This is a genomic window from Mucilaginibacter mali (assembly GCF_013283875.1).
Classification (GTDB): Bacteria; Bacteroidota; Bacteroidia; order Sphingobacteriales; family Sphingobacteriaceae; genus Mucilaginibacter; species Mucilaginibacter mali.
Genome location: NZ_CP054139.1, coordinates 571,564 through 629,234 on the forward strand (window position 1 = coordinate 571,564; position 57,671 = coordinate 629,234).

The window sequence follows — 57,671 nt, forward strand, 5'->3', positions numbered from 1 at the left end:
TGGCCATCGTGCTGTTGATTTTAGGTATTATCTGGTATATCAAAAGCCGCCCAAAGAAAGAGGTGGTCATACCGGAGTACAAACCAGATATCCCGCTGCATATCCAAATATTAGAGAAGCTACAGGTACTGCGCGCCCGTAAGCTATATATCCACGATGCTAAGGCTTACCATACCGAATTGACGGATATCATCCGCGATTACCTGGAGCACCGCTACGTGATCAAAACTCACGAAAAAACCAGCGACGAGATCTTCGAGAGCCTGAAGTATATCGACATCGACCAGGAAAACCGTAACCTGCTGAGGCAGATACTACTACTGGCCGATATGGTGAAATTTGCTAAAGAACAACCCCTGCCACCTGAGAACGAGCAGAGTATGGATAACGCTATCGCCTTTGTAAACAAAACCAAACAGGCTATTACCGCACCAAAACCAACGGAAGGAGGCAGCAATGCTGGCACCACTGTTTAAAGGTATCGAATTTGCGCATCCCGGCTTCTTTTGGTTATTCCTGCTCATCCCTGTAACCGTAGCCTGGTACATTTGGCGCGAGCGTAAGTTGTACGGTAACATGGCCGTATCTGCGGTGAAAGGTTTTGCCTTGCCAAAGAAAAGTTTGCTGCCAAAATTCAGGCATGCGGGCATTGTGCTGCGTTCATTGGCATTGGCGGCGTTGATAGTGGCGCTGGCCCGCCCGCAATCGTCATTAAGCTGGCAAAATACCACTACCGAGGGTATCGATATCATCATCGCGTCAGATATTTCGGGCAGTATGCTGGCCGAAGATTTTAAGCCTAATCGCCTGGACGCCGGTAAAAACATCGCCATAGATTTTATTAAGAACCGCCCCGATGACCGCATTGGCTTGGTGATCTTCAGCGGCGAGAGTTTTACGCAATGCCCGCTGACTATCGATCACGACGTATTGATCAACCTGTACAACGATATTAAATACGGGATGATAGAGGACGGTACCGCTATAGGCATGGGCCTGGCAACCGCTGTTAACCGCTTAAAAGAAAGCATCGCCAAAAGTAAGGTAGTGATATTGCTAACCGACGGTTCAAACAACATGGGTTCCATCCCGCCGCTTACCGCTGCCGAGATTGCCAGGCAGTTTAATGTACGCGTTTACACCGTGGGTATCGGTACGCATGGCATGGCGCCATACCCGTTCCCTACGCCAAATGGTGTACAATACCAGAATGTTCCGGTTGATATTGACGAGGGTACGCTGACCAAAATTGCCAATACTACCGGCGGCAAGTACTTCCGTGCTACCAACAATGCTACGCTGAAGAACATTTACGAAAAGATAGATAAGCTGGAAAAAGCCAAGATAGATGTTACCCAGTACCGCAAAAAAACCGAGATGTTTTTGCCCTGGGCCATCATCGCCCTGGCCTTTTTACTGCTCGAATTTATATTCAGAAACACCCTGTTTAGAGGGGCTTTAACATAACAGATGCTACGTTTTGCACATATAGATATTTTGTGGGGATTGCTGGCTATTCCGGTGTTCTTATTCCTGTTTTGGGAGGTGAGCCGCTGGAAGCGCAAGGCCATCAAAAAATTAGGCGACCGGCATGTGGTGAAGGAGATGATGCCCGATGTATCGTTCTCGCGCCCATGGTTAAAATTTATCCTGTTCGCGCTGGCCTATAGCCTGTGCATTATCGGCGCTGCCGATCCGCAGATCGGATCAAAAGTAGAAGAGGTAAAGCGCAAAGGCGCCGACCTGATGATATTGCTGGACGTGTCGAACAGTATGCTGGCACAAGATCTTGCTCCAAGCCGCTTAGAAAATGCTAAACGCGCTGTATCGCAACTGATAGATAACCTGCATAGTGATCGCATCGGCCTCATCGTATTCGCGGGGCAGGCTTATGTGCAGCTACCCATGACTACCGATTACTCGGCCGCGAAGCTTTTCCTGAGTACAGTAAACACCAATATGGTGCCGACGCAGGGGACAGCCATTGGTGCCGCTATCGACCTGGGCATGCGCTCGTTCGATTTTAAGAATGGTACAGGTAAGGCCATGATCATCATTACCGATGGCGAAAACCACGAGGATGATGCCGTAGCCGCCGCCAAGAATGCGACTGATAAGGATGTATCGATACACGTAATTGGTGTAGGTTCGGTAGCTGGTGCGCCGATCCCATATTATCAGGATGGCAAGCAAATGGGCTTCCGGATGGAGGAGGATGGCAAAACACAGGTGCTAAGCAAGCTGAGCGAGGATATGTGTAAGGAGATAGCCGCGGCAGGTAATGGCAGTTATGTGCGGGCAACAAATGCCAACAGCGGCTTAAATTTGGTGATGGATCAGATCGGCAAAATTCAGCGTAAAACGGTGGATAGCAAAAACTTTAAGGATTTTGAGGATAGGTTCCAGTTCTTTTTGGGTTGTGCACTGTTGTTGTTGGTTATCGAGTTTTTTATATCGAACCGCAAAAGTCAGCGTTTAAGCAATTTGAAATTATTTGAAGTTAAAAACACATGAAAAGGCTAATTATCATCATATTGTTTTTAATGCAGGGGGGATGGGCTTTCGCGCAGCAGGAGAAAAGTTTTTTGCATAAGGGCAACGAACTGTACCAGCAGAAAAAATACAACGAAGCCGAACAACAATATCGCAAGGCATTAGAGAAAAAGGCGCAGAACGTTGAGGGTAACTTTAACGTGGGCGATGCCATGTTCAAACAAAAAAAGTTTGACGAGGCGGGGCAGCAGTTTGGTAAACTGGCCGAAGGTACTAAGGATAAAAAGGTGGCCGCCGCAGCCTACCATAACCTGGGTAATACCCTGATGGAGGGCAAAAAACTGGAGGAAAGTATCGAAGCGTATAAAAAAGCGTTGATGAATAATCCTAAAGACGAGGAGACCCGCTACAATTTGGCCTACGCGCAGGAAAAGCTGAAAAAACAGCAACAGCAGAACAAGAACGATAAAAATAAAGACAAGAACAAGGATAAAGACAAGGATAAAAAAGACCAGGATAAAAAAGATAAGGATAAAAAAGACCAGGATAAGAAGGATAAAGACAAACAAGACAAGGATAAACAGGATAAAGACAAGCAAGATCAGCAAAAGCAGCAACAACAACAACAAAAGCCACAGGTATCTAAAGAAGATGCCCAGCGCATGCTTGACGCGTTGAACAACAACGAAAAGCAAACGCAGGACAAGCTGAAGAATAAAAAGCTGAAAGGCGCGCCGGTGAAGATTGCTAAGGATTGGTAGGTATTGAGTGAGTAGTTGGATTAGGTTGATTAGGTGAGTAGTTAGTTGAACTTACTCACCTAATCAACCTAATCCAACTTAATCAACTAAAAAACGTGAACAAAAAGTACTACATAGTATTGATACTAATATGCTGGGCAGGCGTTTTATTTGCCCAGGGGCCAAGCTTTACGGCTACGGTAAGCCAAACCGAAGTGGCTGTAGGGCAGCAGTTTCAAATTGATTTTGCGCTGAATACCAATGGCGACAGGTTCGCGCCGCCGTCGTTTACTGGTTTCCAGGTATTATCGGGGCCGAATGTATCCACCAGCATGACCTCTATTAACGGGGCCACTACGGTTGCCAATACCTACAGCTACATATTGGCTGCCGATCATGAAGGCGATTTCTCCATCGGTCCGGCTACCATCTATATTAACGGGCGTATCGCGGCTACCCGCCCTATCCGTATGCATGTGGTTAAGGGGCAGCCGCAAAACAGGCGTACTATCCGGCAGCAACAACAACAGCAACAGGCTAACGATGTTGAGGAGGTTTCGGCGGGTGATATGAGCAAAACGCTGTTTATTAAAGCGGTGGTTGATAAAACAAACGTTTATATAGGCGAACAGTTAAACGTGAACTACCGCCTGTATACCCGCGTAGCGATATTGCAAAACCAATTGGATAAGCTGCCCGAACTGAACGGTTTCTGGAGCCAGGACATGAACGATAAAAAGCAGATGAACGCCATCTGGCATACCGAAGTGCTGAACGGTACCAAGTATAACGTGGCCGATATCAAGCAAACTATCCTGTTCCCGCAACGCTCGGGCAACCTCACCATCGACCCATTGGGCATGACCTTTATTGTGCGCCAGCAGGCACAGGCACGCGATATTATGGAGCAGTTCTTCGGCTCGTTTAAGGATGTTAAGGCGAAGCTGAAAAGCCAGGTGGTAACCATCCATGTAAAGGAACTGCCAACCGCCGGTAAACCGCTCGACTTTAGCGGCGCGGTGGGTACCTTTAAAATTGATGCCAATGTAGATAAGCACGCGCTGAAGAGTAATGAGGCGCTTAACTATAACGTGCGGGTAGCAGGTACAGGCAATATTATGCTGATGAAGAACCTGACCACCAACTTCCCGTTGGATTTTGAAAAGTACGACCCGAAAACTACCGATACCATCAACAAGGAAACCGGCAAAATTACCGGCAGCCGTTATTATAATTATCTGCTGATCCCGCGCCATGAGGGTAAGTACACCATCGACCCGCTGAAGTTCACTTACTTTAACCCAGCCACCGAGCGCTATGTTACGCTATCAACAAAGGCGTTCCCGATAGCTGTGGCCAAAGGCGATAAGGAAGCTAACGTAAGCGCGCTGTCATCGGCTGATAAGCAGGATGTGAAGCTGTTGGATAAGGATATCCGTTATATTAAAAAGGATACCGGCTTTACCACCGGCAGCGATTTCTTTGGTTCAACCTGGTATTACCTTTTACTGTTGTTAGGGCCTTTGGCATTTATCGTTGCCCGCATTTACCGCAAATGGTACGAGCGCCATAACAGCGATGTGGTGAAGGTGCGCAGCCGGCGTGCCAGTAAAATTGCCGCCAAGCATTTGGCCGATGCCAAAAAGCAACTGGCTACCAAAAACTCGGCCGGTTATTACGAGGCCTTGTTTAAAGGCATATATGGTTATTTAAGCTTTAAGCTGAATATCCCGTATGCAAACCTGAACCAGGAAGACATCACCGAAAACCTGCGGGCGCGTTCGGTAAGCGAAGACCTGATCAAGCAGTTGCAGGATACTTTAGATCTGTGCGATATGGCCCGCTTCGCCCCGGTATCGGGCATATCCGAACAGGAAGTTTTTGAGAAGACTAAAAACATGATCAATGATATTGAAGATGAAATATAACCGCGTAATTGGGCTGTTGATATGCATCGCCGTACCATTGTTATCATTTGGTGCCGATGTAAAGGGATTGTTCAGCAAGGGCAACCAGCTTTATGCCAAAGGCCAGTATAAGGAAGCCGCGGATACCTATGGACAGATCATCAATTCGGGCTACGAATCGGCCGCGGTATACTTTAACATGGGTAACGCCTGTTATAAAAACGACGAGATCCCATCGGCCATCCTGTATTACGAGAAGGCACACAAGTTATCCCCTGGCGATGAGGATATCAATTTCAACATCCGCCTTACCAATTTAAAAACCACCGATAAAATAGACGAGGCCCCGGAGTTTTTCCTGGCCAAATGGTGGCGTGGCTTTATCCTGGCACTGCCCTTAGGCACGCTGGCGGTATTGAGCATTATATGCGGATTATTGGCCAGCGGTATACTGATCTGGTACCTGTTCACCCGTTCGGTAACGATTAAAAAGGTGTCGTTCTATGTGTCGATAGTTCTGTATATCATTGGGGCGATATTCATCTTTATGAGTAACCGCCAGGCGGCTTATTTTGATAATCATCGCCAGGCGATTATCTTCAAAGGCACAGTTACGGTTAAAAGCGCTCCCGCAAGCGCGTCGAAACCGCTTTTTGTAATTCACGAGGGCACCAAGGTTGATATGCTGGAGCATACCAGCGGACAGATCAAAATTCGCCTGGCCAACGGCAGCGAAGGCTGGATAGGCGAGGGGGATGTGAAGGAGATATAATCTTCAACAGTACCGTCATGCTGAGCGATAGCGAAGCATCCCCGGCTATGCATTTCCACTCTGCTTATTTGGGATCCTTCGCTATCGCTCAGGATGACGGGTTGCGTGTGTTGCTCTACTTATCCAACACCGACAATATATTCCCCGCCGGATCTTTAAACCAGGCTATAGTCGGGCCGCCGTTGCCACGGGAGATGCCTTTGGCATCAGTTTTTAACCATTCTGAATCATAATGCTCAAAGGCCACGCCTTTAGCAGTTAGCTCGTCTACGGCTTTTTCAACGTCATCAACCGGGAAGTTTAATATGGTAAAGGTGGCCGGTTCATGATTAGGCTTGGGGTAGATCATGATATTATTCTCGCTACCCTTAATGTGCAGCGCCAGTATGCGTACACCATGCCCCATATCCTGGCTGCTTACTTCCAGTCCTAATGTATCGCGGTAAAAGGCCTCGGCCTTTTCAATATCATTTACCGAAAATCCGCTGAATGCTTTGCTGTCCTTAAACATAATTTATTGGTTTTAATGTATATACAAAACTACCGGGATACGTTTTGGTTTTGCGGGGGCGGATAGGACAATAGGAGGGTGGTTTGCGACAAGGATTTGCGTTTGTCATTGCAAGGAGCAGCGGGCAGGAAATGCGGGTAGGGCGACGCGGCAATCTCGTAGTTTGTTATTCGTGCGACGAGATTGCCGCGTCGCCCCACTGCACAAGCCCCTTCTGTTCCTCGCAATGACAAGCTATTAATTAAGCCAAAACGGGCCGCGATTGCGGCCCGTTTTGGCTTATAGAGTTAGACCTTTGCCGGCGTAGCCGTCTTCGGCGGCGCCGAGCTAAACTCGAATGGCATTTTACGGTAACGCTTGCCGGTGGCGGCAAATACGGCGTTGGCAACTGCCGGCGCTATCGGCGGCAGGCCGGGTTCGCCTAAGCCGGTAGGGGCATCTTCGGTTTGCACAAATTTCACGATCACATCCAACGGGGCATCCTTCATATGCAGGAATTTGTAGGTATTGAAGTTCTTCTGCACAGTAGCGCCTTTATTAAAGGTGATCTGGCTGAACAATGCATGGCTGAGGCCGTCTACAATTGCGCCTTCCACCTGGTTTTCGGCACCGCTTTGGTTTACCACTTTGCCACAGTTAACGGCGCAATACACCTTGCTTACGCGGGGGATGCCGTTAACCATGGTCACTTCGGCCACCTGCGCTACGTAGGTACTGAACGAGTAATAAGCCGCGAAGCCTTGGAATACGTTTTTATTTTTGCCCCAGTTGCTCATTTGCGCCACCAGGTCTATCACACTTTTTAGTTTATCTACATTATAAGTGATCTGCCCGACAGGTTGCGTACGGGCTTTTTCCAGCAGTTCTAAACGGAACGCTACCGGGTCCTTCTTCATTTCGGTGGCAATCTCATCCAAAAAGCTCTCGTCCGAAAAAGCCGAGGCGTTGGCGGTTGGTCCGCGCCAGGGGCCGGTTGGGATGTTGGACTTAACCGTATGCGAATCCATCCTGAAGTTGGGGATAGAACCGGCCGGGAAGCCGCGACTTAAAGCACTGCCTCCGCTTAGTACGGCCGCGTTAGCATGCCAGCCTATCAGCTGGTTATCGGCGCTGATGACAGCCTTATATTTAGCCAGACTGGCCGCGCGGTAATAATCACCCTGGATATCATCCTCACGTGTCCACATCATTTGTACCGGCGATTTGGCTGCTGCCGATATCAGTGCGGCTTCCACACCGTTATCCGTACGTAGCTTGCGGCCAAAGCCACCACCTTGTCGCGGCATGCCGATGGTTACATCTTCGGGTTTGATGTTCAATGCGCGGGCTACATCGTTGCGCATATTGGCTGGTACCTGGGTAGGGCCGTATAATTCTGCTTTGCCATCTTTTACATCGGCAAAAAAGTTCATCGGCTCCATAGGCGAGTGCGATAGGTTAGGCACAGCATATACCGCTTCTATCACCTTTCCGCCCGATGCCAAAGCTTTGTCGATGTCGCCGTCGTTACGGCTTGGGTTATCGCTGCGGGTTTCCACAGCGGCGGCAAAGGCAGCCTCGTGTTCGCTGGTGCTTTCCAGCGGACTGGCATCTTCCCAAACCACTTTTAATACATCGCGCCCCTTTTTAGCGGCCCAGGTAGATGTAGCCAGTACAGCCACTACGCCATGCGCCTGCACTACGTTCTTTACGCCCGTAACCTTGCGGGTTTCGGTATCATCAAACGATTTAAAAACTTTTCCAAATGCCGTCGGCCGCGATACCATCGCGAACAGCATACCCGGGCGGCGGGTATCCATGCCGTATAAAGGCTGGCCGGTAATGATTTTCTGGTTATCTATATTATGCACCTTTGTCCCGATGATCTTAAAATCCTTCGGGTCTTTCAGTGGTACATCGGCAGGTACGGGCAGGGTGGCGGCTTTGGCAGCCAGTTCGCCGTAGCCCAGTTTTTTACCGGTAGGTTTGTGTATTACATGGCCGTCTTCGGCGTAACATTCGTCTTCTTTAACGTTCCATTGCTGGGCGGCGGCGGTGATCAGCATTTGTCGCGCGGTAGCACCTGCCTTGCGGATAGGCGCGTAACGGCCACGGATAGCGCCGCTACCGCCCGCCGTTTGCGATCCGTATTTAGGATCAAGCGGGGCCATCTCTACATAAACCGAATCCCATTTTACGTTCAGCTCTTCGGCTAAGATCATCGGTAGGGCTGTTTTAATGCCTTGACCAATTTCGGGGTTAGGGGCCATCAGGGTAACCAGTCCGGCGCTGTTAATGGTGATATAGGCGTTGGGCGCAAAAACGGCTTCGGCCATATCCCCGGCAAGCGCTTCGTTTAAAAAGTTAAAACCTAAAACCAGGCTGCTGCCGGCAGCAATACTGGTGATCTTTAAAAATCCACGGCGTGATACTGCTTCCATTATTTCTTTGCCACTCCTTTCTTCGCTGCTAAGTGTATGGCCCTGCGGATGCGGGTATGCGTGCCACAGCGGCATATATTGGTCATCTGCGCATCAATATCGGCATCGGTAGGGTTGGGGTTGCGTTTCAGTAATGCCGCCGCCGCCATGATCTGGCCCGACTGGCAATAGCCACATTGCGCCACATCCATTTCAGACCAGGCTTGCTGCACCGGGTGGGTGCCGGTGGCGCTCAGGCCCTCAATGGTGGTTACCTTTGCGGTTTCCACAGCCGCCACAGGGAACTGGCACGAGCGTACCGCCGCGCCGTCGATATGTACCGTACAGGCGCCGCACATGGCCACACCGCAGCCAAATTTGGTGCCTACAAGGTTTAAATTATCACGTAATACCCATAATAGGGGGGTATCGGCATCGGCGGTTACGGTTACCGGCTTATTATTTACTGATAAATGATATGTTGCCATAGCAATTGGTTTATAATCAAAGCTATCACTATTGACGGATATTAACAAGGGATACACCGTATCTATACTGATACTAAACAAGCGCCGGAATATATAGTTATATAGCATGTATAAATGACATATATGCCAGAAATAGCTTTACTTGTACATATTAATTATTATTTTTGGCTATAAACCCGAAACTACCGCCCGATCGTTTCCGTTTAAGCTTCAGCAAATACTTTATTAAACGCTATATATTGCCTGGTATTAAATGATATACACGTTGCATCGCTATCGCCTTTCCCTAACGGGCTTTTTATTGGTATGCCTAACCTTGCTTGCATCGGGGGCTTTGGCCGATAGCAAAACCGACAGCCTGTTTGAAGCGCTGAAAGTGGAGTTTAATAAGAAAGGGCAGTACGACCACACCAAGGAAGTGCGTATACAACAATTGAAGGACGTGCTGATCCATACCCCCGCTACCAATTTAAAAGGCCAGTTCAATATCTGCGATAAGTTGTACGAAGAGTATAAATCCTACCAGTACGATTCGGCTTATGTGTATGCCAATAAGCTGCAGGATATCAGCATAGCCCTGCACAGCCGGCCCATGCAGGATTTGAGTAAGATCAAGATCGGGTTTATCCTGTTGTCGTCGGGTATGTTCAAAGAAACATTCGACAGCATGCACGGCATCGATGTGCGCGACTTGCCCGATAGCGTGAAAATGGAATACTACTCCATTGTGATGCGCGCCTATTACGACCTGGCCAATTACGATAACGACCGCAACTATGCCCCCCGCTACATCGCTAAAGCCAATATGTATATCGATTCGGCCATCGCGCTAAGCCGGGCAGGATCATACGATAATGTTTACCTCACCGGTTATAAAAAATACAAGAACGGGCAGATAGATTCGGCTTTGAACATTTTCACCACCCTGCTCGACCCTAAAAAACTAACCGAGCACCAGTACGCTATCGTGGCATCAACGCTCAGCAATGTTTATCTCAACACATCGCAAAAAGACAAATGTGTTGAACTGCTCACCAGGGCCACCATGAGCGACATCCGCTCGTCGACAAAAGAAACTATTGCCCTTTACTGGCTGGCCGACCTGCTGCACAAGAACGGCGATGTTGAAAATGCTTATACCTTTTTAGAAGAGGCCCGTAACGATGCCGAGTTTTACGGTGCCCGCCAGCGTAAGATCCAGATAGGTACGCTGTTGCCTATCGTCGCGTCGGAAAAACTATTGCGCAGCGAGCAGGAACAAAAGCGCTTCATCATTTTCCTGAGTATCCTGGCTGTAGTTGCCGCGGTGATCATCGTGGGATCTATCATGCTGCTGAAACGTAATCAAAAACTGCGCGCTAAAGAAAAGATCATCGACGAGAAGAACGCGCAACTGGAAAAAGTGAACGTGAAACTGCTGGAAGGCACCAAGATCAAGGAGGATTATATCGGTTACTTCTTCAATGTAATATCGGGTTATATCCTGCAACTGGAACGCATTAAGCGATCGGTAGATACTAAGCTGGCCATTAAAAAGTATGACGATATACAGCTGATGGCCAATAACATCAACATTAAAAAAGAGCGTGATACGCTGTTCTATACCTTCGATCACGTGTTCATTAAGATCTTCCCCAATTTTATCGAAGAGTTTAACGCCCTGTTTAATAAGGAAGACCAGATCTGGCCCAGGGAAAACGAAGTGCTAACCACCGATCTGCGCATCTTCGCCCTGATGCGCATGGGTATTACCGATACCGAAACCATTGCCAAGATCCTGGAGTACTCGGAAAAAACCATCTACGTTTACAAAATGCGCATCAAAGCCAGGGCCCTCATCCACGGCGATGAATTTGATCAGCGGATCATGGCGATCAAGGCGGTGGATATCGGGAAGTAAGCTTCTTTAAAGTTCGTCATCCTGAGCGATAGCGAAGGATCCCAAACTATGTATTTCCGACTTGCTTATCGGGGATCCTTCGCTATCGCTCAGGATGACGAATTGTGGCTAATCAAATACCCTCAACCAAGTAAAATCCTCTCCCACTCCCTCAAATTGTATTTAAAAACTTACAAACCACTTTAAATTTTTTCGAACCGATTGTTTTTCAATTATCAGATTATCAAATATTTAACTTTTAAAAACGCAATATTTTTTTAAATTTTTGATAAATAAATAGGTTCAGCCTTTTTGGTGAATTTACTTTGTCTTGTCGCAAAAACATTTAGCCGAATAAAAGGGCGGTGTTAACCGGCATTTAACCAATTATATTTTTTTCCTGTACGCTGATATAAAATGATTGCCGCTTGTGGCTTCAAATTTGCATAGGTATACCGATATGTTTTTTTGATGCGGGCAACAAGATTTAATACCGGCTTTTGCAGGTGGAGCTATTAGTAAAAACATTAACCCTGTTAATTAAAACCGTTGCTGATGAGAAAACTTTACCCTACCTAAAAGCCAAATTGAATTGTTAGGACAGCCTAAACGCTGCCGGGCGCTTAGTATAGCGCCGGGATATTTGAGGAATGGATGACACAAGCTATCCCAACCAAACCAGGAAAATAACCGACCCAGACCATTATTAACCTAAAAATAAACTTAAATGAGAAATAATTATCTAAAAAAGTACATGCTCTTTTTTGCTTTGCTGCTTTTATCGGCCCCGATATTCGCGCAAACCAGGAGTGTTAGCGGTAAGGTAGTTGACGAGAACAACCAATCGCTACCCGGAGCAACCGTAAGTGTGAGCGGTAGCACCATCGCCGCGTCTACAGATGTTAACGGTGTTTATAAGATCAACGCGCTTAGAGCAGGTACTTATACCCTTAGCGTTACCTTTGTGGGTTACACCACCGCACAAAAAACAGTTACCGTTGGCGGCAGCGACGTTACCGTTAACTTTAACCTGCAACCGGCATCAAAAAACCTGAACGAGATCATCGTTATTGGTTATGGTACAGTTAAAAAGAAAGACCTTACCGGTTCGGTAACCACCGTAACTTCAAAGGATTTCCAAACCGGCAGCATCACTACGCCAGAGCAACTGATCTCGGGTAAAGTAGCCGGTGTTTCCATCACCTCAAACAGCGGTGCTCCCGGTGCCGGTAGTACTATCCGCGTACGTGGCGGTGCTTCGCTGAATGCCAGTAACGATCCATTGATCGTGGTTGACGGTGTGCAGCTGAGCAACGACGCGATCGCGGGCGCGCCAAACCCATTAAGTTTAATTAACCCTAACGATATCGAATCGTTCACTGTATTAAAGGACGCTTCGGCAACCGCTATCTACGGTTCACGTGCATCAAACGGTGTAATTATCATTACCACCAAACGTGGCCAAACCGGCAAGCCACAGTTCGATCTGAACACACAGGCATCTGCCGCTACGTTGCCAAAAGAAGCCAGCGTTCTGTCTGCCGATCAGTTCCGCGCATTTGTAAACGCTAATGGTACCCCAGCCCTGATCGCGCTGTTAGGTAACGCCAATACCGACTGGCAAAAGGAAATTTATCGTACCGCCATCAGCAACGATAATAACCTGAGCGTATCGGGTGGTATCAAAAATATGCCTTACCGCGTATCGGTAGGGTACCTTGATCAGAAGGGTATCCTGAAAACAGGTTCGTTAGACCGTACTTCGGCTTCGGTTAACGTATCGCCAAAATTGTTTGATAACCACCTGAAGATCGATGTTAACCTGAAAGGTTCGGAAAGCAAAGTGCGCTTTGCCAATGAAGGTGCTATCGGCGCCGCCGTAAACTTCGACCCAACCAAGCCGGTAACCGTAAACAGCAAACGTTTTGATGGTTACTACCAATGGTTAGATCCAAGTAATACTGCTACGGGCCTAAAAGCATTAGCACCACTTAACCCTGTTGGTTTGTTACAGGAACGTTTTGACAGGAGCAATGTACAGCGTAGCATCGGCAACGCGCAGTTGGATTATAAATTCCACTTCCTGCCCGATTTGCATGCCAACGTAAACTTTGGTTACGATATATCTAAAGGTACTGGTACCATTATGGTATCAGACAGTGCAGCTGCTGGTTACAGAAGGTTAAAGGATGCTAATAATGTTTATCATGGCGGTACTAACAACCAATACAAAACCACTGTACAAAACACTACATTCGAGGCTTATTTGAACTATGCTAAAGATATAAAATCGCTGAACAGCCGTGTAGACGCGGTGGCCGGTTACGCATATTATGATTATGCCACAACCAATACCAACTTCCCCGACTATACCTATGATAACGTTGTATATAGCAAACCGAATTATCCATTCGATAAACCACAGCACCGTTTGCTATCATACTACGGCCGTTTAAACCTGACCATTGACGATAAATACCTGTTAACCGGTACCGTTCGCCGTGATGGTTCATCAAGGTTTGCCGCAGCTAATCGTTTCGCGGTGTTCCCATCAGGGGCTTTTGCCTGGAAAATTAAGGACGAATCGTTCCTGAAAGATTCTAAACTGTTCTCTGACCTGAAGATCCGTGTAGGTTACGGTATCACCGGTCAGCAGGATGGCATCGGTAACTACGATTATGCATCGTACTATGCCCTGAGTAACCAAACCGCGCAATACCAGATAGGTAATACATTTTATCCGCTGTACCGCCCGGCTGGTTATGACCCTACCCGCAAATGGGAGCAGAGTGCCACCACCAACGCTGGTATCGATTATGGCTTCCTGAACGGTCGCATCAGCGGTAGCATCGATTTTTATTATAAAAACACTACCGACCTGCTGAACGAGGTGAACATCTCTGCCGGCCAGGGCTTCTCTAATAAAATTGTAACCAACGTTGGCGACATGGTTAACCGTGGTGTGGAGTTCTCTATCAACGGACAGATCATCCGCCAAAAAGATGTAAGCTGGGATGTTGCGCTGAACGCCACTTACAACAGCAACAAGATCACCAAACTGACCATTGTAAACGACCCAACCTTTGTGGGTAACAAAACCGGCGGCATTTCGGGTGGTACAGGTAACTTCATCCAGATCAACTCGGTTGGATCGCCGCGTAACTCGTTCTTTGTTTACCAGCAAGTGTACGATGCCAGCGGCAAACCGATTGACGGCGTATTTGTAGACCAGAACAAAGACGGTATTATTAACGAGCAGGACTTGTACAAATACAAAAGCCCCGATCCGAAGGTGTTCCTGGGTATGTCGAGCAATTTTAGCTACAAGCAATGGAATATCGGCTTTACCATGAGGGCTAATTTGGGTAACTACGCTTATAACAACGTATTCTCTAACACAGGTACTACCCGTAACATCCTGAACCCGCTGGGCATATTGAACAATGGATCGGCCAATGTGCTGGAAAGTGGCCTAAGCGGCAACAGCGACAAGAACGTGCTGTCGGATTACTACATCCAGAATGCGTCGTTCCTGCGGATGGATAATGTGAATTTGGGCTACAACTTTGGTAAGATACTGCACAATTCGGCAAACCTTAGCTTAAACGCCAACGTGCAGAATGTGTTCATCATTACCAAGTATAAAGGTATCGACCCTGAGGTTGGCAGCGGCATAGATAATAACTTCTATCCAAGGCCTCGCACATTTGTTTTAGGTGTAAATCTTAAATTTTAAAGTCCATCGTACATAAAAAATACGATCAAAAAGATAAATCGATATGAAGAAGAATTTGATAAACAAAGCATTAGCTGTAATAGTAATTGCAGGTTCGTTAGCTTCGTGTACAAAAAAACTGGACTTGTTGCCTACCAACGATGTTACCGCGGCAACGGTTTACAGTACCGCTACCGGTTACAAACAGGCCTTTGCCAAGGTTTACGGCGCTTATGCCTTAACTGGTAATATAGGCCCTGCCGGTGATGATAACAGCAAGGATATTAAAGGCATTGACGAAGGTACATCCGACTTTTTGCGCCTGTACTGGAAATCGCAGGAACTGAGCACCGATGAGGCTGTAATAAGCTGGGGCGACGTAGGTATCCAGGATTTTCATAACATGAACTGGTCATCAAGCAACCCGTTCCTTAAAGGTTTATACTACCGTTCGTTGTACCAGATTACCCTGGCTAACGATTTCATTAACCAATCGGCCGATGATAAACTGAGCAGCCGTGGTATCTCAGGTACCGATGCTGATGCCATCCGCAGGTTCCGTGCCGAGGCCCGGTTTTTAAGGGCCTTCCAGTACTGGGTACTGATGGACGCCTTCGGTAACCCGCCGTTCACTACCGATGCCGACGTGATTGGTGTAACCGTGCCAAAGCAAATTGGCCGCGCCGCGGTATTCAATTATATCGAATCGGAACTGAAAGCGATAGACCCGCTGCTGGCTGCGCCTAAAACCAACGAATATGGTCGTGCCGACCAGGCTGCAGCCTGGGCTTTACTGGCCCGTTTATACCTGAACGCCAACGTATACACCGGTACACCAAAATATACCGAGGCTATCACCTATTCATCAAAAGTTATCGCGGCGGGTTACAGCCTGATTGCTGATTACCGTAATATCATGTTAGCTGATAACCAGCTGAACACCAGCGAAAACATCCTGACCATTAACTACGATGGTTTAAAAACGCAGGGTTACGGTGGTACTACCTTCCTTACACACGCCCCTGTAGGCGGTTCTGAACCGGCTTCAATGTTCGGTATCGGTGGCGGCTGGGCTGGCGCGCGCACCACTAAAAACCTGCCAAACCTGTTTCCTGATTATACCGGCACTGCCGATAAAAGGTCGCAGTTTTGGACCAATGGCCAAAACCTGGAAATTAAGGACGTGAGCACCTTTACCGATGGTTTTTGCGTTACTAAATACCGCAACGTAACCCGTGGCGGCGCCGCAGGCCAAAGCCTTGATTTCTCGGATATCGACTTCCCGCTGTTCCGCCTGTCTGAGCAGTACCTGATCTACGCAGAAGCTACGCTGCGTGGCGGTTCGGGCGGTACACTGGCTAACGCGCTGATCTATATGAACAATATACGCAACCGTGCTTATATGAATGCTGTTGGTGTCACCACAGGTAATATAACAACTACAGATCTTACACTTGATTTTATTTTAAACGAACGTGCCCGCGAATTATACTGGGAAGGCTTCCGCCGTACCGACCTGATCCGTTATGGCAAGTTTACCGATGCCAGCTACCTGTGGCCGTTTAAAGGTGGTGTAGCTGGTGGCAAGGGTGTGGAATCGTTCAGGAACGTTTACCCGATACCATCGGACGATTTGACCGCCAACCCAACCTTAACTCAAAACACCGGATACTAAAAATATAAAGGCCGTGCGGGGTTAATGCCCTGCACGGTATATAAAATCAATATTTAACCTTTTTTAAGTATTAAAAATGAAAGCATTAATTACCAAATTTTTAGCACTGGGTTGCCTGGCCGTAACGGTACTGGCATCGTGCAAAAAAGATGAGATCAAGACGGTGGCGGGCGTAGGTTCGCCCAGCGTACTGAGCGCGTCGACAACCACACCGGTTTTAACCAAGGCTACTTTAACCAGTACGGCTATCACTATTATCGGTACCCCCCAAAGCTATGGCTACAACGCGGCGGTTAGCTATTCGTTCCAGTTAGCGGTTAAGGGTACAAATTTTGCCGCTCCTACCGAAGTGGCTTTACCAGTAGGTACGTTTACGAAAACATATACAGTTCAGGATTTTAATAATTTGCTGTTGTCTATGAAGCTGCCGGTTAACCAGGCCGCTCAGGTAGATGTGCGTTTGAAATCATCATTGAGCGCTACCGCCGGTATCACTTACTCAAATGTAATTACGATAACAGCCACTCCGTTCCCGCTTACTGCCTATATATATGTTCCGGGCGCTTACCAGGGTTGGAATCCAGCCACTGCTGATAGTTTGCAATCGGCAACAGGTAACGGCGTTTATACAGGCATCATCAACTTTATCGGTACCGATTTTCACTTTAAGGTTACCCCAGCTAAAAAGTGGGATGTGGCTTATGGTGATGCCGGCGGCGGCAAGATCAGCACTTCGGGAGGTGATATCCTTTCTCCGCAGGCTGGTGTTACGCAGGTTACTGTAGACTTGAACCAAAATACGATAACATTTGGCACACCTGCATTTTATTTTAGCGCTATTGGCGATGCTACAGCTTTAGGCTGGGGCGGCGATACGGATATGAAATATGTTTACGCTACAGGTAACTGGGAATTAACAACCAACCTTACTGCCGGAGGCGCCTTTAAGGTCCGTATGAACCATGATTGGGGTACCAGCTTTGGTTTATTGGCAACTCCTGATGGTAAAACCCTTACCAGTAACAATGGTGGTAACGTTCCTATCACTACTGCGGGGACGTATAAAATCACGTTCACTCCGGCTTATACAACCGATGGAAATGGCAAAACTACGGTTAACGGAACTGCTGGATATACCCTGGTAAAACAATAATTTAATAACCCTGCCCGTGGCAAGCGGGCAGGGTTTTATTTCCCGCTTTAATTTAAAGCTTAAACTATTTTGGTACGATGTCAACGCCGCTAAATTGGGGCGAATGGTATCCTATTGCTTCTAAAATTCTGATAAATGATATTTAAACGCTGCTATCTTTCTTTCATCGCGCTGTTAAGCATACCTACCTCTATTTTTGCACAAACGGTTAAAAGCCCGGGTAATGTGAAAACTGCGGCGGTAAGCGGCCAGCAGATAACCATCACTACCGATAACGCCTATGCGCAGGTAACTGTGTACGCGCCCGGTGTGATACGTGTTAGGATAGATAAACAGCCCCTGGCCACCGATTTTTCGTACGCTGTTATCGCGCAACCGCAAACGGTTAAAGCCAATATCACGCAGAATGATAACGAGGTAAGCATCCTTACCGATTCGGTGAAAGCCATCATCAGCAAAAAGCCTTTCTCGGTAGCTTTTTACACTACCGATGGTAAAGTGATCAGCCAGGACGAGACCGGGTTGAATACATCGTGGGTGAACGAGTCGGTAACTACCTACAAACATATACAGGAGGGCGAGCGCTTTGTTGGCCTGGGCGAAAAGACCGGCGACCTTGACCGCAAGGGCAACGGTTACACCAACTGGAATACCGATGCCTTCGGTTATGCCACCGACCGTGACCCGATCTACTCGACCATTCCGTTCTACATCGGTATACACCATGGGTTGAACTATGGGATATTTATGGATAATACCTACCAAAGCGATTTTAACTTTGGTGCCAGCAATAACCGTTTCTCATCGTTCGGTGCACGTGGGGGCGAGATGAATTATTACTTCATCTACAACAAACACCTGGGCGATATCATCACTTCGTACACCGCCCTTACGGGCCGTATGAAGATGCCGCCGTTGTGGAGTTTAGGTTACCAGCAGAACCGCTACAGCTATTACCCCGAAACCGAGGTAATGCGCATAGCACAAACCCTGCGCGAAAAGAAACTGCCTGCTGATGGTATTACGCTGGATATCCACTATATGGATCATTATAAAGTATTCACTTGGGATAAGGAACGTTTCCCTGATCCAAGAAAAATGACCGATAAGCTGAAAGACATGGGCTTTAAGCTGACCGTTATTGTTGACCCGGGTGTTAAAGTTGAAAAAGGCTACGGCACTTACGATAGGGGATACGCGGCCAACATATTTGCCAAATATCCCGACAGTACAAATTATACCGGCGAGGTCTGGCCCGGGTGGTGCAATTTTCCCGACTTTACTAACCCAAAAGCGCGCTCATGGTGGGGCGCAGAATTGAAAAAGTACGGCGAAGACGGCATCAGCGGTATCTGGAACGATATGAACGAGATCGCGACCTGGGGTCAGAAAATGCCGGACAATATCATTTTTGATTACGATGGCCGCAAGGCATCGCACCTGCAAACCCGCAACGTTTACGCGCTGGAGATGGCCCGTTCAAGCTTTGAGGGTGGTAAGGTGGCCTTTGGTAAGCGCCCCTTTGTACTAACCCGTGCCGGTTATGCAGGCCTGCAACGTTACAGCGCCATCTGGACAGGCGATAACCGCGCCGAGGACAGCCACATGTTGCTGGGTGTGCGTTTATTAAATAGCCTTGGTTTGAGCGGTGTGGCCTTTACCGGCATGGATATCGGTGGTTTTACCGGCAATGGTACGCCATCGTTGTTTGCCCGCTGGATGCAGATAGGTGCCTTTAATCCTTACTTCCGTAGCCATACGGCGGTAAACACCAAATCGGCCGAGCCATGGACCTTTGGCGAGGAAGTGCTGGAAATATCGCGCAACTATATTAACCTGCGCTATATGCTGATGCCGTACCTGTACAGCGCGTTTTACGATGCTACACAAACCGGCCGCCCGCTGATGCGTTCGCTGGCTATCGATTATACTTTTGATCAGAATATCTATAACACCCAGTTCCAGAACCAGTATATGTTCGGCAGCGCGTTTTTGGTAATGCCTTTCGAGGGTACGGCCACCATGGGTAAGGTATACTTCCCGGCCGGCCGCTGGTATAACCTGTATAATGGCGTGGCCCAATCGGGCGCGCAGGACAGGCTGATAGAAGTAAGCATGAACAAATTGCCGGTATTTGTTAAAGAGAGCAGCATTATCCCAATGCAATCGCTGGTGCAAAGCACATCGCAAATGCCAACTGATACATTGGTGGTACACGTTTACCAGGGCGATAAGAACAACAACTACACTTATTACGAAGACGACGGCGAAAGCTATAACTACGAGAACGGCGCATATTTTAAACGCCTCATCAGTTACGATGCCGCCAAACACGCCATCACTTTTAACAAGGCCGAGGGCAGCTACAGATCGAAGTTCAAGAATATAAAAGTGGTGATGCACGGCTTTGGCAATGGCAGCTTTAAGCTGGATAATAAAGCCGTTAACCTGAACGATGATTTTGTGTCGTTCCTAACCCCGCTGTCCAAATTCGATCCGCAGGGTTCGGCCAATGCTATCGAGGGCGAAAAGGTAAAAAGCATCGTTATAAAAAACAGCGGGGAAGCATTCTCCATCAATTATTAAGATTAGCTATGAAATTGAAGTTGGCTTTATCGTTAGCAGGCTTATTCCTTTCGGGATATGTAATGGCGCAAATGCCCGCGCTGGATCATGTTGAACCTGCCTTTTGGTGGGTAGGCATGAAAAACCCCAAGCTGCAACTGCTGGTACATGGCGATCATATCGCTAACCGTACTGCCAGCCTTAAATATCCCAGCGTTAAGGTAGCTGCCGTGCATAAGGTAGAAAACCCTAATTACCTGTTCATCGACCTGGAAATTTCGGCATCAGCCAAAGCGGGCAAATTCCCCATCAGCTTTAAAAAAACAGGCGAAAAAGACCTGAGCTACAGTTACGAGTTAAAGACCCGCAACCATACCGCTCAATGGGCACAAGGCGTTACCAATAAGGATGTGATCTACCTGATCATGCCCGACCGTTTCAGCAACGGCGATCCTAAGAACGACGTGGTGCCCGGCATGAGGGAAACCACTATTAGCCGCGATTCCATCTACTACCGCCACGGCGGCGACCTTCAAGGCATCATCAACCACCTGGGTTACCTGAAAGACCTGGGCGTTACAGCTATATGGCTTACGCCCGAGATTGAGAACGACGAACCCCATGCATCGTACCATGGCTATGCGGTTACCAACTATTACAAGGTAGACCCACGTTACGGAAGCAACGAGTTGTATAAAACCTTTGTAGCCAAATGCCACGAGATGGACATTAAGGTGGTAAAAGACCTGGTGCATAACCACGCCGGTACCGAAGGCTGGATCATACAGGATATGCCGATGAAAAGCTGGGTACACCAGTGGCCAAAGTATACCAACTCCAACTTTCGCGATGCGGCGGTGATGGACCCGCACGGTGCCGCTGCCGATAAAAAACAAATGCTGGATGGCTGGTTTGACCGCCGCATGGCCGATATGAACCAAAACAACCCTTACGTGCAGAACTATCTTACCCAAAACCACATCTGGTGGGTAGAGTATGCCGGGGTAGATGGTTTCCGTTTGGATACTTACCCGTATAACGATGGCCCTTACATGGCCGATTGGGCACAGAAGGTGAAAGCCGAGTTCCCGCACCTGTCCATCTTTGGCGAAACGCTGGTATGGTCGGTGGCTAACCAGGCTTACTTTACACAGGGCAACACCGTTAACCGCGGCATGGATACCCACCTGCCCGGCATTACCGACGCGCAGATAAAAGATGCCATTTACGAGGCCCTGAACGGCAAAGAAGGCTGGACCGACGGCGTTAACCGCCTGTACAACATCGTAGCGCAGGATTTTATGTACCAGGATGCTACACGCAACACCATCTTTTTAGATAACCACGATATGAGCCGCTTTTACTCGATGGTGAAAGAGGACTTTACCAGGTTCAAGTCGGGGATGGCCATGTTGTTGACCATGCGTGGTGTGCCGCAACTGTACTACGGCGATGAGATATTGATGAAGAACTACAGCGATCCGGATGGCCTGGTGCGTTTGGATTTCCCCGGTGGCTGGGCTGGCGATAAAAAGGACAAGTTCACCGCCGAGGGCAGAGACAAGAAAGAGAACGAAGCGTTCGACTTTATGCATACCCTGCTCAACTACCGCAAAAATACTCCGGCACTGCAAACCGGCAAGCTGATGCAATACATCCCGCGCAAAGGCATTTATACCTATTTCAGGTACGATGCACAAAAGACCGTGATGGTGATCTACAACGGTAACGATAAAGAGACCGCCTGGGATGGCGAACACTTTACCGAGCGCACAGCCGGTTTTAACAGCGGTTACGATGTGCTGAACGGTACTGCCCTAACCAATATCAAACAGCTGCTTATCTCGGCTAAAACCACAATGATAATTGAATTGAAGAAATGATAGCGCTTGAACAAGAAGAAATAGTAAAGCCCATGGCAACAAAAAAAGTGCTTGAGCGGCCGCGGTTAACATCGTGGCAGATATTTAACATGAGTTTCGGTTTCCTAGGTATCCAGTTCGGCTTCGCGCTGCAAAATGGCAACGCGTCGCACATATTGCAAATATTCGGGGCCGATGTAGAGCACCTGTCGCTGTTTTGGCTGGCAGCGCCTATTACAGGCATGATCGTTCAGCCCATCATTGGCCACTATAGCGACCGCACCTGGAACCGCCTGGGCCGCCGCAAACCCTACTTTTTAACCGGCGGTATATTGGCCGCGCTGGCACTGATGGTGATGCCCAATTCATCAATGCTACTGTTCCTGCCGCCACTAATGGTAGGTGCCGGTATGCTGATGATCATGGATGCTACCTTCAATGTAGCGATGGAACCGTTCCGCGCGTTGGTGGCCGATAACCTGCCCGATAGCCAGCGTGGTACAGGGTTTTCGGTGCAAACCTTCCTGATCGGTGTGGGCGCGGTGCTGGGTTCGTTATTACCAACCTTGCTGACCAATTACCTGCATGTAGCTAAAACCGCCCCTAAAGGCCAGGTACCTGATAACCTGCTGTGGGCATTTTATGTGGGCGCTATAGTTATGATAGGTAGCCTGCTGTATACCATTTTTACTACTAAAGAATATCCGCCCGAAGTTTACAACCAGTTCTCGCACGATGAACCGGAAGAACAACACGCGGGCCTGCTAACCATTTTTAAAGACCTGGCCCACATTCCGCAAACCATGCGCCAGTTGGGTTTGGTGCAATTCTTCTCGTGGTTCGCGCTGTTCAGTATGTGGGTGTTCATGTCGCCCGCCGTGGCCGAACATATTTACCACGTAAAAGCCGGCGATACCACATCGGCCGCCTTTGCTGATGCCGGTAACTGGGTAAGCACCTGCTTTGGTATCTACAACGGGGTGTCGGCCATTTACGCGCTGATGCTGCCTGCCATTGCCCGCAAAATAAGTCGCAAAGCAGCCCACGCCTTTTCGCTGATAGCGGGTGGTGTGAGTTTAGTATCGATATTCTTCATTCAGGATCATACCCTGCTGGTTATCCCAATGATAGGTATCGGCCTGGCCTGGGGCAGTATCCTGGCTATGCCTTATGCTATCCTTTCGGGCTCTATCCCGGCTAAAAAGATGGGGGTTTACATGGGCATCTTCAACCTGTTCATCACCATACCGCAAATTATAAACGGCTTTTTTGGTGGCTGGATCGTGAAAAGCATTTTCGGCGGACAGTCTATCTATGCTATCGTGCTGGCAGGCTTGTTCATGCTTTGCGCGGCGGTATCGGTACTGTACGTGCAGGATAACGGTGATATCCGCATTAAAAAATTAAAAGTTGCTAAAGACTAATTAACTACTACCATGAAAAGAACATCTTTATTGCTCATAGCTACAGTGCTGTTGTTGATCGCGGGATGCGGCAAGAAAAGTATAGACCCAACGCCCGATAACGGCGGCGATGGTACCACCACAAACCCTAATGGTAAGGATCTGCCATCGGGTACTAAGGATGGCGTTACGTTTATAAATAACGGCACATCGGCCATATTTAACTTATACGCTCCGGGTAAAACATCGGTAGCGGTAATTGGAGAGTTCAACAATTGGCAACCAACTACTATGAATAATACCACCGATGGCAAAAACTGGTGGATACAGGTAGATGGACTGGACGCCAATAAGGAATATGCCTACCAGTTTTTGGTGAACGGCAGCCTGAAGGTAGCCGACCCTTACTGCGAGAAGATACTGGACCCGGATAATGATAAATACATCACTGCCTCGGTATATCCTAATCTGAAGGCTTATCCTACAGGGCAAACGGGTAATGTAAGTGTAATGCAGGCCAACCAAACCGCCTACACCTGGAAGAATACCACCTTTACCCGCCCGGATAAAAAGAACCTGGTGATATACGAATTACACGTGCGCGATTTTGTGGCTACCCACAGCTATAAAACCATTAAAGATACCCTTAACTACTTGAGCAACCTGGGCGTGAACGCGGTAGAGTTGATGCCGGTGAACGAATTTGAAGGCAATTCATCGTGGGGATATAACCCGTCGTTCTACTTCGCGCCAGATAAATATTATGGCACCAAGAACGATTTGAAGGCGCTGATAGACGAATGCCACTCGCACGGTATGGCTGTGATACTGGATATGGTATTGAACCACTCATTCGGGCAATCGCCAATGGTGCAATTGTATTTTGACCAGGGTACACAGAAGCCGACAAGTAATAGTCCGTGGTTTAACGTTAATCCTACCCACCCCTATAACGTAGGGTACGATTTTAACCATGAGAGCGCGGCTACCAAATACTTCGCCAAAAATGTAATGAAGTTTTGGATGCAGGAGTATAAGATAGACGGTTACCGGTTCGACCTTTCGAAAGGCTTTACCCAAAAAGTAAGTACCGACGATGGCACCTTTGCTGCTTACGATGCCAGCAGGGTAGCGATATGGAAGGAATACAATAGCTTTATTAAAAGCATAGACCCGAATAACTTTTACGTGATACTGGAACATTTCGCGGTAGATCAGGAAGAAAAGGAGCTGGCCGATAACGGCATGATGATGTGGAATAACGTGAACAATAACTTTATGGAGGCATCCATGGGTTATGTGTCTACATCAAATTTCTCGCGCCTGTACTATACCAACCACGCCGGCTTCACCGCGCCCGATTACAACGTGGGCTATATGGAAAGCCACGATGAGGAGCGCATGATGTATAAGAATGAGCAATACGGCAATGCGGGCACTTCAAACGGTTATAACGTGAAGACTATCTCCACCGGCCTTGCCCGCCAGGAACTTGCCGCGGCATTCCTGCTCACATCACCCGGACCTAAAATGATATGGCAGTTTGGCGAAGAGGGTTACGATATCAACATAGATTTTAACGGCCGTACCGGCGAGAAACCGATTAAATGGGATTATAACAACGACACTCAGCGCCGTGGCCTGTACGCCAAATTTGGTAAGCTGATCCGCATGAAGATCAATAACCCGGTGTTTACTACCTCAACCATTACTTATAACTCGGCAGGAGCGGTGAAATATGCATTACTTACCGGTACCGGTGTTAACGTTATGGTAGTAGGCAATTTTGATGTGAACGCGCAAACCACATCGGTCCTTTTCCCTGCGGGCGGCACCTGGTACGATTATATGAGCGGTGGTACAATCAACGTAACACTGCCCTATAATATCACCCTTGCCCCCGGCGAATATCATATTTACAGTACAGCTGTGTTAAAATAATTAATTGTTTAAGGTTGGAGAATGATTGGCGGCGGCTGTAATGGTCGTCGCCTTTTTTGTGTGCAGCTGACTTTGTCCTAATTCGCCATTATGAAGGCTCGCGCTCATTGGCTACTCCCTACTCCCCCTCATACAACCGCAGCCTGTTGCGCAAAGCCCACAACTCGCTGTGCAGCGCATCCACCTGTTGCAGCAGGTGATCTATCGAAGCGATGCCGGGTACATTGATATCCAGGTCGCGGTACAGGTGTATCATTTTCTCCAGCCGGGGCAGTTCGTCGGCAGGGATAAAGGTTTTTTTATCAACTATGCTGATGTGGATCAGGCCTTCGTGTTCCAGGTCGTGTATAAAAGTGGTTTCCAGTTGATGATGGATGCATACCTCATCGGCAGATATTAAGTTTACTGTTGCCATGGCTTTAATGTTTAACGGTTTTAGCCAGTTCTTCAAATAATTCGCGTTGTTTATCGGTCAGGTTTTCGGGGACCTGGATATCGTAGGTAAGATACAGGTCTCCAAACTGATCGGCTTTTTTATAAACCGGTAGCCCTTTGCCCTTCAGCTTTACTTTGGCGCCCTGCTGGGTTTCGGGCTTTAGCTTCAGCTTCACCTTTCCGTTCAGCGTATCGGCAGTGATCTCGCCGCCAAGTACCGCCGTATACAGATCTACCTTTATCGTCCGGTACAGATCGGCCCCGCTGCGTTTAAAGTCGGGATCGTTAGGGATGATGAACTTGATAAACAGGTCGCCTGCCGGGCCATTGTTACGCCCCGGGCCGCCGTGACCGGCAATTTTGATGGTCTGCCCGTTCTCTACCCCGCCGGGGATGGTCATGCGGATCTGTTTACCGTTAACGGTGAGTGTGCGTTTATGTGTTTCGGCAATATCGCGCAGGCTTAATTGCAGTTCGGCATTAAAATCCTGGCCGCGATAGATCCCCTGCCGGCCACCACCGCCACCTGCCGCCGCCCCGCCGAACATCGAGTTAAAGAACTCCGAAAAATCGGCATCGCCGCCAAATCCCTCAAACCCGCTCGACTGGTACCCGCCGCCCGGATTGCCGTAAGCCGAGCGTTGCTGTTGCCGGGCCTGCTCATACTGATCGGCATGTTGCCAGTTCTCGCCGTACTGGTCATATTTTTTGCGTTTCTCAGGGTCGCTCAATACCTCGTTAGCCTCGTTCAGTTGTTGAAATTTCTTGCTGGCTTCGGGGTCGTTGGGGTTAAGATCGGGGTGTAGTTTGCGGGCCAGCTTGCGGTAAGCGGCTTTAATGGTCTTTTCATCGGCCTTTTTATCTACACCTAAAGTTTTGTAATAATCAATAAAAGCCATGTTGCGTAGGTTGTAATAAGTAATAAACGGTGTAAGGGTTGGGAAGTTTTATTTACTCAAGTATAAGGCATAAAAAAGCTTTTTAAGTGTTTAGACGAATTAAAACAGGATTCAACACCTATAAAAATTTATAATGTTCATTATCTTGTAATACCTTAACACAGCTAATGCATATACCCCACGTACTACTTCAATCATTCAGGGCGCTGGTTGTTATATTTACAGCGTTCGTTGTACTTTTTGTTTACCTGTATTATCATAGCATTTTACCTAAAGAAAAATTGCTGCCAATAATTGGTAAAATAACTTTTATAGATAAGAAATATAAGGAATACCCCCGGCGCGATTTTGATAAGTTCCGTTACATAGCCATCAGTGGGTACCCAAAAGTATTTGAGGTTTTTTTAGACGACTCTGCAAGGCAGCAACACTTTGATAAGCTACGGGTAGGTGATGAGATAACTGTATACTTGGATCGCATGATCGACTTATCTTTTTTGGGCGAGACAAACGCTGAGGAAGGAGTTGACCGTGATGCTGGCTACATCGAAAAAGACAGTAAACTATATTATAAAGTAGATGGTGGAGCGGAGCCCGTAGCGTTATCTGCAATTGGCTTTTTAATTGTATGTATTATAGGCAGCTATGTACTTTATAAAAAGGGGAAGCTCGGCTATTGACATAATCTCTTACGCCCGGTCAAGCGTCCACGCTTGACCGCAAGCTAATGTGAGCGTCTACGCTCACGTTAAAAATTAAGCGTGGACGCTTAATTAGGAATAAGTTCAAGCGCAGACGCTTGAACTGGCGACATATCTTACTCCTCCAGCAACCCCATCAATTTCACCTCATCGGTAATTCGGATATATTTCCCGTTCGTCCCGATCAGTCCATCTTTTTGCATTTCGCTCAGCATGCGGAAAACGGTTTCGTAGGTAGCGCCGGCAAATGAGGCCAGGTCCTGCCGGGTGAGTTCGATATGGATATAACCTTCTTCATTCAGCCCGAATTGCTTTTGCAGGTTGATAAGCGCCTGTGCTATGCGGCCTTTAACGGGCATGTGGGCCAGGTTGCGCATCCGCTTTTCCGATTCGCGCAGTTCGGCGGCGAAGAACAATAGCAACTGGTAGGTCAGTTCGTTATTTACCTTCAGGGTCGATTCCAGGAAATCAGAACTAATATAACAAACCGCTCCGCTTTCCAGCACCGTGGCGCTGACGGGGTAGGTGAGGTTCTCGCCCAGACTCATGATCCCAAGCATCCCACCTTGTTTGGCAAAGCGGATGATCAGCTCCTTATCGGCATCCCAGCGTTTATGCACCTTTACAATGCCCGAGTTTACAAAGTAAATGCCGGTCGCCTCATCGCCCTCTTTAAAAAGCAGCTGTCCTTTTTTAACGCTCAGCGTGGTTTTGTTGGCGGTCACTGCCGGCAGCCAGTCCTTTAAACAAAGGCGGCATAAAAAGCAGCTGTTTAAATCGCAATCGGTTACTTTTTTATCGGTCATAAATTTACCCGTGGGGGAGACGGCGGCACAAGTTAGCATTAATTCATTTAATCCATATCATGATTTATATCATACAAAAATCATTAATATGAATTAAATAAAAACATTTATATGATTTATATCATATAAATGACAATTAACCTTACCTTTGCGCCATAATTTATATGATATAAGCGATGAAACAAACTGCCGCCGTAAATTCTATACCTGTATCCCCCATTTTAGCCTCCGAAATGCCCGACGAGGGCGACAGGCGTGTCATACAAAAAAAACGCCTGATCAGGATATCTGTTATTTCCGTATCGGTAGCGATAGCGGTTAGTTTTATCGCCCGCATATTAGTTAGCCTTATTAACCTGGTTACCAACCTGGCTTTTTATGGCAGCTTTAGCCTGGCATTTCACAGCCCTGCTTATAATCATTTGGGGTATTGGGTGATGATCATTCCGGCCATCGGCGGTATTTTGGTGGGTATTATGGCGTTGTACGGCTCAAAGGCCATCCGTGGCCACGGTATCCCTGAGGCCATGGAGCAGATCCTGACCAATAAAAGCAAGATCAAGCCCGCCATTACCTTTCTTAAACCCATATCATCGGCTATAGCCATCGGTACCGGCGGTCCGTTCGGCGCAGAGGGGCCTATCATAGCCACAGGTGGCGCTTTAGGGTCCACCATCGGGCAGCTATTCAAAATTACCGCTAACGAACGCAAGGTGATCTTAGCGGCAGGCGCGACGGCGGGCATGTCGGCTATTTTCGGTACGCCCATAGCGGCTGTATTTTTGGCGATAGAGTTGCTGTTATTCGAGTTTTCGCCATGGTCGATACTGCCGGTGGCGCTGGCCTGTATTACCGGGGCGGCGGGGCACCACTTATTGTTCGAGAGTGGACCGGTGTTCCCTATGCCCGATGTGGCCATACCATCAAACGGTGCGCTGGCCATCTACAGTTTGATTGGCGTAGCAATTGGCTTTATAGCCATGGGCCTCACCAAAATTGTTTACTGGATAGAGGACATGTTTGAAGAATTGCCCATCCATTGGATGTGGTGGCCCGCTATCGGCGGCCTGGCGGTAGGCATTATCGGCTTCTTTGCGCCGCATACACTGGGTGTTGGGTACGATAATATCACCGGCGTGCTGTCGGGTACATGGCCGCTTACATTGATACTGACCCTGTGTTTCTTTAAGTTCCTGTCATGGGCTATTGCTTTAGGTAGCGGCACATCAGGCGGAACGCTGGCGCCATTACTAACCATCGGCGGAGCATCCGGCGCTATTGCCGGCACCCTGCTGCTTCAATTTTTCCCTGACTGCGGCCTGAGCATCCCGATGGCCGCGCTGATCGGTATGTCGGCTATGTTTGCCGGGGCATCAAGGGCTTATTTAACCAGTATCACCTTCGCGCTGGAGGCTACGCTGCAATCGCACGCTTTGTTACCCCTGTTGGGTGCATGCACGGCATCGTACCTGGTATCGTTCTTTTTGATGGAAAACACCATCATGACCGAAAAAATAGCCCGCCGCGGCGTTTATACCCCCGACACCTATGAAGCCGACCCATTACAAAAACTGAAGGTGGCTGATGTAATGAGCACAAAAAAACCGGCGGACATCATCAAAGCCGACTATCATATTAAAACTACCGACAGCCTGCGTAAAGCCGTAGAATTAATGGCCAAAACAGGATTGGAAACCTTACAAGTAGAAGAAGCCGAATCGCAACAACCGGTGGGGACTCTCAGTTATAAAGACGTTTTAAAAAGCTACCAATACCAGGCCGATGAAAACGAGCGGGCTTATACCAACCTGTCGTTGAAACGCCGCAGGCTTAAAATGATGATCTTGAGTAAGCAGATGATCAATAAGGGAGATAAGCATTAAAAAACAAGATACTGGTCCAAGTTTAGCGCAGCGTAACCTGGACCTAAAATTATCGAAGCTTGCAGCTTCAGACGATTTAAAACGCAAGCAGGATGCTTGCCTTATTGTGGATCGAAGTTATCTACTAAACTTCGATCAGTGATAAGTGATAGTAGAAAGGCCGGGCGTTATGCCCGGCCTTCTGCTTTTAGTGTATTTACATCGCTTCCAGCATCTGCTTTAGCACCGCCTGTGCGGCCCAAACGCGGTTGCCGGCCTCGTGCACTACGGCCGAGTGCGGGCCGTCCAGTATCTCGTCGCTTAGTTCAAGGTTGCGGCGTACGGGCAGGCAGTGCATTACTTTGGCGTTATTGGTATCTTTCAGGCTATCGTTCTTCAGCAGCCAGTCTTCGGTAACGGCGGGCATTTTGCCATAAGGTTCGTAAGCCGACCAGTTCTTTACGTACACAAAATCGGCATCGGCCAGTGCTTCCTGCTGGTTGTGGGTAATGGTAGCGCCTTGGGTAAACTCTTCCGATAGTTCGTAACCGGCAGGGTGGGCGATGGTGAAATCAACATTGGCCTTGCACATCCACTCGGCGAAGGAGTTTGGTACGGCCTGCGGCAGCGGTTTTACGTGCGGGGCCCAGGTAAGCACCACTTTAGGGCGCGGACGGCTCTTCAGTTCTTCAATGGTCACCAGGTCGGCCAGCGATTGCAGCGGGTGGCGCGTAGCTGACTCCAAACTTACCACCGGTTTACCGCAAAACTTCACGAACTTATTAAAGATCATTTCGCTATAATCTTCCTCACGGTTCTTCAAGCCCGGGAACGAACGCAAGCCAATGATATCGGCATACTGGCCCATTACACCGGCAGCTTCGCGGATGTGCTCGACAGTTGTACCGTTCATTACCACATTATCCTGCAATTCCAGCGCCCAGCCTTCTTTATCTATATTGAGCACCATTACGTTCATACCCAAATTTAGGGCAGCCTTTTGGGTACTCATACGGGTACGCAAGCTTGGGTTAAGGAAAACCAACGCCAAAGTTTTGTTCTTACCCAAATGCTGAAATGCATACGGATCAGCTTTTAATTTTAAAGCTTCGGCAGCTAATGCGTTGATATCGGCAACGTCGTTAACAGAAGAAAATAGTTTCATAGTAGCCCTTTAATTATTCGTATCATATGTCATTTCGAACGATAGTGAGAAATCTTATACGGTTGATAAGTCGCACGTATAAGATTTCTCCCGTTGGTCGAAATGACAAGTTGTGTTATAGTAACTCGCCTCTTACTCCCCCTTCAGGGGGTAGGGGGGCTTTAGTTCACCTCCTTAGCAAATGCCTCTAAAAATCTATCGGCATAAGCTTTGGTCAAATTCAGCGCGGGCAGCAAACGGATCACGTTCGGTTTAGCTTCACCTGTGAAGATGTGGTGTTTGAACAGCAAGTTTTTTTTCACATCCGCCAGTTCGGCAGGCAACTCGATACCGATCATCAGGCCACGGCCGCGCACTTCGCTTACCTGCTTGAACTTCTTTAATTCATCTATCAGGTAACCGCCAACTTCGGCAGCGTTTTGGATCAGGTTATCCTGTGCCATTACTTCCAATACGGCCAAGCCAGCGGCGCAAGCCAGGTGGTTACCGCCAAAGGTAGTACCCAGCATGTAATAAACAGGCTTAATTTTTGGCGAAATAATGATAGCCCCCATCGGGAAGCCATTGCCAATGCCCTTGGCCATGCTGTAAATGTCGGCATCTACACCGGCAAAATCGTGCGAGAAGAACTTGCCCGACCTGCCATAACCGCATTGCACCGAATCGGCAATAAATACGGCGTTATGTGCATCGCAAAGCGAACGTATCTTTTTCAAAAAGCTCTCCGATGCTACACGGATACCGCCAACACCCTGGATACCTTCGATGATCACCGATGAGATCTCATTTTCGGCGAAAGCCTGCGCTAAAGCGGCCTCGTCGTTAAAAGGTAAAAAGATGATGTTATCGGTCTCGTTTACCGGGGCAATGATCTTTGGATTATCGGTAGCCGAAACAGCGAGCGATGTACGGCCATGGAAAGCGCCCTTAAACGCGATCACCTTTTTGCGGCCGTTGTAGAAAGATGCCAGTTTCAGCGCGTTCTCGTTAGCCTCGGCACCCGAGTTGCACAGGAACAGCTGGTAGTCTTCTTTACCGCTTACGTGGCCCAGTTTTTCGGCCAGTTCGGTTTGCAAAGGGATCTCAATAGAGTTGGAGTAGAACCCGATCTTATGCAGCTGGTCTTCCAGCCTTTTTACATAATGCGGGTTAGTATGGCCGATAGATATTACGGCATGGCCGCCGTAAAGGTCTAAATATTCCTGGCCTTTACCATCATAAACCAAACTGCCAACACCTTTAGTGATGTTGATGTTGTTTATTGGATATACGTCGAATAGTTTCATTTTCTTTTAAGGTGAAAGGTAAAAGGCGAAAGGTTAAAGGTTCATTCGCCTCTTAAAAACTTTATAAAACCAATTAACATTGCTTTTACTTCAATAATATCTTTACTTATACTTTCGTAAATTTCTCTTGATATAAAACCAACGTCATAAATTAGATAACAGGTGTACTCTGCTTCGTGGGCCGAGCCTAAGGCATTATCGAGGTACCGTGCGAAATCTTTATCAGTATTTTTACCACATCCCTCGACTATATTTAATGGGATCGAGTAAGTTGACCGGCGCAATTGGTCGGTTAATGCAAAACGTTCTTCGGCAGGCATTATAGGTAGGACTTCTTTGTACATCCGCTTTGTTAGCAAATGTGCTTTTTTCCAAACCTCTACTTTTTTATAGTCCCGCATTACTTTTCCTACCTTTTACCTTTCGCCTTTAACCTTTTACCTCCATTAAAACCCAGTAGCTTTAAGCCTTAAACCAGCTGTTTCATCAAACCCAAACATCAAGTTCATATTCTGAACGGCCTGGCCTGACGCACCTTTCAAAAGGTTATCTATTATGCTTACAATAAACAGCTTATTGCCATGTTTTTTAACCTGGATAAAGCATTTATTGGTATTTACCACCTGTTTCAGGTCGATGTCACGGTCGGTAACATGGGTGAACGGGTGGCTGGCATAATAGTCCTGGTAAAGCTGCAGGGCCTCCTGCTCTGTCAGCTCGCTTTCTGTATACATCGAGGCGATGATGCCTCGTGTGTAATCGCCGCGGTAGGGGACAAAGTTGAGAACCCCCTGGCCCCCTGAAGGGGGAATAAAACCTGGCTGTAATTGATTTAACGACTCGCCTATCTCGTTCAAGTGCTGGTGATCGAACACTTTATAAACCGAAAGGTTATCGTTACGCCAGGTAAAGTGGGTGGTAGCCGTAGGCTTTTGCCCCGCCCCTGTTGAACCTGTAGTGGCTGTAATATGCACCTCGCTGTTCAGCAATTGCTTGCTCGCCAGTGGTAATAAACCCAATTGCAGGCAGGTAGCAAAACAACCTGGGTTAGCTATATTTTGCGCCGATTTGATGGCATCCTTATTTAACTCAGGCAGACCGTAGGTGAAGTCTTTCGTGTTAAGCTTCGAGTTTTTATTCAACCTGAAATCCTGACTCAGGTCAATGATCTTTACCGTATCGGGGATAGCATTCGCTTCTAAAAACTTCTTCGCATCGCCATGACCAACACACAGGAACAGCACATCTACATTGGTATGCAATTCGTTAGTGAATTTCAGGTCGGTATCGCCAAACAGGTCGGTATGTACATCGTAAACGTAATTGCCGGCATTGCTGCTACTGTTCACGAAAGCGATATCAACATTGGGGTGGTTCACCAAAATGCGCAGCATTTCGCCACCGGTGTAGCCCGCGCCGCCAATAATTCCAACGCGTCCCCCCCTGCCCCCTAAAGGGGGAGTAGAATTTGCAATATTTTTACCTGTATCAGTCATCTTTACGGAATATTAAATTCCCCCTTTAGGGGGTCAGGGGGTTTCTATATTAACCCTGTCATGTTTGGTAGATGGATGCGAGTATAGCGTAAATTCCAGGTCGGCCTCGCTGTGGTTACTAATGCGGTGGTGCTGCCCTGGTAATATCTCTATACCCTGGTGTTCGGTTAGTATTTTCACAACGCCATCTACATAAAAAATGGCGCTGCCTTTTATAATGAAAAAGAACTGCGTAGCCTTTGTATGGTAATGCAACGCTTCGGATGTATTAGGCGGCATCAGTTCCTGTTTAACAGATAGCGCGTCGGTATCTACAAAGGTCCACCCGTGGCAGCCGTTGCCCCACTCGTAATGAACCCCCTCGCCCCCTAAAGGGGGAATAGCTTCACCTTCCCGTTTAAAGAAAGCTTGGTGGATCATATTTTTGTGCTCACTACTCATTATCTGTTCGATGGTTCCCCCTTCAGGGGGTTAGGGGGCTTTTAGCTATTTACTTTATGGTAGATCATTACCTGGTTGCCAAATATCTTCGAGAAACCTTTTACATCCTCGCCGGTCCAGGCGTTGTTCATTTCGCCGTAGCTGCCAAATTTATTGCTCATCAGGTCGTGGTCCGATTCGATACCAACCACCTGGAACCTGTACGGGTTCAGCTGAACGAATACCTTACCGCTCACCTTATCCTGTGTATCGGTAAGGAAAGCTTCGATATTGCGCATGATAGGATCGTGGAACTGCCCTTCGTGCAGCCAGTTACCGTAGAATGATGACAGCTGGTCTTTCCAGCTCAGTTGCCATTTGGTCAGCGCATGTTTCTCTAATGTATGGTGCGCTTTAATGATCACCATTGGCGCGGCGGCCTCAAAACCTACACGGCCTTTAATGCCGATAATGGTATCGCCTACGTGTATATCGCGGCCAATGCCGTAAGGCTGCGCGATGGCTTGTAAAGCCTGGATAGCTTTTGTAGGATGATCGTATTTAGTACCGTCGATAGCTACCAGTTCGCCTTTTTCAAAGGTCAGTTCGATATCGCGGGTGCCTGTCTCGGTAACCTGGGTCGGCCAGGCATCTTCGGGCAGGCCTAAATTCGATGTAAGGGTTTCCTTACCGCCTACCGATGTACCCCAAATACCTTTATTGATAGAGTATTTGGCTTTCTCAAAGTTCATCTCCACGCCGTGTTTCTTCAGGTATTCTATCTCTTCTTCGCGGCTCAGTTTCAGGTCGCGTATCGGGGTGATGATCTTTACTTCGGGCACCAGGATATTAAAGATCATATCAAAACGCACCTGGTCGTTACCGGCGCCGGTGCTACCGTGAGCAACCGATTCGGCACCTATCTCTTTAGCGTAGTTGGCAATGGCAGTGGCCTGGCTAACACGCTCGGCACTTACCGATAGCGGGTAGGTATTATTTTTAAGCACGTTACCATAAATGAGGAAACGTACGCAAGTGTTATAAAAATTCTCGGTCTCATCAACCACGTGGTGACTGGTAACGCCCATCGCGTAAGCACGTTCCTCAACCTTTTTCAGTTCCTCATCGCTAAAACCGCCGGTGTTCACAATTACCGAATGCACTTCCATGCCTAAGTCGCGGGTTAAGTATATACAGCAAAATGATGTGTCTAATCCGCCGCTGTAAGCAAGTACTACTTTCTTTTTCATAAGCTAAAAGCGGAAAGCTGAAAGCAAAAAGCTTTTTGACCTTCCTATTTTTTTATTTTCTAAGGGCTTTAATAAGGCCAATTAACATGGCCTTAACTTCGTTAATTAATCTATATAGTTTTTCGAACAGATCTACCTCAATATATGCCAGGTCTTTGCACATCAAACAGCAATATTCCAACTCATGTGCCGAACCTAAAGCCATATCTAAAAAATGAGCAAAGTCCTTTTCGGTAAATCGTCCGCTACCTTCAACAATATTGAGCGGTATCGAGTACGAACACCGTTTGGTTTGGCTCATCAGGTCGTATTGTTCGCTTTTAGGAAATTTAGGTAGCAGGTTGCGATACACGAACATATTGAGTTCGTGTGATCTGATCCATACTTCTAATTTCCTGTAGTCTCTCATTTTTTAAGCTATTCTCCTGCTTTTTGCTTTGGTCTTTTAGCTTTCTGCTTTAATATTAAAATTTATTGTGGGCTAACATTAATTTTGTAGAACGCTTAAGCGCGTTCTCGATACGCTCGAGCAAGGTCGCTTTGTGCGTTATCTTTTTCATTTTTTCTTCGTACTCCTTCGCTTTTTCGGCGGGGTCGAAAAGCATGGCGGTACACATGCAGTTTTTGCGGCCTTTGGCAGTAAGGATATCAAAATTTACGCAGCTTTTGCAACCTTGCCAAAAGGCTTCGTCCTGCGTAAGCTCGCTATAGGTTACAGGTTCGTAACCCAGGTCTGAATTGATCTTCATTACGGCCAAACCCGTAGTTAAACCAAATATCTTTGCTTCAGGATATTTTTTGCGCGATAGGGCGAAGATATTCTCTTTAATAGCCTTGGCTAAACCCACTTTACGGAACTCGGGGTTAACGATCAAACCTGAGTTGGCAACAAAGTCGCCGTGGCTCCAGGTCTCGATATAACAAAAGCCGGCCCAGGTACCATTTTTATGCAGGGCGATAACCGCCTTGCCTTCCAGCATTTTATTGGCCACATATTCGGGCGAGCGCTGGGCGATACCGGTACCGCGCGCTTTTGCCGATTCGGCCATTTCCACACATATTTGCTGTGCATAGTCCACATGCTGTGCAGAAGCTACCTGTATATCAAAATCTTGTATTGTCATTATTTGAATAGAAAAACTACCGTTAAATAATCCGGCCTTTTTTACGGGCCCCTATTAATTGAATGGTTTTTTGGGGAAAAGGTTTAACCTTTAGCTGTTTGATGATACTGCAATTACAGTTCTCAAACCCGGGGAATAAACGGCCTTCGTCGGGAAGGGAGGAATACAAAAACGTCGGCAACCAAAGCAGCGGCAACCCAGGCGAAGATCGCTTTGGAAGTGGGCCTTTTTAAGCTTTGTGTTTTCATTTTTTTATAACGTGTTTTTGTTATTGAATTTGCGTGCAAAAAACTGCATTAATTTTGTTTTATGCAAGAAAAAAATCAGATAATAAACACAAGTGGAAAACATTATGTCAATACGCTGACTAACAAGCGGCTCAGCCTATTTTTTTGAAGGTCATCGTACGGCCGATAAACTTAAAATGCCAGTAGCCGGTAACCTTCAGCAAACCATCCCTGGTAAGGTAAGCAGAAGCATCCCAGGAACGGCCGGTTTTGGCTTCGTAAACGCTGCCATGCTCCCAACTGTTACTCTTGGGGTCGTATACCAGGTTTTTTACTACATTCAGGCCGATAATTTTGCGGTCGCGTAAGCTTTTATCGGGGTTGTGCTTGTCGGTCCATTCATCCATGCGCTTGGTTTCGTCATCGTTTTTAAACCAAACTATTTTAGCCTTAAACTCGTTGTTATCCTTATAAACATCCACCGTCAGGTTTTTCTCTACGGTCGTCCAGCGGCCAATGATCTGTTCGGTTGGCGATACAGCTTGAGCTTTTAACAGTACGGGGAATAATAAGCAGGTGAATAATAGGGTAAGTTTGGATAGTTTGATGCTCATGTACCTGCTTTATTCAATGATGGTGCCAAATTGCAATGATACGGAAAAGAGATAGGTTTCTAAACCACTTTGTCATTGCGAGCGATAGCGTGGCAATCTCGTATTTAGTTTACATGCGACGAGATTGCCACGTCGCTCCACCGCACAATTCCTGCCAGGCTCCTCGCAATGACATTTTTGATATACATAGATATAAAACAAAAAAAGCCCGCATATCAATTATACAGGCTTTTAAAACTTTTGACTTATACCTTTTTAATTTATATCGCCACTTTTACTACCAGCTTTTTAATAAAGCCATCGCCTATCATTGGGGCGTGCACATCGTTAGGATAAAATATCACAAACTCCCCTGCGTTCAGTGTGAACTGCATTTCGGGTTTGTCAGCATAAAAAGTTACGTCCTTTTCAGCATTGTATTCGCCTTTTGGCTGGCTGCAATCGTTACGCGGTTTCCAGCCCATGCTCTCCACACCGCTGATCAGCACCTGTATATCGATGTTCTTATTATGGCATTCGAATTTTTCGGCAGCTACTTCAGGGGCAACACCATCCTTAGCCATCACGGCATACTTCACGCCGTCAACTTCGTATTTACCAACTTCCAGTGCATTCAGGTCGATGCTCGCCAAATGGTCGAATGCAGCTTTAAAGCCTGGATGTAAAGCAACGTACTGGCCGCTGTTCTCTAATTTATCTATGATCATAATTTGTTTTGTGTTGATGTTTATTCCTGGTTATTATCGGGCAGATCTTTTACGATCTCTCGTATCTTATCTATTAAAAAAGTTGTTTCCTGTATATGATGTTCATTTAAACGATTGTAACGTTCTTCCCATGACAAGGAATCATCATCCCTGTATTTCGGCACCTTGATCCACTTATAGGAGTTCAATATCTCGTTCTTGTCCATCATAAAGCTAAGATACACGTTAATTAAAAATCCGTCCCGCAAAATGCAGGACGGATCATGATATTTCCATTCCCCCTTTAGGGGGTTAGGGGGGGCTTAACGCTGTACACGGCCACTGCCGTCGCCTTTTACCAGGTCTTTAACCTCTGATAAAGTAGCGTGGTTCAAGTCGCCAGGGATGGTGTGTTTCAATGCCGAAGCAGCAACACCAAACTCGGCAGCATCGCCCTGGCTCATGCCGGTAACTAAACCGAAGATGAAACCGCTGGCGAAAGAGTCGCCGCTGCCCACACGGTCAACAATACGTACTTCGTACTGTTTAGTGTGGTAAAACTCGTTACCATCGTATACTAAGGCGCTCCAGCCGTTATCGCTGGCGCTGTGGCTTTCGCGCAGGGTAGAGGCGATATGCTTAAAGCCAAATTTCTCTTTCATTTGTTTGAAAACGCTTTTGTAACCGTCAAGGTTCAGTTCGCCTTTGGTTACGTCGGTACCTTCGCTGGTGAAGCCTAAAGTAGTGTCGGCATCTTCTTCGTTACCAATACAAACGTCAACATACTGGCAAAGCTCGGTCATCACTTTACGTGCTTTCTCTTTGCTCCATAGTTTTTTACGGTAGTTAAGGTCGATAGAGGTAGTGATGCCTTTTTCCTTTGCAGCTTTTAAAGCAGCTAAAGTAAGGGCAGCAGCCTTATCGCTCAGGGCCGGGGTGATACCGGTAGTATGGAACCAATCGGCACCTTCAAAAATCGCGTCCCAGTCAAACTCGCTGGCGTCAACATCGGCAATAGAAGCGCCTGCACGGTCATAAACCACCTGCGATGCACGCATAGAAGCGCCTGTTTCTAAAAAGTAGATACCTAACCTGTCGCCACCACGCGCCACAAATTGCGTATCAACACCGTAACGGCGCAGGTGGTTAATGGCAGACTGGCCAATTGGGTTGTTTGGAACTTTTGACACGAAGGTACCATTCAGCCCGTAGTTGCAAAGCGCTGCCGATACGTTGGCTTCGCCGCCACCATAGGTAACATCAAATGAATCTGACTGAACAAATCTTTTAAAATCAGGGGTAGATAATCTAAGCATTATCTCGCCCAGGGTTACGACTTTTTTAGACATCGTTGGGTTATGTTTTAAGATTGAAAAATTAATATACTGTTATTAAGCTTAATTTAGCTGGTTGTCAAAAATACATTTTAGGCCAACTATTTACGAAGATATGTTAAAAAAAAACAGCGGTAACGATTGCGTTAATTGTTTTGAACTAAATGCTAATACTACATACATCTTTCTATATTTTCTTCCTACTTTTAGCCCCTGATAAACTTTTCTGAATATATTAAACCACCATGGATAAGAAAGAAGCCATTCTGAAACTGATACCAGAGCAAGGTATCCTGCCCCTGTATTTTAATAAAGATGCCGAGATCAGCGTAAATATTTTACATGCCTTATATAAGGCTGGCGTAAAAACCATCGAATACACTAACCGTGGCGAGGCTGCCTTAAAGAACTTTGCCAAACTGCGCGAGGTTTGCGATAAGGAATTAAGCGGCATGTACCTGGGTGTGGGCACTATTAAAAACGCCAAACAAGCGCAGGACTTTGTTGACGCCGGCGCCGATTATATCATCAGCCCCGGATTGGTTGAAGAAGTGATCCCGGTTGCTGAAAAGGCAGGCTTGTTATGGGTTCCCGGCTGTATGACCCCTACCGAGATCATCAAAGCCGAAAATCTGGGCGCTAAAGTTGTAAAACTATTCCCTGGTAACTTATTAGGCCCGTCATTCCTGTCGGGTATTAAAGAACTGTTCCCTGGTATGCTGTTTATGCCTACCGGCGGTGTTGAGTTAACAAAGGAAAACATTGGCGGCTGGTTTAAAGCAGGTGTTTGCGCAGTTGGGATGGGCAGCAAACTGATAAGCAAAGACGTGATGGAAAACCAAAAATACGACGAATTAACCGCGGCTACTATCGAAGCTTTAGAAATAGTTAAAGCAAGCCGCTAATCATATATAAACCTACATTATACCCGAGAGAAGACAATGAGTAAAGACACGATAGGCAAGTTCAGGTGGACCATCTGCTCGTTGCTTTTTATTGCAACAACCATCAACTACCTGGACCGCCAGGTGCTGAGCCTTTTGCAGCCCACCCTGGAAGGGAAGTTTGGCTGGACCAATACCGATTATGCCAACATAACAGCGGTATTTCAGTTCACCTACGCTATTTGCCTTTTATTTGCAGGCCGCATTATAGATAAGCTGGGTACTAAATGGGGTTTCGGCTGGGCCATTATTATCTGGTCTATCGGTGCTATTTTACATGCCTTCGCCATCCCTATTGGTAATGTGGTTGGCGGCTTGTTCGGTTACGTAAGTGTGGCTACCTTGTCTGTTGCCGGCTTTATGTTTGGCAGGGGGATCCTGGCCATCGGCGAATCGGGTAACTTCCCGGCAGCTATTAAAGCCACAGCCGAATATTTTCCTAAAAGGGAGCGTTCGCTGGCTACCGGCATCTTTAACTCGGGCGCGGGTATCGGTGCAATTTTGGCGCCTATCTGTATCCCCTGGATCGAACAGAAATGGGGATGGGAGGCTGCTTTCGTTGCCGTTGGCGCAATGGGTTTTGTTTGGCTGGTGCTATGGCTGATCATTTATGAAAAACCTGAACGTCAAAAACGCCTTTCGGCCGCAGAATTAACCCATATCCTTTCTGACGATGCCGCGGTTAAAGCACCTGTTGCCGGCGCTGCACCTGTTGAAGAAAAGGTAAGCTGGACAAAGCTGCTGGGCTATCGCCAAACCTGGTCGTTTGCCTTTGGTAAATTCATGACCGATGGCGTTTGGTGGTTCTTCCTGTTCTGGCTGCCTGCCTACTTAAAGGCTCAATACGGTATGGTAAAATCAGATATCAGTTTCCCGCTGGCTGTATTGTATATGCTAACCATGATCGGTAGTATTGGCGGCGGCTGGTTCCCTGCATATTTCGCTAAAAAAGGCCACGATATTTATATGGCCCGTATGAAAGCCATGCTGGCTATCGCGGTGTTCCCGCTTATTGTTTTACTTGCACAACCATTGGGCAGTTACAGCTACTGGGTGCCGGTTATTCTTATCGGGATCGGTGCATCAGCCCACCAGGCCTGGAGTGCTAATATCTTCACTACCGTATCGGATATGTTCCCTAAAAAGGCCATTGGTACTGTTATCGGTATCGGCGGTATGGCCGGCGGCCTTGGCGGTGTGATCATCAATAAGCTGGGCGGTTACCTGTTTGATAAATACAAGGCACTTGGCCATATCGAAACCGGCTACACCATTATGTTCACCATTTGCGCGGTAGCTTATTTGATAGCCTGGATTGTAATGAAAGCATTGGTGCCCCGCTACAAACAGGTTGAATTATAATGCTGTTAATTATGATATTGAAAGCCGGGCAATTTGTCCGGCTTTTTTGTTTATATCCAAACGGTATTGTGAGAAGTAAGCGAAGAACGCCAGGCTTGTATTACCGCACGGCTTGCCGGAGATTCTTCATCATTGTTATCCATAAGATGTTTTGAAAATAAGTGTCTGAAAAAGCAAAACGTCATCCCGAACTTGTTTCGGGATCTCATTTGCACAGTCTAATCTTTGCATACCTGACCTGAGTGATGAGGTGTTGAAACAAATTTAGCATCACTTTATTTGTCATTCCACCTTAGAGGTCGCCCGGATTTTATAAACAGCATGACGGGTTAGTTTTACAACTGATATTTCGCCCTTAGCTGCTCACTTACCAAACCCGCATCATCAACAACGCTTTGCGGGTAGCCCATGGCCTGCAGAATAGCGATCCCGTTCTTGTTTTTCAATAGTCCCGGCTTCATACGATAATCAAACACCAGGCGGGCATCGGCAGTAACCAGTTCCTCGAATGAGTAAGTGGTATAATCGCTGCCCAATAATTCGGCCAGTTCCAGGTCGTGGGTAGATACAAATACAAAATTGCCATTGGCGGTTAAGTAGGCCAGCACAGCTTTGGCCGCGGCAATACGTTCGATGGTGTTTGTGCCGCGAAAGATCTCGTCTATCAGCACCAGGTTTTTGTTGGGTTTAGCGGCATCGCATTGCTGCATGATATCTAAAACAGATAAAGCCTCGGCTTGAAAATAGCTTTTATGCTCCTCCATATCATCGCTTATGCGGATACTGGTATAAATATTTAGCCACGGCGCGCTATAGCTTTTGCTGCAACTGGTAAACATGGTTTGCGCAAGCAAGGCGTTGATAGCAATACTGCGGATAAAAGTGGTTTTGCCCGACATGTTGGATCCCGTTACCAATACGCCCCTGTCGGCACTGGTATTGATAGAATTGGCAACGCAATCCGTAACCAGGGGATGGTAAAGTTCCCGGATGTCAAGATCGCTATCGGGGCTAAACACCGGCTTGCTGTAATAGGCGAGGCCATCGCGCACAGAACGGATACTGATCAGGAAATCGATATGGCCTATGTAATCAAAGATGAGGTGGATACCCGGGCGATATTTATTCACCAGGTTAATAGAACTGATAAACATCAGTGGTTCTAACAACAAAAGGGTTTTGATCAGTTCGGACAAGGCATACATCACATCCGTAGGGTCGCGCACAGCCGAATTGATGCTCACAAAACTCAAAGACCGCTTCAGGCTGCCCATATGGTTAATGGTATCGCTTACCTGCTGGTTTACCGGTGTGCCCGTTTGCTTGCGGAACCATGTGGCCGCATTAATGAGTTTGATAAGTTGCGGCAGCGAATGGGTATACTGCGCCACCTTTCGTTTATTAACATAATGGATCACAAAGTTAGCCATCACCATTAGCATCAGCACAATAAAATAAAGCTGGTTATGCGTGGCTATCATCAGCATAAATAACGCGAGGACGGTAATACCGGACACCCTGATATAAAAAGTAACCAGCGGACTGAACAGCGATTCCTGTGCTTTAAACAATTCGGGCAGGTAATAGGCGTTCGGGTCGCTTAGTTCGGCTAATTGCAGCTGGTAGGTTTCTAAAACACTTTTGTCGGCAGGCAAAGCATCCACTTGTTTATCAATATTATTGATGTTGGCCGGTATAGCAGCGCGCGATAAAAGCCGGTTATATAAATATTGCTGACCGGGTTTGGAGCAGGTACGGTCGATATAGGTAAAAACCTGCTCAATATCCAGGTCGGCCATGGTAGCAGCAGATAACCGGAATTGATCGGGATCGGCTTGCAGGTATAAGGCTACCTGTTTAAAATTAGGTAGATGATCAGCAGGCTTACCCCAATTTTCGCGGATAGCAGCCAGGCGTTTATTCCGTTTGCGGATATTGCCGGCATAGGTAAGTATTACCAGTAATAATATTATCGCGATGACGATTACAACAGCAATGCCCATATTAACGTTTCCCGCTTAAGAAGCCTTGCAGGGCATGTTGCGTAAAGTTTGATAATACCAGTTCGCCGCTGATGGCGGCGCGGGTGGCCAGTAAGGTATCCCAGTTTTCGGTGCCTTCCCACATAATTTGCTTCAGGCCGGTCAGCGCGCCGGGATGGTAGGAAGCCAGTTTTTGCGCAAGTCCGTCAACGGCTTCATCAAGTGCGGGTATATCGGCATAAACCTCATTATATAAACCTTTGCCCATGGCCCATTGCGCGTTCTGAAAATCGGTAGCGCGGATGGTTAACTGCGAAAATGCCGGTAAGCCCACCTTGCGTTGTACCACAGGCGATATCACAAAGGGGCCAATGCCAATGGCTAACTCGCTTAGTTTGATGGATGCAGCTTCGGTAGCCAGGCAGTAATCTGCCGCGGCGGCTAAACCTACGCCGCCGCCTACCGCTTTGCCCTGTATGCGGGCTATCACAATTTTAGTACAGGTGCGTATAGCGTTGATAACGTTGGCAAAACCCATAAAAAATTGCGCGCCGCTTTGCTTATCTTTTAGTTGCAGCAATTCATCAAAACTGGCGCCTGCGCAAAAGGTGCGGTCGCCGGCACTTTTTAAAACAATGACGCGGGTGGCGTCGTCATGTCCGGCCTGATCAATTGCCGAAGTTAACCGGGCCAGCAATGCCGATGGCAACGAGTTTTGCGCTGGATGAAAAAAGGTGATGGTGGTAACACCTGAACTATCGGTAACAGAATTTACATAGCCGTTTGCTGTATCACTCATAGTAGAGAAGCTTTAAACCAGGGCTAATATCCGTACTTTAAAACAGGTTTGCAACAGTAGTTTTTGCACCGGAAGTATGCTAAAATAAACCTATAAGTTTTAAATAAAAATAAATTTTAAAATATTAATTAAATAAATTATATTTGATAGTCCCCTAATTATTAACTAATAATAAAATAATTCAGCCATGTGAAAATTGTAGTAATTGAAGACAATCCTGATATTATGGATGTGGTTGATTTTATTTTAAGCAGCGACGGACACGAACTGATCCCCTGTAATGACGGCAGCATCGCCGCCAATCTGCACAACATTAATCCCGACCTGATCTTTATCGACGAGTTTTTGCCTGTAAAACGCGGGAGCGAGATATGCAAAAACATTAAGGCAAACCCACTATTGCAGCACATGCCGGTGGTGTTAATATCAACCGTGCCCCACCTGGCTACCATTGCCAGCCAAAGCGGTGCCGATGCCTACCTGGAAAAACCGTTTGAACTAAGCGACTTTTTAGCCATAACCAACAGCTTTGTAAAAGTTTAATCGTTAGGCAGGTTAGGTATCTTCAGCAGATCGTTAGGGTCGATATCCAGCGCTTTACCCAAAGCGGCTATGGTGGTTAATTTGGCGTTTACCCGGCCATTCTCTATGCGGTAAATTTGCGAAAGCTCCATATCAGCCATCTTGGCTAACTTGTCCATTGATAGTTTACGTTGCAAGCGCAACTTTTTAAGGTTCTTACCAAAAACCTTAACAACTTCCTGTTCGGGTAGTTGAAAAAACATAAGTGTGTACAGTGTTAGGGTGATGTATTTAACAGGCGGGGCAAATATACATTTACCGTCCGCAGAATACTACACAAACGATAGTTTTAGTTATAAATTTTGCGGGTTGAAAAATAAATGTTTGGCCGATGGTAAAATTTATTCACTCCCCGGGCAACCTATTGTAGAAAATAGGCGTCATTTTAGTATAACGCTATATTTATTAAATAGCAATTTATTGCACTTTACTGATCTTGAAATTTGTTAAAGTATTGTAAATATGAAGTTTAATAAACGTACTGTGAAGGATATTATAATAAGTGGCATGCAGATTGCATCAGCTTCCATATAATGGAAAAGGAAAAGAAAATATTAGTAGTTGATGATGACCGGGCGATACTGGAGATGCTGGGCGAGGTGCTTTCCTACTATGGTTACCAGGTGAGCACGCTGGCGCGTGCCGAGATGGTTTTTGACCGGATTAAAGAGTATAACCCCGATTTGATACTAATGGATATTATGCTGGCCGGTATGGATGGCCGCACTATTTGCCGTGCCATTAAATCTGTTGAAGATGTGTCAAATATCCCCATCATCCTGATCTCGGCAAGTGAGAGTGGCGCTTCGTGCCTGAACCGTGAAGGCGCCCCAGACGACTTTGTTCAGAAACCTTTCGACGTAAGCTTCCTGATTGAAAAGATAGAGCACCAACTGGCTGCTTAAATCTCCTCTTTTTCAATAGTTTAGCGCTTTAAATCCTTTTGTTGCAGGTGAAATTCCATTATGGTGGGGTTTGGGTATCTCCGTGTGTAATATTATTAAGATAATTACTTAACTGCGGGGAATTGAATTAATTTCTGACTTTAAAATCACATAAATTTTAACTATAATTTAATTAATTAAATTATTTGAAAAACCTTGTTTGTAGAATAATTAATTTATATCTATCATTGTATCACATTTTCGTTTGCAACCGTTCTATCTATCTGCGGTTGCTTTTTTCCGAAGCTGCTGATACATCATTAACCCTTACAGTTTGCCCCTGCAAATTTAAACTATGTTGAAACGAATTTTAGTGCTGGATGATAACCAGGACATTTTGGAAGTGGTGAACGAGGTTTTATCGTATGAGCACTTTGACGTTCACGCCACTTCAAACAGTAATGGCATAGTGGCTGTTGCCGAAAAATTTAACCCCGACCTTATTATTTTGGATTACCGCCTGAGCAATGCCAACGGCGGCGAAATATGCCTTGAACTAAAGGCCCACCCTAAATTTAAAGATACACCCGTAATTATCTTCTCGGCTTATATTAGTATGAACGTTGATTTTGATAAGTACAGGTGTGATGCCGTGATCTCCAAACCGTTCGATCTGTCGCAATTGATAGAAACGGTGAATGGGTTGATAAAATGATGCTTTGTGGCTAATTAACCACAAAGAACACAGAGAATTCAACCGGATTAACACAAAGACCACAAAGCCTTTGTAACCCTATATTAACTTTAGTGTCTTTTGCGACCTTTGTGAAAAGATCTTTGCGCCCTTTGTGGTTAAATAGCCACTTATGCGTTTTTAACAATATCCCCCACAATCATTTCCGCATGCACCCGCGAGTTTTCTATAAACCATAAGTGGGTATCCATCCCCCCGCAAACCACGCCGGCCAGGTAAACGCCGGGCAAGTTGGTCTCCATAGTATCAGGATTGTAGTGCGGGATAAATTTCTGATCTTCGGACAGGGTGATGCCTAAACTATGTAGAAATTTAAAATTGGGCTTATAACCGGTCATCGCCATCACAAAATCATTGGAGATGGTAACCAGGCCATCGGGTGTTTGTATGTCCACTTCGTGTTCGCGCACGGCGGCAAGACTTGAGTAAAAGTAAACCTTTATGCTGCCTTCTTTTATGCGATTAATAATATCGGGCCTTACCCAATACTTCACCCGCTTACTGATCTCATCGCCACGCACAATCAGTGTAACATCCGCACCTTTGCGGTAAGTTTCCAGTGCCACATCAATAGCCGAATTGCTGGAACCTACCACCACCACCTTTTGCATAGCATAGTAATGCGGGTCCTGGTAGTAGTGTTTTACTTTGGGCAGGTCTTCGCCGGGGATATCCAGTAGTACCGGTATATCATAGAAACCAGTAGATACGATCACATGCTTAGCCTGGTATGCCGCCTTATTGGTGGTAACGGTATAATGCCTGCCGCTACGCTCCATACTCAATACTTCCTCAAACAAATTAACCGGCAGATTATGGGAGAAGGCCACACGGCGATAATACTCCAGCGCTTCGGTACGGTTAGGCCGCTTGTTGATGGTAACAAAGGGCACGCCGCCAATCTCCAGCTTTTCGGAAGTGGAGAAGAACGTCATGGTGGCAGGGTAGTTATACAACGAGTTGACCAGGCAGCCTTTCTCGATAATAACAAAGCTTAGTCCGGCTTTTTGGGCCGATAGTCCGCAGGCCAAACCGATGGGGCCACCGCCAATGATGAGGATATCAAGCATAAAACAAATGTACTAAAAAGCCCCCCGCCCCCTAAAGGGGGAGTAAAGAAAAAGCGCCATCTTTGTTAGAAATGACGCTTTTATTATTTTATCATTTGCACATCTGCATATCCACGCATCTGCACATTAGATCTTTATTTCCCGGCCGCTTTAGCGTAATCTGCTAAAAAGGTAGCCAGGCCGTTATCGGTTAGCGGGTGTTTCAGCAAAGCGGTAATGGCCGATAGGGGAGCGGTAACCACATCCGAACCTATTTTAGCGCAATTAATAATGTGCATAGGGTGGCGGGCCGAAGCAGCCAGGATCTGGGTAGTGTAGCCGTAATTATCATAGATCAGGCGGATATCTTCGATCAGCGTTAAGCCATCGGTAGAGATATCATCCAAACGACCGATAAACGGCGATACATAAGTAGCACCCGCCTTAGCAGCTAATAAAGCCTGCCCCGCGCTGAAAACCAGCGTGCAGTTGGTGCGGATACCCTTGCCGGTGAAGTATTTAATAGCGCGCACGCCGTCCTTTATCATTGGCACCTTTACTACAATTTGCGGGTGCAGGGCAGCCAGGGCCTCGCCTTCGGCAACCATTTCATCAAAGGTAGTGGCGATAACTTCGGCGCTAACATCGCCGTCGGTAATTTCGCAGATAGCTTTGTAGTGGGCAATAATGTTATCATGACCGGTAATGCCTTCTTTGGCCATTAACGATGGGTTGGTGGTTACGCCGTCAAGTACGCCAAGTTCGTGCGCCTCTTTAATATGGGCAAGGTTGGCGGTGTCGATAAAAAATTTCATGTTATGGGATTGATTTTAAATTGAATAAGCAAAGTTGAATCCGGGGGCGAATATCAGGCTTGCCGAACTTAAAACCAAATATAAAGGCACAAAAAAAGGGTAAGCTACTTTCATCGCACCGCTCAACCTCCTACCCTTGCTGCGTTCCCACCCTGGGGGAGTTCAAAGGGAGCTGGTCGTGAAAGACTTACCCGGCACAAATATAGCAAAAAAGCTAAGGGCAGGTTAAATAATTATTAAAATGTGCAGATATGCAGATGTGCAAATGTGCAAATGATTAATTTTCAGGATGTTTATTTTTGATGTATGGGCGTGCGAATAGAACTAATTTGCACATCCGCACATCTGCATATTTGCACATCCATCAAGCCGCCCTTTGAAACGGACTCGCCTTCATCGGCTCAATGAGATAATTGGTCATCAACTCCTTTTCGCTCATGATCATGCTGAAATCGGTATAGATCATCCCATTCTCAAAGGGGTACACAATGTAGCCGCGCTTATTGGCGTCGTAGTCGCCCAATTCAAAAAGCTCGTCGTCGGTTTTACCTTTTATTTTAGCGCCTTGCACTAATTGGTAAGCATCACTTATATGGTTAAAATTAATGTTCTTCATGGTACACAAGCCTATGCAATTTTGTTGCCAGTCTTCAAGCTGAAAGCTTAAAGACCAAAGCATAAAGCCGAATGGGAAGCTGCTTTGCGCTTTCTGCCTTCGGCTTTCCGCTTCAAGCTGAAAGCTTAAAGACCAAAGCATAAAGCCGAATGGGAAGCTGCTTTGCGCTTTCTGCCTTCGGCTTTCCGCTTCAAGCTGAAAGCTTAAAGACCAAAGCATAAAGCCGAATGGGAAGCTGCTTTGCGCTTTCTGCCTTCGGCTTTCCGCTTCAAGCTGAAAGCTTAAAGACCAAAGCATAAAGCCGAATGGGAAGCTGCTTTGCGCTTTCTGCCTTCGGCTTTCCGCTTCAAGCTGAAAGCTTAAAGACCAAAGCATAAAGCCGAATGGGAAGCTGCTTTGCGCTTTCTGCCTTCGGCTTTCCGCTTCAAGCTGAAAGCTTAAAGACCAAAGGATAAAGCCGAATGGGAAGCTGCTTTGCGCTTTCTGCCTTCGGCTTTCCGCTTCAAGAGAACCACCCGAAGAGATCATTCTGTGTAAGCGTGGCTTTTTGCGCGGAGTTCAGATCGTGCAGGATGATGCCCTCCTGCATTTGTATAATACGGTTGCCATAAGTGTAGGCATCCTTTAGGTTATGGGTGACTAAAATTGCGGTCAGTTTAAAATCACTGATCAGTTTATCAGCCGTTTGCATCACCACATTGGCCGACCGTGGGTCTAATGCTGCCGAGGGTTCATCTAACAGCAGGATGCGGCAATCGTCCATCACGCTCATCAGCAGGGTAAGCGCCTGCCGTTGCCCGCCCGATAGACTGCCCATCAGCTGGTGGGTTTTATTTTCAAGCCCCATATTCAGCAAGGCGATCTTTTCCTGCACCTGTTTTTTAAAACCGGCGTTCACACCTATTTTAAACCCCTTGGGTTGGGTGCGCAAGGCTGCAAGTCGGAAGTTGTCCAGTATGCTCAAATCGGGTGCGGTACCGCTCAGCGGGTTTTGGAAAACGCGGGCTATCCATCGGCTGCGGCTATGATCGGCCATTTTGGTTACGTCGGTACCATCAATACTGATGCCGCCGCTGGTTGGCGAAATGCTGCCTGCAACCATATTCAGCAGGGTAGATTTGCCTGAACCGTTAGAGCCGACGATCACTACGTATTCGCCCTGGTTTATTTGCAGGTCGATGCCGTTCAGGGCGTTCATCTCGTTAGGCTGCCCCTTATTAAAAGTTTTATATAGGGATGTAATGCCGATCATGCCGCCCTCCGTGTTAAGCGTGGTAAACCAACTATCAGCAATACAAATATGGCGGTAACCGCCTTCAGGTAAATGGCATCAACCCCACTACTTAGCGTAAAAGCCAGCACAAATTGAAACAGGATAGCCCCACCCAGCACCAGCGCCAAACTGCCCCAAACCGATGTGATGCGCAGCCAGTTGATCAGTGTTTCGGCAATAATTACCGAGCCTAAACCCATTATCACCACGCCAATACCCATGCTGATATCGGCGAAGCCCTGGTATTGGGTGATCAGGTAGCCGCTCAAGGCTGTAAGGGCATTGGCCAGCGCCAGCCCGACGATCTTCATCCTGTCGGTATTAACCCCCAGCGCGCGGATCATGCTTTCGCTGTTCCCCGTAGCCCGCATGGCCAGGCCGAAGTCGGTTTTTAACAGGTAGTCAATTTTCAGGGTCGCTATCAGTATAAAAATAAACGCTATCCAAAATGTATTCAAATCGGGATTGTTGCTGATGTTTGCCAGCGTAAACAACGATGATAACCCGATGAGCGGCAGGTTAGAGCGCCCCATAATGGTGAGGTTTACCGAGTACAAGGCCGTCATTACCAGTATCCCCGCCAGCAGCGCATTAATTTTTAGTTTGGTATGGATCAACCCGGTCAGTGCCCCAGCGGCAGCCCCGGCCAGTACCACTACCGGCAACACCACATACACCGGCTGATGATGCATGAGCATAACAGCCGTTACCGCGCCCCCAAGGGTATAACTGCCGTCGGTGGTGATATCGGGAATGTTAAAGATCTTCATGGAGATATAGATCCCCAGCGCGAGGGTGCAGTAGCAAAGCCCCTGTATTAACGCGGTGAGGTAAAACTCCATATTTATTTAACGGTCTTAAAATTTGCGGGGATGGCAATATGGTATTTAGCGGCCACCGTAGGGTTAAATACCCGGTTGCGCACTTTTACCATTTCGGGCTGCAGGCCCTTGGTACTGTTGTTGTTTAAGTATTGCACCGCCTGTTCGCCGGCCTGGTAGCCCCATTGGTACATATCGGCGCCAAAGGCAACCACCGCGCCACGCTTAACCAAGCCGGCCTCGCTGGTAAAAATGGGCACATATTTCTCGTCGCAGCTTTTTACAATGGTCTCAAACGAGGCAAACACCACATTATCCGGCAGGGCGAAGAACGCGTCGATATTTTTATCCAGCAGCGATTTGGTAACCAGCTGTGCATCGGCCGATGTTACCACCGGGGTGGCCAGTATGTTGATATTATTCTTTTCGGCCAGCGCCCTGATCTGCCGCAAGGCATCTGCCGACTGCGGTTCGGCATCGTTATAAACAATGCCCACAGTCAGTTTGCCCATTTTGGGCTTCAGTAATTGAGGGATCAGTAAAAACGAGGTGTCTATATACGCCAGGTCCTCCACCGCGCCAAACAGGTTGGCCGGCGCGCCGGTATTCATTTCTATCAGCTTCATCCGCTCGGGCGTAGGCGATACCATGGCGAAGATGGGGATGGTCTTTGTTTTTTGCACCGCCGCCAGGGTAGACAGCGTAGTGCAGGTAGCCAGCAGATCTACCGGCTTATGGATGAAATAATTAGCTATCTGTATTACGTTTGGGATGCTGCCCTGCCCGTTTCGGTACTCTATCTTCACGGTCTTATCGGCCTCGCTATAGCCGCCTTTTTTAAGCGCGTCGGTAAAGCCCGCGCGTGCCTGGGCTATGGTAGCATCTTCAAAGGCATCAATAAAGCCAACAACCGGCACCTTCTTTTTAGCCGGCGAGCAGCCCGCAACCAGGTAAACGATAAATACAAAGGCGATGTTTTTAAGCAGTTTCATAAGTGCTAAGGTAAAAAAAATGTGATAACAGGTATTTACCGGTAGCAGAAATTACAGTGGGGTTATTATATCACCACGCCATTGCGGGGAACGAAGCAATCTCTAAGCTATATGGAGTGGACTTGCAGGGCGCGCTGCTTATCCGGAAGATCGCTGCCTGCCCCCGCAATGATTTAATATATAAAAGAGATAATCTGTAACAAAAAAGACACCGCATTGTTGGTGTCTTTTTTGTTATACCGGTGTATTAAATGCACTTAGGCCTATAACGCTAAGTAATATTAATGGTTAATGTATAATAAGTTAAACGAATATTATTATCTGTTGAGTAAATAAGTCATAACTCCCGTAAATGTTTTATCGTACAACGCAGTGTTGTGGCCGGATAGGCAGCAACATGATGGATGTACTATGCAGGGGATTTACACTAAACAGTTTCCGCTAAACTATTATTTATTTGTACCGGTTGTTATCGTAGCGTTTATGCTGGCGGTACATGGGTATACTGCAAAGCGCCCGTCCAACTCAAACTCATCTTCAACCGATCCTAACGCTGCGGACAACGCCCCGCAAATTTGCCGCATATCTGCCGATGAGACCATTACCCGTTGCGGTACCAGCACCGTTCTCCATGTCGATTCGGGCATTACTAATTATACCTGGAGCAATAATGCCGTAGATCCGGATATGACCATAACCCATTCGGGCCAGTACTGGTGGCAGTTTATTGATATGACCCGCAATACGGTTACCAACGGCAATTTCAATAATGGCCGCAACAGTTTCAGCAGCGATTATACTTATGTTAGCCCGAATGGCAACACAGGGCCTTTCGGGGCATTAAGCGCCGAGGGGTATTACTCGGTAGCTACCAGTCCGCGCACCACGCATACCAACTTTTCGGCCTTTGCCGATCATACCGGCAGCAATGGTAATATGATGGTCATCAATGGTTCGCCGCAAAACAATGCTGTGGTATGGAAGCAGAGCATTACCGTAGAACCCAATACCAGCTATATTTTCTCTATTTGGGCGGCGTCGGCACACCCTTCAAATCCGGCTAAACTCACTTTTTCCATCAACGGTTCGCTGTTAGGGGTGATACAATTAACAACTACTACCGGTTTATGGCAAAACTTCACGGTGCAGTGGACATCGGGTAGCAGCACAACGGCGACGATCGGTATTGTAAACCAAAATACCATTGCCAGCGGTAACGATTTCGCGCTGGATGATATCGTGTTCGCGCCCATTTGCCGCAAATATTTCAATGTAACGCTTGATCCTAATCCGGCAAAACCATCTATCACAAGCAATTAACGATAAAACAACACTTATAACTACCAAAAACTATTATGTATTCATTCATCAAAACAACACTAACAACTTTATTTGTCGCGGTAACTATGGCGGTATTTGCCCAAACTGCCACCCCGGGACCAAGCGATGCCACTACGGCCCCGCCAACCAGTGCCGCAAGCGTAGCGCAGATCTTGTGCTTCGGCTCCACTATTAGCCTTAAGGGCCCAACCGATCCGGGTAATACCTACAAAAAGTACCAATGGTATAAAATTGATAATACCGGTACCAAACAATTGGTAAAAGATGGCACCGACAACCTGTATACCGAAACATCGGCCGGGGCAGGGTATTACAGCTACCAGTTGGTGATCACCAACACCAACGATTGTTCGTCGGATATATCCGACCCGTTTAAGGTATACGTATTGCCTGAACTGACACCAACCATAGCTGCTGCCGGCAATGTAACCGCTGTCTGCGAAAAGGGCGCTTCGAGCACTACGCTTACCGCCAGTGTGGCCAATACCAATTTTACCTACACGTATCAATGGACACGTAACGGGGTAGATATCCCGGGCGCAACCACCAATACTTATACCGTTACCGAACAAACCGCGGGCAGCATAAACTTTGGTGTTAAAGTGGCTTATTCGCTTAACGGCACCTGCGCGCAAACGGCAACACAATCTATCACCGTTGTGCCAATGCCAACCAAACCAGTCATTGTTGCAGGCCCGTAATTCAGTATAAAAGTACAGGCCTTGTGGTATAAATATTACATAACAGCCATATGCATGCTGATGCTTTGGGTAAATGCCCCCGCCGCTACAACGGCGCGGGGCATTTATGCCTTTGATAATGTAATAGTGATACAGCCAGGCCAAAAAGTAACCCTGCATGCCGGCGTAGCCAACGCGGCGGCCTACCAGTGGTTCAACCAAAAACAGCCGATACCGGGCGCGGTGAAAAGCGAATACACGGTTAGCTCGGCAGGTAATTATACGGTGATAGCCTATAGTATGCAGGGCTGCCCGTCGGAAGAATCGGAACTGATGCAGGTACTGGTGGTAAATACTTCGGTAGCCGACCAGATAGATATATCGGTACTGAAGGTGGCCGAAAGCAAGCCGGTAGCCGCGGGCGATGAATTTATTTACCGCATTGTGGTTGATAACAAAACCAACCAGGGTGCCAGCGATGTAAAGATGAAGGATGCCCTGCCCAAAAACCTGGTATATATAGGCATAAAAGGGGTAACTACCGGTTACGGGCAGTACGACCCTGACAGCCGCACTTTTACCTGGGTGATTGGAGATATGCCGGGAAAGGCTAAGGAGGAATTGCAATTACGCGTAAAAGCCGAAGGGCATGGCACCATAACCAATACGGCTGTAGTTACTTCGGCCGGGGTTGATATCGATCCATCCAACAATACCTCTACAGCTGTAAAGGATGTGCAGGGATTGAATGTGCCGAACGTATTTACCCCTAACGGCGATGGCGTGAACGACACCTTCGAGATACCGGGACTGAGCGATTACCCGGATAACGTGATCGATATTTTTAACCGCTGGGGTAACAGTATATACCACAAAAGCGGTTACCTGAACGACTGGACCGGCAACGGCCTTAATGAGGGTACTTATTTTTATGTGCTGCAGGTAAAGGATGCCAACGGAGTAGCGCAAACCTATAAAGGCTATGTAACACTGCTGCGGACACGCAGCGAGGAATAATACAGAGCGCGGCCTTGTGCGATTCCCTCCCACCGGGAGGGTGTAGGGAGGGGTTTAACCGCGTTGCAAGCCGTATAAACCCCTCCCTGCCAACGCACAACCTATCACACCCCTCCCAATGGGAGGGAACTTATTGGAACGATTTAGATATAACGAGATAAGATGATGAAAAGGTTTTTATGGATATTTTTATGCCTGCTGGCCGGGATGGCCAGGGCACAACAGGATGCGCAGTACAGCCAGTACATTTTTAATGGCCTGTTTATTAACCCGGCCTACGCGGGTTATAAGGAAGATGTTTACCTGCAAAGCTTTTACCGCTCGCAGTGGACGGGTTTGGATGGCGCCCCCCGCAGCTTCTCGGTATCGGCCGACGCGGCGCTTAACGATAACAAAGTAGGTTTGGGTATGCTGGTGGCGCAGGACAAGATCGGCGCGCAAAGCACACTATCGGCCTATGCTAACTATGCCTATAAAATACAGATAGGGTATGATGAGAACAGCCGCCTGTCTTTTGGTATAGGCGGGGGCTTTGTACAATCGGGGCTGGATGGCACGCAACTGCATGCCGCGCGCGATGGTGATAATTATGTGCCCGCCATATATCAAAGCACCCTGTTGCCCGATGCACGCATTGGCGCCATGTATACCAACGACGATTTTTTTGTTGGCCTTTCGGCTGATAATCTGCTGCCGCAGCATTTAAAACGGGATAATTCAATATCGGTGCCTATTCCCAAACCGCATTACTATTTTACAGCCGGCGCTTTGTTAGAGATGAATGACGGCACCAAATTTAAACCTTCCATACTGCTAAAAGATGATGCCGCCGGGCCAACCAGTTTGGATATCAACACCTTCTTTTTGTTAGGCGAAAAGATATGGCTGGGCGCCACCTACCGCACGGCTGTGCCCCTGTATGCCAAGCCGCATTTGCAAAACACCCTGCAAAAATCTAACTCGGTAACCGGCATGGCCGAATTTTTCGCCACCGAACGTTTTAGGGTAGGGTACGCCTTCGATTATTCGCTTACCTCTATCGGTACCTACAGCTACGGTACGCACGAGTTATCGATAGGCATTTATTTAGGATCGCACGAAAGTAACAGCAGGCATAATTATAACAAGTGTTATTTTTAGATAAGGTTATAATTCATTGCCGTTGACTTTAGTCAACGGATAATAGCGGTAGAAAAGGGGCTTTGGCCAAAAACCTTAACGCGGTTTTCGGCTAAAGCCCTTTCGTTTGATTTTATATTCCGTTGACTAAAGTCAACGGCAATGATTTTTCAGAAGCCTGGACTGCCTGATGATTAATGCAGGTGCTTGCGCTTCAGCAAACCGCCGGTAGTATCATCAATACTTTGCTGTACAATAAACGCCTTCGGGTCGATATCCAGCACCAGGCCTTTGATGGACGGGATCTCTAAACGGGTGGCCACGGTAAAGATGATATCACGCGGATCGTTGATCAGGCCGTCCTTGCCAAAACCATGTTTGCCCTGGTAAACGGTAACGCCGCGGCCCAGGTTTTCGGTAATGGCAATACGTATCTCTTCGCTTTTGGTAGATACTACGGTGATGCCGGTATACTGCTCGATACCGTTTAAAATAAAGTCGATCATTTTAGATGCCGACAGGTAGGTGAGTATCGAGTACAGGGCCGATTCTATCCCCAATAAAAAAGCCGCGACGCCGAATATCACTACATTCAGTATCAATATCACGTCGCTCACTTTTACTATCTGGGCCTTGCGGCTTACCAGCAGCGCGGCAATTTCTGTCCCGTCAAGCACGGCCCCGCCACGGATAGACAGGCCTACGCCAGTCCCCAAAAATACACCGCCGAATACCGCGGTCAATAACTTATCATGCGTAACATCGGGAAACTCTACCAAAGCCAAACAAACCGAAAGCCCGGCGATAGCCATGGTACTTTTCACCGCGAATTT

53 protein-coding genes and 1 other RNA gene (2 of these 54 only partly in view) are annotated in these 57,671 nt (G+C 47.3%); 25 read left to right on the top strand and 29 right to left on the bottom strand.

Annotated features, from left to right (window positions below; genetic code table 11):
* From HQ865_RS02555 to HQ865_RS02580, 6 genes are all read left to right on the top strand, one after another.
* A protein-coding gene (locus HQ865_RS02555) for a BatD family protein (RefSeq protein WP_173413384.1) crosses the window boundary here: on the top strand, window positions 1-476 show its final stretch. Its footprint begins 505 nt before the window's first position; the window shows 476 of its 981 coding nt (coding positions 506-981); its start codon lies beyond the left edge, outside the window; its stop codon occupies window positions 474-476.
* Complete coding sequence (locus tag HQ865_RS02560) at window positions 457-1,467, top strand: vWA domain-containing protein (protein WP_202020443.1); 1,011 nt, start codon at window positions 457-459, stop codon at window positions 1,465-1,467. Before HQ865_RS02555 ends, HQ865_RS02560 begins: the two co-directional genes overlap by 20 nt.
* 3 nt (window positions 1,468-1,470) lie before the next feature.
* The gene (locus HQ865_RS02565) at window positions 1,471-2,514 is read left to right on the top strand and encodes a vWA domain-containing protein (RefSeq protein WP_173413385.1); all 1,044 of its coding nucleotides are present in this window, start codon (window positions 1,471-1,473) and stop codon (window positions 2,512-2,514) included.
* Entirely contained in the window at window positions 2,511-3,254 is a 744-nt protein-coding gene (locus tag HQ865_RS02570; protein WP_173413386.1) for a tetratricopeptide repeat protein, read from the top strand. The genes HQ865_RS02565 and HQ865_RS02570 overlap by 4 nt, the downstream gene beginning before the upstream one ends.
* 95 nt (window positions 3,255-3,349) lie before the next feature.
* Entirely contained in the window at window positions 3,350-5,161 is a 1,812-nt protein-coding gene (locus HQ865_RS02575) for a BatD family protein (RefSeq protein WP_173413387.1), read from the top strand.
* Window positions 5,151-5,912, top strand: coding sequence for a tetratricopeptide repeat protein (locus HQ865_RS02580; RefSeq protein WP_173413388.1), 762 nt, complete (start codon window positions 5,151-5,153; stop codon window positions 5,910-5,912). The genes HQ865_RS02575 and HQ865_RS02580 overlap by 11 nt, the downstream gene beginning before the upstream one ends.
* A 115-nt stretch (window positions 5,913-6,027) precedes the next feature.
* Here the strand turns inward: HQ865_RS02580 and HQ865_RS02585 are convergent, their stop codons facing one another.
* From HQ865_RS02585 to HQ865_RS02595, 3 genes are all read right to left on the bottom strand, one after another.
* Entirely contained in the window at window positions 6,028-6,423 is a 396-nt protein-coding gene (locus HQ865_RS02585) for a VOC family protein (RefSeq protein WP_173413389.1), read from the bottom strand.
* Window positions 6,424-6,710: 287 nt separating this feature from the next.
* Window positions 6,711-8,843 carry a xanthine dehydrogenase family protein molybdopterin-binding subunit gene (locus HQ865_RS02590; protein WP_173413390.1) on the bottom strand — a complete coding sequence of 711 codons (2,133 nt, stop codon included), beginning with the start codon at window positions 8,841-8,843 and terminating at the stop codon, window positions 6,711-6,713.
* Complete coding sequence (locus HQ865_RS02595) at window positions 8,843-9,310, bottom strand: (2Fe-2S)-binding protein (protein WP_173413391.1); 468 nt, start codon at window positions 9,308-9,310, stop codon at window positions 8,843-8,845. Before HQ865_RS02595 ends, HQ865_RS02590 begins: the two co-directional genes overlap by 1 nt.
* Window positions 9,311-9,563: 253 nt before the next feature.
* Between HQ865_RS02595 and HQ865_RS02600 the strand changes: the two genes are divergently transcribed.
* The 8 genes from HQ865_RS02600 to HQ865_RS02635 all read left to right on the top strand — a co-directional run bounded on the left by HQ865_RS02600 (window position 9,564) and on the right by HQ865_RS02635 (window position 25,503).
* Window positions 9,564-11,210 carry a DUF6377 domain-containing protein gene (locus HQ865_RS02600; RefSeq protein ID WP_173413392.1) on the top strand — a complete coding sequence of 549 codons (1,647 nt, stop codon included), beginning with the start codon at window positions 9,564-9,566 and terminating at the stop codon, window positions 11,208-11,210.
* 706 nt (window positions 11,211-11,916) lie between these two features.
* Window positions 11,917-14,925, top strand: coding sequence for a SusC/RagA family TonB-linked outer membrane protein (locus tag HQ865_RS02605; RefSeq protein ID WP_173413393.1), 3,009 nt, complete (start codon window positions 11,917-11,919; stop codon window positions 14,923-14,925).
* A 43-nt stretch (window positions 14,926-14,968) separates the two neighbouring features.
* The gene (locus HQ865_RS02610; RefSeq protein WP_173413394.1) at window positions 14,969-16,579 is read left to right on the top strand and encodes a RagB/SusD family nutrient uptake outer membrane protein; all 1,611 of its coding nucleotides are present in this window, start codon (window positions 14,969-14,971) and stop codon (window positions 16,577-16,579) included.
* A 76-nt stretch (window positions 16,580-16,655) separates the two neighbouring features.
* Window positions 16,656-17,732 (top strand): SusE domain-containing protein, encoded by a 1,077-nt coding sequence (locus tag HQ865_RS02615; RefSeq protein WP_173413395.1) that lies wholly within the window; start codon window positions 16,656-16,658, stop codon window positions 17,730-17,732.
* A gap of 135 nt (window positions 17,733-17,867) precedes the next feature.
* The gene (locus HQ865_RS02620) at window positions 17,868-20,318 is read left to right on the top strand and encodes a glycoside hydrolase family 31 protein (protein ID WP_173413396.1); all 2,451 of its coding nucleotides are present in this window, start codon (window positions 17,868-17,870) and stop codon (window positions 20,316-20,318) included.
* Window positions 20,319-20,326: 8 nt separating this feature from the next.
* Window positions 20,327-22,180 (top strand): glycoside hydrolase family 13 protein, encoded by a 1,854-nt coding sequence (locus tag HQ865_RS02625; protein ID WP_173413397.1) that lies wholly within the window; start codon window positions 20,327-20,329, stop codon window positions 22,178-22,180.
* Complete coding sequence (locus tag HQ865_RS02630; RefSeq protein WP_237073730.1) at window positions 22,177-23,583, top strand: MFS transporter; 1,407 nt, start codon at window positions 22,177-22,179, stop codon at window positions 23,581-23,583. The genes HQ865_RS02625 and HQ865_RS02630 overlap by 4 nt, the downstream gene beginning before the upstream one ends.
* Before the next feature lie 12 nt (window positions 23,584-23,595).
* Window positions 23,596-25,503, top strand: a complete 1,908-nt coding sequence (locus HQ865_RS02635; RefSeq protein WP_173413398.1) for an alpha-amylase family glycosyl hydrolase — start codon at window positions 23,596-23,598, stop codon at window positions 25,501-25,503.
* Between the two features lie 118 nt (window positions 25,504-25,621).
* Here the strand turns inward: HQ865_RS02635 and HQ865_RS02640 are convergent, their stop codons facing one another.
* Window positions 25,622-25,918, bottom strand: a complete 297-nt coding sequence (locus HQ865_RS02640; protein ID WP_173413399.1) for a chaperone modulator CbpM — start codon at window positions 25,916-25,918, stop codon at window positions 25,622-25,624.
* A 4-nt stretch (window positions 25,919-25,922) separates the two neighbouring features.
* Entirely contained in the window at window positions 25,923-26,837 is a 915-nt protein-coding gene (locus HQ865_RS02645) for a DnaJ C-terminal domain-containing protein (RefSeq protein WP_173413400.1), read from the bottom strand.
* 167 nt (window positions 26,838-27,004) lie between these two features.
* Here HQ865_RS02645 and HQ865_RS02650 point away from each other — a divergent pair, with 167 nt between their 5' ends.
* On the top strand, window positions 27,005-27,517 hold the full coding sequence (locus tag HQ865_RS02650; protein ID WP_173413401.1) for a hypothetical protein: 513 nt from the start codon (window positions 27,005-27,007) through the stop codon (window positions 27,515-27,517).
* A 137-nt stretch (window positions 27,518-27,654) separates the two neighbouring features.
* Here HQ865_RS02650 and HQ865_RS02655 read toward each other — a convergent pair whose 3' ends face one another.
* Entirely contained in the window at window positions 27,655-28,344 is a 690-nt protein-coding gene (locus HQ865_RS02655; protein ID WP_173413402.1) for a Crp/Fnr family transcriptional regulator, read from the bottom strand.
* Window positions 28,345-28,520: 176 nt separating this feature from the next.
* Here HQ865_RS02655 and HQ865_RS02660 point away from each other — a divergent pair, with 176 nt between their 5' ends.
* Window positions 28,521-30,227 (top strand): chloride channel protein, encoded by a 1,707-nt coding sequence (locus HQ865_RS02660; RefSeq protein ID WP_173413403.1) that lies wholly within the window; start codon window positions 28,521-28,523, stop codon window positions 30,225-30,227.
* A gap of 196 nt (window positions 30,228-30,423) precedes the next feature.
* On the opposite strand, the gene HQ865_RS02665 is transcribed toward HQ865_RS02660, so the two are convergent.
* From HQ865_RS02665 to HQ865_RS02720, 12 genes are all read right to left on the bottom strand, one after another.
* Window positions 30,424-31,371, bottom strand: a complete 948-nt coding sequence (locus tag HQ865_RS02665; RefSeq protein WP_173413404.1) for a Rossmann-fold NAD(P)-binding domain-containing protein — start codon at window positions 31,369-31,371, stop codon at window positions 30,424-30,426.
* A gap of 161 nt (window positions 31,372-31,532) precedes the next feature.
* Window positions 31,533-32,657 carry an aspartate aminotransferase family protein gene (locus HQ865_RS02670; RefSeq protein WP_173413405.1) on the bottom strand — a complete coding sequence of 375 codons (1,125 nt, stop codon included), beginning with the start codon at window positions 32,655-32,657 and terminating at the stop codon, window positions 31,533-31,535.
* A gap of 41 nt (window positions 32,658-32,698) precedes the next feature.
* Window positions 32,699-33,058 carry a four helix bundle protein gene (locus HQ865_RS02675; protein ID WP_173413406.1) on the bottom strand — a complete coding sequence of 120 codons (360 nt, stop codon included), beginning with the start codon at window positions 33,056-33,058 and terminating at the stop codon, window positions 32,699-32,701.
* 45 nt (window positions 33,059-33,103) lie between these two features.
* Window positions 33,104-34,153 carry an N-acetyl-gamma-glutamyl-phosphate reductase gene (argC, locus tag HQ865_RS02680; RefSeq protein WP_173413407.1) on the bottom strand — a complete coding sequence of 350 codons (1,050 nt, stop codon included), beginning with the start codon at window positions 34,151-34,153 and terminating at the stop codon, window positions 33,104-33,106.
* 33 nt (window positions 34,154-34,186) lie between these two features.
* Window positions 34,187-34,573, bottom strand: coding sequence for a cupin domain-containing protein (locus HQ865_RS02685; protein WP_173413408.1), 387 nt, complete (start codon window positions 34,571-34,573; stop codon window positions 34,187-34,189).
* A gap of 62 nt (window positions 34,574-34,635) precedes the next feature.
* Window positions 34,636-35,823: an argininosuccinate synthase gene (gene argG / locus HQ865_RS02690; protein ID WP_173413409.1), complete on the bottom strand. Its 1,188-nt coding sequence runs from the start codon at window positions 35,821-35,823 to the stop codon at window positions 34,636-34,638.
* A 52-nt stretch (window positions 35,824-35,875) separates the two neighbouring features.
* Entirely contained in the window at window positions 35,876-36,232 is a 357-nt protein-coding gene (locus HQ865_RS02695) for a four helix bundle protein (RefSeq protein ID WP_173413410.1), read from the bottom strand.
* A gap of 55 nt (window positions 36,233-36,287) precedes the next feature.
* The gene (locus HQ865_RS02700; RefSeq protein ID WP_173413411.1) at window positions 36,288-36,947 is read right to left on the bottom strand and encodes a GNAT family N-acetyltransferase; all 660 of its coding nucleotides are present in this window, start codon (window positions 36,945-36,947) and stop codon (window positions 36,288-36,290) included.
* A gap of 379 nt (window positions 36,948-37,326) precedes the next feature.
* The gene (locus HQ865_RS02705) at window positions 37,327-37,788 is read right to left on the bottom strand and encodes a DUF2147 domain-containing protein (RefSeq protein WP_173413412.1); all 462 of its coding nucleotides are present in this window, start codon (window positions 37,786-37,788) and stop codon (window positions 37,327-37,329) included.
* Window positions 37,789-38,048: 260 nt separating this feature from the next.
* Window positions 38,049-38,495: a YhcH/YjgK/YiaL family protein gene (locus HQ865_RS02710; protein ID WP_173413413.1), complete on the bottom strand. Its 447-nt coding sequence runs from the start codon at window positions 38,493-38,495 to the stop codon at window positions 38,049-38,051.
* Between the two features lie 20 nt (window positions 38,496-38,515).
* Window positions 38,516-38,704, bottom strand: coding sequence for a hypothetical protein (locus tag HQ865_RS02715; protein WP_173413414.1), 189 nt, complete (start codon window positions 38,702-38,704; stop codon window positions 38,516-38,518).
* A 93-nt stretch (window positions 38,705-38,797) separates the two neighbouring features.
* On the bottom strand, window positions 38,798-39,823 hold the full coding sequence (locus tag HQ865_RS02720) for a sugar kinase (protein ID WP_173413415.1): 1,026 nt from the start codon (window positions 39,821-39,823) through the stop codon (window positions 38,798-38,800).
* 230 nt (window positions 39,824-40,053) lie between these two features.
* On the opposite strand from HQ865_RS02720, the gene HQ865_RS02725 reads away from it, so the two are divergent.
* Together HQ865_RS02725 and HQ865_RS02730 are read left to right on the top strand one after the other, a co-directional pair.
* Window positions 40,054-40,713 (top strand): bifunctional 4-hydroxy-2-oxoglutarate aldolase/2-dehydro-3-deoxy-phosphogluconate aldolase, encoded by a 660-nt coding sequence (locus tag HQ865_RS02725; RefSeq protein ID WP_173413416.1) that lies wholly within the window; start codon window positions 40,054-40,056, stop codon window positions 40,711-40,713.
* 36 nt (window positions 40,714-40,749) lie between these two features.
* Entirely contained in the window at window positions 40,750-42,114 is a 1,365-nt protein-coding gene (locus tag HQ865_RS02730; RefSeq protein WP_173413417.1) for an MFS transporter, read from the top strand.
* Between the two features lie 335 nt (window positions 42,115-42,449).
* On the opposite strand, the gene HQ865_RS02735 is transcribed toward HQ865_RS02730, so the two are convergent.
* Both HQ865_RS02735 and HQ865_RS02740 read right to left on the bottom strand, forming a co-directional pair.
* Window positions 42,450-44,117 (bottom strand): MutS-related protein, encoded by a 1,668-nt coding sequence (locus tag HQ865_RS02735; RefSeq protein ID WP_173413418.1) that lies wholly within the window; start codon window positions 44,115-44,117, stop codon window positions 42,450-42,452.
* A gap of 1 nt (window position 44,118) precedes the next feature.
* Window positions 44,119-44,895, bottom strand: a complete 777-nt coding sequence (locus HQ865_RS02740) for an enoyl-CoA hydratase/isomerase family protein (RefSeq protein WP_173413419.1) — start codon at window positions 44,893-44,895, stop codon at window positions 44,119-44,121.
* 189 nt (window positions 44,896-45,084) lie between these two features.
* On the opposite strand from HQ865_RS02740, the gene HQ865_RS02745 reads away from it, so the two are divergent.
* Window positions 45,085-45,438, top strand: coding sequence for a response regulator (locus HQ865_RS02745; RefSeq protein ID WP_173413420.1), 354 nt, complete (start codon window positions 45,085-45,087; stop codon window positions 45,436-45,438).
* Here HQ865_RS02745 and HQ865_RS02750 read toward each other — a convergent pair.
* The gene (locus HQ865_RS02750; RefSeq protein WP_173413421.1) at window positions 45,435-45,680 is read right to left on the bottom strand and encodes a helix-turn-helix domain-containing protein; all 246 of its coding nucleotides are present in this window, start codon (window positions 45,678-45,680) and stop codon (window positions 45,435-45,437) included. The two genes, HQ865_RS02745 and HQ865_RS02750, sit on opposite strands and share 4 nt — an antisense overlap.
* Before the next feature lie 330 nt (window positions 45,681-46,010).
* Between HQ865_RS02750 and HQ865_RS02755 the strand changes: the two genes are divergently transcribed.
* Complete coding sequence (locus tag HQ865_RS02755) at window positions 46,011-46,382, top strand: response regulator transcription factor (protein ID WP_173413422.1); 372 nt, start codon at window positions 46,011-46,013, stop codon at window positions 46,380-46,382.
* 334 nt (window positions 46,383-46,716) lie between these two features.
* Window positions 46,717-47,076: a response regulator gene (locus tag HQ865_RS02760; protein WP_173413423.1), complete on the top strand. Its 360-nt coding sequence runs from the start codon at window positions 46,717-46,719 to the stop codon at window positions 47,074-47,076.
* Window positions 47,077-47,225: 149 nt separating this feature from the next.
* Here the strand turns inward: HQ865_RS02760 and HQ865_RS02765 are convergent, their stop codons facing one another.
* The 7 genes from HQ865_RS02765 to HQ865_RS02795 all read right to left on the bottom strand — a co-directional run bounded on the left by HQ865_RS02765 (window position 47,226) and on the right by HQ865_RS02795 (window position 52,681).
* Entirely contained in the window at window positions 47,226-48,185 is a 960-nt protein-coding gene (locus tag HQ865_RS02765; protein WP_173413424.1) for a YpdA family putative bacillithiol disulfide reductase, read from the bottom strand.
* 134 nt (window positions 48,186-48,319) lie between these two features.
* Window positions 48,320-48,979 (bottom strand): fructose-6-phosphate aldolase, encoded by a 660-nt coding sequence (gene fsa, locus HQ865_RS02770; RefSeq protein ID WP_173413425.1) that lies wholly within the window; start codon window positions 48,977-48,979, stop codon window positions 48,320-48,322.
* A 94-nt stretch (window positions 48,980-49,073) separates the two neighbouring features.
* Window positions 49,074-49,172, bottom strand: an RNA gene (gene ffs, locus HQ865_RS02775) — signal recognition particle sRNA small type.
* A 171-nt stretch (window positions 49,173-49,343) separates the two neighbouring features.
* Window positions 49,344-50,123, bottom strand: coding sequence for a hypothetical protein (locus tag HQ865_RS02780; protein WP_173413426.1), 780 nt, complete (start codon window positions 50,121-50,123; stop codon window positions 49,344-49,346).
* Window positions 50,098-50,847, bottom strand: a complete 750-nt coding sequence (locus HQ865_RS02785; protein ID WP_173413427.1) for an ABC transporter ATP-binding protein — start codon at window positions 50,845-50,847, stop codon at window positions 50,098-50,100. The genes HQ865_RS02780 and HQ865_RS02785 overlap by 26 nt, the downstream gene beginning before the upstream one ends.
* On the bottom strand, window positions 50,844-51,710 hold the full coding sequence (locus HQ865_RS02790; RefSeq protein ID WP_173413428.1) for an ABC transporter permease: 867 nt from the start codon (window positions 51,708-51,710) through the stop codon (window positions 50,844-50,846). Before HQ865_RS02790 ends, HQ865_RS02785 begins: the two co-directional genes overlap by 4 nt.
* Before the next feature lie 2 nt (window positions 51,711-51,712).
* On the bottom strand, window positions 51,713-52,681 hold the full coding sequence (locus tag HQ865_RS02795; RefSeq protein ID WP_173413429.1) for an ABC transporter substrate-binding protein: 969 nt from the start codon (window positions 52,679-52,681) through the stop codon (window positions 51,713-51,715).
* A 411-nt stretch (window positions 52,682-53,092) separates the two neighbouring features.
* On the opposite strand from HQ865_RS02795, the gene HQ865_RS02800 reads away from it, so the two are divergent.
* The 4 genes from HQ865_RS02800 (at window position 53,093) to HQ865_RS02815 (ending at window position 56,859) form a co-directional block, all read left to right on the top strand.
* Complete coding sequence (locus HQ865_RS02800; RefSeq protein ID WP_173413430.1) at window positions 53,093-54,001, top strand: hypothetical protein; 909 nt, start codon at window positions 53,093-53,095, stop codon at window positions 53,999-54,001.
* 35 nt (window positions 54,002-54,036) lie between these two features.
* Entirely contained in the window at window positions 54,037-54,723 is a 687-nt protein-coding gene (locus HQ865_RS02805) for a hypothetical protein (protein WP_173413431.1), read from the top strand.
* A gap of 54 nt (window positions 54,724-54,777) precedes the next feature.
* A complete protein-coding gene (locus HQ865_RS02810; RefSeq protein WP_173413432.1) occupies window positions 54,778-55,719 on the top strand; it encodes a T9SS type B sorting domain-containing protein in 942 nt (313 codons plus the stop codon).
* 162 nt (window positions 55,720-55,881) lie between these two features.
* The gene (locus HQ865_RS02815; RefSeq protein WP_237073731.1) at window positions 55,882-56,859 is read left to right on the top strand and encodes a PorP/SprF family type IX secretion system membrane protein; all 978 of its coding nucleotides are present in this window, start codon (window positions 55,882-55,884) and stop codon (window positions 56,857-56,859) included.
* Between the two features lie 173 nt (window positions 56,860-57,032).
* On the opposite strand, the gene HQ865_RS02820 is transcribed toward HQ865_RS02815, so the two are convergent.
* Window positions 57,033-57,671, bottom strand: the 3' portion of a protein-coding gene (locus HQ865_RS02820; protein WP_173413433.1) for a YitT family protein. The gene runs 222 nt beyond the window's last position; the window shows 639 of its 861 coding nt (coding positions 223-861); its start codon lies off the right edge, out of view; the stop codon is at window positions 57,033-57,035.

Bases quoted from the DNA above. Each gene is read 5' to 3' on its own strand.
- HQ865_RS02560 (WP_202020443.1), top strand. From the start codon at position 457: ATGCTGGCACCACTGTTTAAAGGTATCGAATTTGCGCATCCCGGCTTC.
- HQ865_RS02565 (WP_173413385.1), top strand. From the start codon at position 1,471: ATGCTACGTTTTGCACATATAGATATTTTGTGGGGATTGCTGGCTATT.
- HQ865_RS02570 (WP_173413386.1), top strand. From the start codon at position 2,511: ATGAAAAGGCTAATTATCATCATATTGTTTTTAATGCAGGGGGGATGG.
- HQ865_RS02580 (WP_173413388.1), top strand. From the start codon at position 5,151: ATGAAATATAACCGCGTAATTGGGCTGTTGATATGCATCGCCGTACCA.
- HQ865_RS02585 (WP_173413389.1), bottom strand. From the start codon at position 6,423: ATGTTTAAGGACAGCAAAGCATTCAGCGGATTTTCGGTAAATGATATT.
- HQ865_RS02590 (WP_173413390.1), bottom strand. From the start codon at position 8,843: ATGGAAGCAGTATCACGCCGTGGATTTTTAAAGATCACCAGTATTGCT.
- HQ865_RS02595 (WP_173413391.1), bottom strand. From the start codon at position 9,310: ATGGCAACATATCATTTATCAGTAAATAATAAGCCGGTAACCGTAACC.
- HQ865_RS02600 (WP_173413392.1), top strand. From the start codon at position 9,564: ATGATATACACGTTGCATCGCTATCGCCTTTCCCTAACGGGCTTTTTA.
- HQ865_RS02605 (WP_173413393.1), top strand. From the start codon at position 11,917: ATGAGAAATAATTATCTAAAAAAGTACATGCTCTTTTTTGCTTTGCTG.
- HQ865_RS02610 (WP_173413394.1), top strand. From the start codon at position 14,969: ATGAAGAAGAATTTGATAAACAAAGCATTAGCTGTAATAGTAATTGCA.
- HQ865_RS02615 (WP_173413395.1), top strand. From the start codon at position 16,656: ATGAAAGCATTAATTACCAAATTTTTAGCACTGGGTTGCCTGGCCGTA.
- HQ865_RS02620 (WP_173413396.1), top strand. From the start codon at position 17,868: ATGATATTTAAACGCTGCTATCTTTCTTTCATCGCGCTGTTAAGCATA.
- HQ865_RS02625 (WP_173413397.1), top strand. From the start codon at position 20,327: ATGAAATTGAAGTTGGCTTTATCGTTAGCAGGCTTATTCCTTTCGGGA.
- HQ865_RS02630 (WP_237073730.1), top strand. From the start codon at position 22,177: ATGATAGCGCTTGAACAAGAAGAAATAGTAAAGCCCATGGCAACAAAA.
- HQ865_RS02635 (WP_173413398.1), top strand. From the start codon at position 23,596: ATGAAAAGAACATCTTTATTGCTCATAGCTACAGTGCTGTTGTTGATC.
- HQ865_RS02640 (WP_173413399.1), bottom strand. From the start codon at position 25,918: ATGGCAACAGTAAACTTAATATCTGCCGATGAGGTATGCATCCATCAT.
- HQ865_RS02645 (WP_173413400.1), bottom strand. From the start codon at position 26,837: ATGGCTTTTATTGATTATTACAAAACTTTAGGTGTAGATAAAAAGGCC.
- HQ865_RS02650 (WP_173413401.1), top strand. From the start codon at position 27,005: ATGCATATACCCCACGTACTACTTCAATCATTCAGGGCGCTGGTTGTT.
- HQ865_RS02655 (WP_173413402.1), bottom strand. From the start codon at position 28,344: ATGACCGATAAAAAAGTAACCGATTGCGATTTAAACAGCTGCTTTTTA.
- HQ865_RS02660 (WP_173413403.1), top strand. From the start codon at position 28,521: ATGAAACAAACTGCCGCCGTAAATTCTATACCTGTATCCCCCATTTTA.
- HQ865_RS02665 (WP_173413404.1), bottom strand. From the start codon at position 31,371: ATGAAACTATTTTCTTCTGTTAACGACGTTGCCGATATCAACGCATTA.
- HQ865_RS02670 (WP_173413405.1), bottom strand. From the start codon at position 32,657: ATGAAACTATTCGACGTATATCCAATAAACAACATCAACATCACTAAA.
- HQ865_RS02675 (WP_173413406.1), bottom strand. From the start codon at position 33,058: ATGCGGGACTATAAAAAAGTAGAGGTTTGGAAAAAAGCACATTTGCTA.
- argC (WP_173413407.1), bottom strand. From the start codon at position 34,153: ATGACTGATACAGGTAAAAATATTGCAAATTCTACTCCCCCTTTAGGG.
- HQ865_RS02685 (WP_173413408.1), bottom strand. From the start codon at position 34,573: ATGATCCACCAAGCTTTCTTTAAACGGGAAGGTGAAGCTATTCCCCCT.
- argG (WP_173413409.1), bottom strand. From the start codon at position 35,823: ATGAAAAAGAAAGTAGTACTTGCTTACAGCGGCGGATTAGACACATCA.
- HQ865_RS02695 (WP_173413410.1), bottom strand. From the start codon at position 36,232: ATGAGAGACTACAGGAAATTAGAAGTATGGATCAGATCACACGAACTC.
- HQ865_RS02700 (WP_173413411.1), bottom strand. From the start codon at position 36,947: ATGACAATACAAGATTTTGATATACAGGTAGCTTCTGCACAGCATGTG.
- HQ865_RS02705 (WP_173413412.1), bottom strand. From the start codon at position 37,788: ATGAGCATCAAACTATCCAAACTTACCCTATTATTCACCTGCTTATTA.
- HQ865_RS02710 (WP_173413413.1), bottom strand. From the start codon at position 38,495: ATGATCATAGATAAATTAGAGAACAGCGGCCAGTACGTTGCTTTACAT.
- HQ865_RS02715 (WP_173413414.1), bottom strand. From the start codon at position 38,704: ATGATGGACAAGAACGAGATATTGAACTCCTATAAGTGGATCAAGGTG.
- HQ865_RS02720 (WP_173413415.1), bottom strand. From the start codon at position 39,823: ATGTCTAAAAAAGTCGTAACCCTGGGCGAGATAATGCTTAGATTATCT.
- HQ865_RS02725 (WP_173413416.1), top strand. From the start codon at position 40,054: ATGGATAAGAAAGAAGCCATTCTGAAACTGATACCAGAGCAAGGTATC.
- HQ865_RS02730 (WP_173413417.1), top strand. From the start codon at position 40,750: ATGAGTAAAGACACGATAGGCAAGTTCAGGTGGACCATCTGCTCGTTG.
- HQ865_RS02735 (WP_173413418.1), bottom strand. From the start codon at position 44,117: ATGGGCATTGCTGTTGTAATCGTCATCGCGATAATATTATTACTGGTA.
- HQ865_RS02740 (WP_173413419.1), bottom strand. From the start codon at position 44,895: ATGAGTGATACAGCAAACGGCTATGTAAATTCTGTTACCGATAGTTCA.
- HQ865_RS02750 (WP_173413421.1), bottom strand. From the start codon at position 45,680: ATGTTTTTTCAACTACCCGAACAGGAAGTTGTTAAGGTTTTTGGTAAG.
- HQ865_RS02755 (WP_173413422.1), top strand. From the start codon at position 46,011: ATGGAAAAGGAAAAGAAAATATTAGTAGTTGATGATGACCGGGCGATA.
- HQ865_RS02760 (WP_173413423.1), top strand. From the start codon at position 46,717: ATGTTGAAACGAATTTTAGTGCTGGATGATAACCAGGACATTTTGGAA.
- HQ865_RS02765 (WP_173413424.1), bottom strand. From the start codon at position 48,185: ATGCTTGATATCCTCATCATTGGCGGTGGCCCCATCGGTTTGGCCTGC.
- fsa (WP_173413425.1), bottom strand. From the start codon at position 48,979: ATGAAATTTTTTATCGACACCGCCAACCTTGCCCATATTAAAGAGGCG.
- HQ865_RS02780 (WP_173413426.1), bottom strand. From the start codon at position 50,123: ATGATCTCTTCGGGTGGTTCTCTTGAAGCGGAAAGCCGAAGGCAGAAA.
- HQ865_RS02785 (WP_173413427.1), bottom strand. From the start codon at position 50,847: ATGATCGGCATTACATCCCTATATAAAACTTTTAATAAGGGGCAGCCT.
- HQ865_RS02790 (WP_173413428.1), bottom strand. From the start codon at position 51,710: ATGGAGTTTTACCTCACCGCGTTAATACAGGGGCTTTGCTACTGCACC.
- HQ865_RS02795 (WP_173413429.1), bottom strand. From the start codon at position 52,681: ATGAAACTGCTTAAAAACATCGCCTTTGTATTTATCGTTTACCTGGTT.
- HQ865_RS02800 (WP_173413430.1), top strand. From the start codon at position 53,093: ATGCAGGGGATTTACACTAAACAGTTTCCGCTAAACTATTATTTATTT.
- HQ865_RS02805 (WP_173413431.1), top strand. From the start codon at position 54,037: ATGTATTCATTCATCAAAACAACACTAACAACTTTATTTGTCGCGGTA.
- HQ865_RS02810 (WP_173413432.1), top strand. From the start codon at position 54,778: ATGCTGATGCTTTGGGTAAATGCCCCCGCCGCTACAACGGCGCGGGGC.
- HQ865_RS02815 (WP_237073731.1), top strand. From the start codon at position 55,882: ATGATGAAAAGGTTTTTATGGATATTTTTATGCCTGCTGGCCGGGATG.